63 protein-coding genes (2 of these 63 cut by a window edge) are annotated in these 54,349 nt (G+C 59.6%); 33 read left to right on the top strand and 30 right to left on the bottom strand.

Annotated features, from left to right (window positions below):
- The 7 genes from soxB to EOK75_RS07775 all read right to left on the bottom strand — a co-directional run.
- Window positions 1–1,039, bottom strand: the 5' portion of a protein-coding gene (gene soxB / locus EOK75_RS07805) for a thiosulfohydrolase SoxB (protein WP_137193387.1). 653 nt of this gene lie to the left of the window's left edge; only the first 1,039 of its 1,692 coding nucleotides appear in the window; it begins with the start codon at window positions 1,037–1,039; its stop codon lies beyond the left edge, outside the window.
- A gap of 119 nt (window positions 1,040–1,158) precedes the next feature.
- On the bottom strand, window positions 1,159–2,019 hold the full coding sequence (gene soxA / locus EOK75_RS07800; RefSeq protein ID WP_137193385.1) for a sulfur oxidation c-type cytochrome SoxA: 861 nt from the start codon (window positions 2,017–2,019) through the stop codon (window positions 1,159–1,161).
- 31 nt (window positions 2,020–2,050) lie between these two features.
- On the bottom strand, window positions 2,051–2,380 hold the full coding sequence (soxZ, locus tag EOK75_RS07795) for a thiosulfate oxidation carrier complex protein SoxZ (RefSeq protein ID WP_137193384.1): 330 nt from the start codon (window positions 2,378–2,380) through the stop codon (window positions 2,051–2,053).
- 17 nt (window positions 2,381–2,397) lie between these two features.
- Entirely contained in the window at window positions 2,398–2,817 is a 420-nt protein-coding gene (soxY, locus tag EOK75_RS07790; RefSeq protein WP_137193382.1) for a thiosulfate oxidation carrier protein SoxY, read from the bottom strand.
- A 49-nt stretch (window positions 2,818–2,866) separates the two neighbouring features.
- On the bottom strand, window positions 2,867–3,340 hold the full coding sequence (gene soxX / locus EOK75_RS07785) for a sulfur oxidation c-type cytochrome SoxX (protein WP_137193380.1): 474 nt from the start codon (window positions 3,338–3,340) through the stop codon (window positions 2,867–2,869).
- Between the two features lie 114 nt (window positions 3,341–3,454).
- Window positions 3,455–4,018, bottom strand: coding sequence for a SoxW family protein (locus EOK75_RS07780; RefSeq protein ID WP_137193378.1), 564 nt, complete (start codon window positions 4,016–4,018; stop codon window positions 3,455–3,457).
- Window positions 4,019–4,032: 14 nt separating this feature from the next.
- Window positions 4,033–4,770 carry a cytochrome c biogenesis CcdA family protein gene (locus EOK75_RS07775; protein WP_137194339.1) on the bottom strand — a complete coding sequence of 246 codons (738 nt, stop codon included), beginning with the start codon at window positions 4,768–4,770 and terminating at the stop codon, window positions 4,033–4,035.
- A 142-nt stretch (window positions 4,771–4,912) separates the two neighbouring features.
- Here EOK75_RS07775 and EOK75_RS07770 point away from each other — a divergent pair, with 142 nt between their 5' ends.
- The 3 genes from EOK75_RS07770 to EOK75_RS07760 all read left to right on the top strand — a co-directional run bounded on the left by EOK75_RS07770 (window position 4,913) and on the right by EOK75_RS07760 (window position 6,842).
- Window positions 4,913–5,317 carry a thioredoxin family protein gene (locus EOK75_RS07770; protein WP_240793947.1) on the top strand — a complete coding sequence of 135 codons (405 nt, stop codon included), beginning with the start codon at window positions 4,913–4,915 and terminating at the stop codon, window positions 5,315–5,317.
- Between the two features lie 179 nt (window positions 5,318–5,496).
- The gene (locus EOK75_RS07765) at window positions 5,497–5,781 is read left to right on the top strand and encodes an ArsR/SmtB family transcription factor (RefSeq protein ID WP_240794043.1); all 285 of its coding nucleotides are present in this window, start codon (window positions 5,497–5,499) and stop codon (window positions 5,779–5,781) included.
- Window positions 5,782–5,807: 26 nt separating this feature from the next.
- On the top strand, window positions 5,808–6,842 hold the full coding sequence (locus EOK75_RS07760) for a YeeE/YedE family protein (protein WP_137193372.1): 1,035 nt from the start codon (window positions 5,808–5,810) through the stop codon (window positions 6,840–6,842).
- 25 nt (window positions 6,843–6,867) lie between these two features.
- On the opposite strand, the gene pheT is transcribed toward EOK75_RS07760, so the two are convergent.
- Both pheT and EOK75_RS07750 read right to left on the bottom strand, forming a co-directional pair.
- Window positions 6,868–9,285: a phenylalanine--tRNA ligase subunit beta gene (gene pheT, locus EOK75_RS07755; RefSeq protein WP_137193370.1), complete on the bottom strand. Its 2,418-nt coding sequence runs from the start codon at window positions 9,283–9,285 to the stop codon at window positions 6,868–6,870.
- 314 nt (window positions 9,286–9,599) lie between these two features.
- A complete protein-coding gene (locus EOK75_RS07750; protein ID WP_137193368.1) occupies window positions 9,600–11,840 on the bottom strand; it encodes a DEAD/DEAH box helicase in 2,241 nt (746 codons plus the stop codon).
- 253 nt (window positions 11,841–12,093) lie between these two features.
- Between EOK75_RS07750 and EOK75_RS07745 the strand changes: the two genes are divergently transcribed.
- From EOK75_RS07745 to lpxK, 3 genes are read left to right on the top strand one after another with little or no spacing between them, the layout of a single operon-like run.
- Window positions 12,094–12,339 carry a DUF4170 domain-containing protein gene (locus tag EOK75_RS07745; RefSeq protein ID WP_137193366.1) on the top strand — a complete coding sequence of 82 codons (246 nt, stop codon included), beginning with the start codon at window positions 12,094–12,096 and terminating at the stop codon, window positions 12,337–12,339.
- Between the two features lie 9 nt (window positions 12,340–12,348).
- Window positions 12,349–13,548, top strand: a complete 1,200-nt coding sequence (locus EOK75_RS07740) for a 3-deoxy-D-manno-octulosonic acid transferase (RefSeq protein WP_137193364.1) — start codon at window positions 12,349–12,351, stop codon at window positions 13,546–13,548.
- On the top strand, window positions 13,548–14,540 hold the full coding sequence (lpxK, locus tag EOK75_RS07735; RefSeq protein WP_137193363.1) for a tetraacyldisaccharide 4'-kinase: 993 nt from the start codon (window positions 13,548–13,550) through the stop codon (window positions 14,538–14,540). Before EOK75_RS07740 ends, lpxK begins: the two co-directional genes overlap by 1 nt.
- A 15-nt stretch (window positions 14,541–14,555) precedes the next feature.
- Here lpxK and EOK75_RS07730 read toward each other — a convergent pair whose 3' ends face one another.
- On the bottom strand, window positions 14,556–15,065 hold the full coding sequence (locus EOK75_RS07730; RefSeq protein ID WP_137193361.1) for a gluconokinase: 510 nt from the start codon (window positions 15,063–15,065) through the stop codon (window positions 14,556–14,558).
- A gap of 8 nt (window positions 15,066–15,073) precedes the next feature.
- The gene (locus tag EOK75_RS07725) at window positions 15,074–15,493 is read right to left on the bottom strand and encodes a GlcG/HbpS family heme-binding protein (RefSeq protein ID WP_137193359.1); all 420 of its coding nucleotides are present in this window, start codon (window positions 15,491–15,493) and stop codon (window positions 15,074–15,076) included.
- 157 nt (window positions 15,494–15,650) lie between these two features.
- On the opposite strand from EOK75_RS07725, the gene gndA reads away from it, so the two are divergent.
- From gndA to EOK75_RS07680, 9 genes are all read left to right on the top strand, one after another.
- Complete coding sequence (gndA, locus tag EOK75_RS07720) at window positions 15,651–17,066, top strand: NADP-dependent phosphogluconate dehydrogenase (RefSeq protein ID WP_137193357.1); 1,416 nt, start codon at window positions 15,651–15,653, stop codon at window positions 17,064–17,066.
- A 94-nt stretch (window positions 17,067–17,160) separates the two neighbouring features.
- The gene (locus tag EOK75_RS07715; RefSeq protein WP_137194338.1) at window positions 17,161–17,775 is read left to right on the top strand and encodes a ribonuclease D; all 615 of its coding nucleotides are present in this window, start codon (window positions 17,161–17,163) and stop codon (window positions 17,773–17,775) included.
- A gap of 30 nt (window positions 17,776–17,805) precedes the next feature.
- Window positions 17,806–18,417 carry a hypothetical protein gene (locus EOK75_RS07710; RefSeq protein ID WP_137193356.1) on the top strand — a complete coding sequence of 204 codons (612 nt, stop codon included), beginning with the start codon at window positions 17,806–17,808 and terminating at the stop codon, window positions 18,415–18,417.
- 15 nt (window positions 18,418–18,432) lie between these two features.
- The gene (locus EOK75_RS07705; protein WP_137193354.1) at window positions 18,433–18,933 is read left to right on the top strand and encodes an LptA/OstA family protein; all 501 of its coding nucleotides are present in this window, start codon (window positions 18,433–18,435) and stop codon (window positions 18,931–18,933) included.
- Window positions 18,933–19,694, top strand: coding sequence for an LPS export ABC transporter ATP-binding protein (gene lptB, locus EOK75_RS07700; RefSeq protein WP_137193353.1), 762 nt, complete (start codon window positions 18,933–18,935; stop codon window positions 19,692–19,694). The genes EOK75_RS07705 and lptB overlap by 1 nt, the downstream gene beginning before the upstream one ends.
- A gap of 275 nt (window positions 19,695–19,969) precedes the next feature.
- The gene (gene hpf / locus EOK75_RS07695) at window positions 19,970–20,545 is read left to right on the top strand and encodes a ribosome hibernation-promoting factor, HPF/YfiA family (protein ID WP_137193352.1); all 576 of its coding nucleotides are present in this window, start codon (window positions 19,970–19,972) and stop codon (window positions 20,543–20,545) included.
- Window positions 20,546–20,578: 33 nt separating this feature from the next.
- Complete coding sequence (locus EOK75_RS07690) at window positions 20,579–21,043, top strand: PTS sugar transporter subunit IIA (protein WP_137193350.1); 465 nt, start codon at window positions 20,579–20,581, stop codon at window positions 21,041–21,043.
- A gap of 3 nt (window positions 21,044–21,046) precedes the next feature.
- Window positions 21,047–22,075, top strand: coding sequence for a tRNA epoxyqueuosine(34) reductase QueG (gene queG / locus EOK75_RS07685; protein ID WP_137193349.1), 1,029 nt, complete (start codon window positions 21,047–21,049; stop codon window positions 22,073–22,075).
- Between the two features lie 54 nt (window positions 22,076–22,129).
- Window positions 22,130–22,321 carry a hypothetical protein gene (locus EOK75_RS07680; RefSeq protein ID WP_137193347.1) on the top strand — a complete coding sequence of 64 codons (192 nt, stop codon included), beginning with the start codon at window positions 22,130–22,132 and terminating at the stop codon, window positions 22,319–22,321.
- 56 nt (window positions 22,322–22,377) lie between these two features.
- Here the strand turns inward: EOK75_RS07680 and EOK75_RS07675 are convergent, their stop codons facing one another.
- Window positions 22,378–23,244, bottom strand: a complete 867-nt coding sequence (locus EOK75_RS07675; protein WP_137193345.1) for a branched-chain amino acid aminotransferase — start codon at window positions 23,242–23,244, stop codon at window positions 22,378–22,380.
- Window positions 23,245–23,398: 154 nt separating this feature from the next.
- On the opposite strand from EOK75_RS07675, the gene EOK75_RS07670 reads away from it, so the two are divergent.
- The 8 genes from EOK75_RS07670 to EOK75_RS07635 all read left to right on the top strand — a co-directional run bounded on the left by EOK75_RS07670 (window position 23,399) and on the right by EOK75_RS07635 (window position 30,676).
- Window positions 23,399–23,896 carry a MarR family winged helix-turn-helix transcriptional regulator gene (locus tag EOK75_RS07670; RefSeq protein WP_137193343.1) on the top strand — a complete coding sequence of 166 codons (498 nt, stop codon included), beginning with the start codon at window positions 23,399–23,401 and terminating at the stop codon, window positions 23,894–23,896.
- Window positions 23,896–24,606, top strand: coding sequence for a response regulator (locus EOK75_RS07665; protein WP_137194337.1), 711 nt, complete (start codon window positions 23,896–23,898; stop codon window positions 24,604–24,606). The genes EOK75_RS07670 and EOK75_RS07665 overlap by 1 nt, the downstream gene beginning before the upstream one ends.
- 59 nt (window positions 24,607–24,665) lie before the next feature.
- Complete coding sequence (locus EOK75_RS07660) at window positions 24,666–25,598, top strand: histone deacetylase family protein (protein ID WP_137193341.1); 933 nt, start codon at window positions 24,666–24,668, stop codon at window positions 25,596–25,598.
- Entirely contained in the window at window positions 25,588–25,827 is a 240-nt protein-coding gene (locus EOK75_RS07655; RefSeq protein ID WP_137193340.1) for an exodeoxyribonuclease VII small subunit, read from the top strand. The genes EOK75_RS07660 and EOK75_RS07655 overlap by 11 nt, the downstream gene beginning before the upstream one ends.
- The gene (locus EOK75_RS07650) at window positions 25,824–26,687 is read left to right on the top strand and encodes a polyprenyl synthetase family protein (protein WP_240793946.1); all 864 of its coding nucleotides are present in this window, start codon (window positions 25,824–25,826) and stop codon (window positions 26,685–26,687) included. The genes EOK75_RS07655 and EOK75_RS07650 overlap by 4 nt, the downstream gene beginning before the upstream one ends.
- Window positions 26,688–26,702: 15 nt before the next feature.
- Entirely contained in the window at window positions 26,703–28,628 is a 1,926-nt protein-coding gene (gene dxs / locus EOK75_RS07645; RefSeq protein WP_137193339.1) for a 1-deoxy-D-xylulose-5-phosphate synthase, read from the top strand.
- A gap of 90 nt (window positions 28,629–28,718) precedes the next feature.
- Window positions 28,719–29,648, top strand: a complete 930-nt coding sequence (locus EOK75_RS07640) for a restriction endonuclease (RefSeq protein ID WP_137193337.1) — start codon at window positions 28,719–28,721, stop codon at window positions 29,646–29,648.
- Window positions 29,649–29,662: 14 nt separating this feature from the next.
- Window positions 29,663–30,676, top strand: a complete 1,014-nt coding sequence (locus EOK75_RS07635) for a glycosyltransferase family 2 protein (RefSeq protein ID WP_137193335.1) — start codon at window positions 29,663–29,665, stop codon at window positions 30,674–30,676.
- Here EOK75_RS07635 and dapB read toward each other — a convergent pair whose 3' ends face one another.
- A complete protein-coding gene (gene dapB, locus EOK75_RS07630; RefSeq protein WP_137193333.1) occupies window positions 30,677–31,486 on the bottom strand; it encodes a 4-hydroxy-tetrahydrodipicolinate reductase in 810 nt (269 codons plus the stop codon). It abuts the gene before it with no gap.
- A gap of 118 nt (window positions 31,487–31,604) precedes the next feature.
- On the opposite strand from dapB, the gene rbfA reads away from it, so the two are divergent.
- The 4 genes from rbfA to EOK75_RS21560 all read left to right on the top strand — a co-directional run bounded on the left by rbfA (window position 31,605) and on the right by EOK75_RS21560 (window position 34,996).
- The gene (gene rbfA, locus EOK75_RS07625) at window positions 31,605–32,018 is read left to right on the top strand and encodes a 30S ribosome-binding factor RbfA (protein ID WP_137193331.1); all 414 of its coding nucleotides are present in this window, start codon (window positions 31,605–31,607) and stop codon (window positions 32,016–32,018) included.
- Entirely contained in the window at window positions 32,011–32,739 is a 729-nt protein-coding gene (locus EOK75_RS07620; RefSeq protein ID WP_137194335.1) for a phosphodiester glycosidase family protein, read from the top strand. The genes rbfA and EOK75_RS07620 overlap by 8 nt, the downstream gene beginning before the upstream one ends.
- A gap of 59 nt (window positions 32,740–32,798) precedes the next feature.
- Window positions 32,799–33,704 (top strand): tRNA pseudouridine(55) synthase TruB, encoded by a 906-nt coding sequence (truB, locus tag EOK75_RS07615; RefSeq protein ID WP_137193330.1) that lies wholly within the window; start codon window positions 32,799–32,801, stop codon window positions 33,702–33,704.
- 236 nt (window positions 33,705–33,940) lie between these two features.
- Complete coding sequence (locus EOK75_RS21560) at window positions 33,941–34,996, top strand: calcium-binding protein (RefSeq protein WP_137193328.1); 1,056 nt, start codon at window positions 33,941–33,943, stop codon at window positions 34,994–34,996.
- A gap of 3 nt (window positions 34,997–34,999) precedes the next feature.
- On the opposite strand, the gene EOK75_RS07605 is transcribed toward EOK75_RS21560, so the two are convergent.
- Both EOK75_RS07605 and pnp read right to left on the bottom strand, forming a co-directional pair.
- Entirely contained in the window at window positions 35,000–35,506 is a 507-nt protein-coding gene (locus tag EOK75_RS07605) for a DUF1643 domain-containing protein (RefSeq protein ID WP_137194334.1), read from the bottom strand.
- A gap of 159 nt (window positions 35,507–35,665) precedes the next feature.
- Window positions 35,666–37,798: a polyribonucleotide nucleotidyltransferase gene (gene pnp / locus EOK75_RS07600; protein WP_137193326.1), complete on the bottom strand. Its 2,133-nt coding sequence runs from the start codon at window positions 37,796–37,798 to the stop codon at window positions 35,666–35,668.
- A 230-nt stretch (window positions 37,799–38,028) separates the two neighbouring features.
- Between pnp and EOK75_RS07595 the strand changes: the two genes are divergently transcribed.
- Complete coding sequence (locus EOK75_RS07595) at window positions 38,029–38,442, top strand: universal stress protein (RefSeq protein WP_137193324.1); 414 nt, start codon at window positions 38,029–38,031, stop codon at window positions 38,440–38,442.
- Between the two features lie 50 nt (window positions 38,443–38,492).
- Here EOK75_RS07595 and EOK75_RS07590 read toward each other — a convergent pair whose 3' ends face one another.
- The 3 genes from EOK75_RS07590 to EOK75_RS07580 form a co-directional block, all read right to left on the bottom strand.
- A complete protein-coding gene (locus EOK75_RS07590) occupies window positions 38,493–38,972 on the bottom strand; it encodes a pyridoxamine 5'-phosphate oxidase family protein (protein WP_137193323.1) in 480 nt (159 codons plus the stop codon).
- 156 nt (window positions 38,973–39,128) lie between these two features.
- The gene (gene rpsO, locus EOK75_RS07585) at window positions 39,129–39,398 is read right to left on the bottom strand and encodes a 30S ribosomal protein S15 (RefSeq protein ID WP_137193322.1); all 270 of its coding nucleotides are present in this window, start codon (window positions 39,396–39,398) and stop codon (window positions 39,129–39,131) included.
- A 156-nt stretch (window positions 39,399–39,554) separates the two neighbouring features.
- The gene (locus tag EOK75_RS07580) at window positions 39,555–40,211 is read right to left on the bottom strand and encodes a peroxiredoxin (protein ID WP_137193320.1); all 657 of its coding nucleotides are present in this window, start codon (window positions 40,209–40,211) and stop codon (window positions 39,555–39,557) included.
- 189 nt (window positions 40,212–40,400) lie between these two features.
- On the opposite strand from EOK75_RS07580, the gene EOK75_RS07575 reads away from it, so the two are divergent.
- Window positions 40,401–41,846: an aldehyde dehydrogenase family protein gene (locus EOK75_RS07575; RefSeq protein WP_137193318.1), complete on the top strand. Its 1,446-nt coding sequence runs from the start codon at window positions 40,401–40,403 to the stop codon at window positions 41,844–41,846.
- Window positions 41,847–41,940: 94 nt separating this feature from the next.
- On the opposite strand, the gene EOK75_RS07570 is transcribed toward EOK75_RS07575, so the two are convergent.
- The 4 genes from EOK75_RS07570 to trpS all read right to left on the bottom strand — a co-directional run bounded on the left by EOK75_RS07570 (window position 41,941) and on the right by trpS (window position 45,763).
- On the bottom strand, window positions 41,941–42,396 hold the full coding sequence (locus EOK75_RS07570) for a universal stress protein (RefSeq protein ID WP_137194333.1): 456 nt from the start codon (window positions 42,394–42,396) through the stop codon (window positions 41,941–41,943).
- Between the two features lie 74 nt (window positions 42,397–42,470).
- Entirely contained in the window at window positions 42,471–43,337 is an 867-nt protein-coding gene (locus EOK75_RS07565) for a branched-chain amino acid aminotransferase (protein WP_137193316.1), read from the bottom strand.
- 55 nt (window positions 43,338–43,392) lie between these two features.
- Window positions 43,393–44,649: an Hsp70 family protein gene (locus EOK75_RS07560; protein WP_240793944.1), complete on the bottom strand. Its 1,257-nt coding sequence runs from the start codon at window positions 44,647–44,649 to the stop codon at window positions 43,393–43,395.
- Between the two features lie 67 nt (window positions 44,650–44,716).
- Entirely contained in the window at window positions 44,717–45,763 is a 1,047-nt protein-coding gene (trpS, locus tag EOK75_RS07555) for a tryptophan--tRNA ligase (RefSeq protein ID WP_137193313.1), read from the bottom strand.
- An 86-nt stretch (window positions 45,764–45,849) separates the two neighbouring features.
- On the opposite strand from trpS, the gene EOK75_RS07550 reads away from it, so the two are divergent.
- Window positions 45,850–46,539, top strand: coding sequence for a rhomboid family intramembrane serine protease (locus EOK75_RS07550; RefSeq protein ID WP_137193311.1), 690 nt, complete (start codon window positions 45,850–45,852; stop codon window positions 46,537–46,539).
- Here EOK75_RS07550 and EOK75_RS07545 read toward each other — a convergent pair.
- The 6 genes from EOK75_RS07545 to EOK75_RS07520 are packed head-to-tail and all read right to left on the bottom strand — an operon-like array spanning window position 46,536 to window position 50,306.
- Window positions 46,536–47,168, bottom strand: coding sequence for a sugar transferase (locus EOK75_RS07545; protein WP_137193309.1), 633 nt, complete (start codon window positions 47,166–47,168; stop codon window positions 46,536–46,538). The genes EOK75_RS07550 and EOK75_RS07545 overlap by 4 nt on opposite strands.
- Window positions 47,165–47,986: an NAD-dependent epimerase/dehydratase family protein gene (locus tag EOK75_RS07540; protein WP_137193307.1), complete on the bottom strand. Its 822-nt coding sequence runs from the start codon at window positions 47,984–47,986 to the stop codon at window positions 47,165–47,167. Before EOK75_RS07540 ends, EOK75_RS07545 begins: the two co-directional genes overlap by 4 nt.
- 6 nt (window positions 47,987–47,992) lie before the next feature.
- Complete coding sequence (locus EOK75_RS07535) at window positions 47,993–48,436, bottom strand: MarR family winged helix-turn-helix transcriptional regulator (protein ID WP_137194332.1); 444 nt, start codon at window positions 48,434–48,436, stop codon at window positions 47,993–47,995.
- Window positions 48,429–49,286 (bottom strand): carbon-nitrogen hydrolase family protein, encoded by an 858-nt coding sequence (locus EOK75_RS07530; protein ID WP_137194331.1) that lies wholly within the window; start codon window positions 49,284–49,286, stop codon window positions 48,429–48,431. Before EOK75_RS07530 ends, EOK75_RS07535 begins: the two co-directional genes overlap by 8 nt.
- Window positions 49,287–49,289: 3 nt before the next feature.
- Window positions 49,290–49,547 (bottom strand): glutaredoxin 3, encoded by a 258-nt coding sequence (gene grxC, locus EOK75_RS07525; protein WP_137193305.1) that lies wholly within the window; start codon window positions 49,545–49,547, stop codon window positions 49,290–49,292.
- A gap of 36 nt (window positions 49,548–49,583) precedes the next feature.
- Entirely contained in the window at window positions 49,584–50,306 is a 723-nt protein-coding gene (locus EOK75_RS07520; protein ID WP_137193303.1) for a ComF family protein, read from the bottom strand.
- 23 nt (window positions 50,307–50,329) lie between these two features.
- On the opposite strand from EOK75_RS07520, the gene EOK75_RS07515 reads away from it, so the two are divergent.
- Window positions 50,330–51,169 carry a methyltransferase domain-containing protein gene (locus tag EOK75_RS07515; RefSeq protein ID WP_137193302.1) on the top strand — a complete coding sequence of 280 codons (840 nt, stop codon included), beginning with the start codon at window positions 50,330–50,332 and terminating at the stop codon, window positions 51,167–51,169.
- A 52-nt stretch (window positions 51,170–51,221) separates the two neighbouring features.
- A complete protein-coding gene (gene hemH / locus EOK75_RS07510) occupies window positions 51,222–52,304 on the top strand; it encodes a ferrochelatase (protein ID WP_137193300.1) in 1,083 nt (360 codons plus the stop codon).
- A 76-nt stretch (window positions 52,305–52,380) separates the two neighbouring features.
- Here the strand turns inward: hemH and EOK75_RS07505 are convergent, their stop codons facing one another.
- The gene (locus EOK75_RS07505) at window positions 52,381–52,560 is read right to left on the bottom strand and encodes a hypothetical protein (protein WP_050526893.1); all 180 of its coding nucleotides are present in this window, start codon (window positions 52,558–52,560) and stop codon (window positions 52,381–52,383) included.
- Window positions 52,561–52,975: 415 nt separating this feature from the next.
- Between EOK75_RS07505 and EOK75_RS07500 the strand changes: the two genes are divergently transcribed.
- Window positions 52,976–54,244 carry a DNA polymerase IV gene (locus tag EOK75_RS07500; protein ID WP_137193299.1) on the top strand — a complete coding sequence of 423 codons (1,269 nt, stop codon included), beginning with the start codon at window positions 52,976–52,978 and terminating at the stop codon, window positions 54,242–54,244.
- 48 nt (window positions 54,245–54,292) lie between these two features.
- Here EOK75_RS07500 and EOK75_RS07495 read toward each other — a convergent pair whose 3' ends face one another.
- Window positions 54,293–54,349 carry the 3' portion of a fasciclin domain-containing protein gene (locus EOK75_RS07495; RefSeq protein ID WP_137193298.1) on the bottom strand. It continues 423 nt past the right edge of the window, so 57 of the gene's 480 nt are visible here — the last part of the coding sequence; its start codon lies beyond the right edge, outside the window; the stop codon is at window positions 54,293–54,295.

The following is a 54,349-nucleotide window of genomic DNA, read 5'->3' as shown; positions in this document are numbered from 1 at the left end:
GCTTGTGGCGAAAGCCCATCATCTTGCCGTCGCGCACATCCAGATCGACGCGGCTGACATATTTCCCGTGGCTGCCCGAGGCGATGAGGATGGTTTCACCCACCAGCACCGGCTCGGGGATCGCATCATGGGTGTGACCGGTCAGAATGACGTCGATCCCCTTGACGCGTGACGCCATCTTGCGGTCCACGTCAAAGCCGTTATGCGACAGCACAACAACCAGATCGGCCCCGGCGGCGCGCACCTCTTCGACCATTTCCTGCATACGCTCATCACGGATGCCAAAGCTGTATTCAGGGAACATCCAGCCGGGGTTGGCGATCGGCATATAGGGGAAGGCCTGCCCGATAACGGCAACCTTTGCGCCGCCACGTTCAAACCATGTGTAGGGCTCAAACGCGGGCTCATCCCATTCAGCATCAAAGATATTCTGTCCAAGGAAGGGGAAGGGCAACGCGCCTACGATTTCCTGCACGCGCTCGGTGCCAAGGGTCCATTCCCAATGCGAGGTCATCGCCTCGACGCCAAGTTTGTTCATCACATTGACCACATCCTGCCCCTTGGTCAAAAGTGAGGTCATGGAGCCGTGCCACGTATCGCCACCGTCCAGAATAATCGCCTCGGGGCGCTCGGCGCGGATGGATTTGACGACTGTCGCCACACGGTCCATGCCGCCCATCTTGCCGTAAGTTTTGCCAAGGGCGGTGAAATCTTCATGGGTCAGCGCATAGGCCTCGGGGCTGCCGGGCTGCAGGTTGAATTCCTTGATGAAATCCATGCCGGTGACATGGGGCGGAATGCCTTTGACATCGCCAACGCCGATATTGATCTCTGGTTCACGGAACCAGATCGGTTTGAGCTGGGCATGGATGTCGGTGATATGGATCAGGGTGACATTCCCGAAGGCGTCAAACTGCAAAAGCTGGTCTTGGGTCAAGGCCTGCTGTGCTGCAAGGCGGGACCAATTGCCAACGCCTGACGCGCCATAAAGGGCGGATGCGGCCACCGAGGCCTGAAGAAACTCGCGCCGCGAGATCATGATGTGATCCTTTCGTACAGACATGACCAAGCCAAGCGCCCAAAAGGCGGGGAGGTCGTTTCATGGTTTTAAAAGCGTTTAAGGTGTGCGGGCGCCCCGACTAAGGGCGCCCGAAAGGCTTAGTGACGAACGCTAACGCCCTCGACGGCCAGACCGTTGCCGCGCGACGCGACATAAAGTTCCAGCGCGTTGAGTTCATCCGAGCCAAGCCCGAAGGTTTCGGCGCGGGTGTCGCGGACACAGCCAACGAAACGATGTTGTGCGGTCAAAAGCGCCGCTTGTTTCAGACGATAGACCGGAAACCCGTTGGTATGCCCTTGGGACAGATGGTCCGAGCGGATGTGGTTGCCGTTGTTATCCTCATGGCAGTTGGCGCATGAAAGCTCCAGCTGGCCATAGCGGGTGTAGTAGATCTCTTTGCCCATTTCATAGACGGGGGCGGCAGGCCCATCAATGGCAACGTTCATCAATTCACCGCGCGACTGCAACGAAATAAGGGCAAGCACATCCGTCATCGGATCGCCCTTAAGATTCCATGCTTCGGCGCCCATACGGGTGGTGCGACAATCGTTGATATAACCTTCGATATTCATGACATCGCCGGTTTTCGCATCAACCCGAGGCGTGACCGCGCGCAGCCCTGCCATGCTTTCGGGGCCTTCATGGCACGAGGCGCAGGATTTGTCTTCTGTTCCGTCAGCGGCGTTCCAGATATCAAGCCCGCGATCCACAAAGATCATGCCGGGATTGTCGAAATCGTCCATCTGCATGGCGCGGGTTTCGGTATCACGATAATGCCAGCCTGAAACCAGCTCTGGCAAGGCGCCATCTAAATGGGCCGATGGTTCGGCGATGGTCTTGATTTCTTCCCCTTCGATGATGAGCTTGTCATCAACAGGCTCTGCAAGGGCCATGCCGGTTACGGCAAGGCCAAAGAATGCGGTTGCGGCTAGTGCCGTCTTGATTGTCCGCGGCTTCATATTGTCTCCTCCCTCTATGTGGCTGCGGAAATCAGGCGATTTCGATTGACTTGCTCTCTTCATAGACAGAGCCGTCATCATCATACCAAGTGAACTTGAATTCACCCGCTTCCGGAACCATTGCCTCAAACTCGATGTAGGGGTTCGTGGAAATTGCAGGCTCCAGCGTCGCGTCGATCACGTTCTTGCCGTTAAAGTCGCAGGTGAAGCGGTTGATGATGGACCGAGGAATAACAGCGCCTTCCTTGTCCTTGCGCTGACCGGATTCCATCGGGTGGCTGATCAGCGTTTTTATAACAATCGCCTCACCAGCCTTGGCTGATTTCGGCACTTTTACACGGGGTTTTACGTTATCTGCCATGTCAATATCTCCCTAAATCAGCCGCCGCAGCCGCCGATGGTGACTTTCACTTCCGAAGACGTGCGCACGAAGGTGCCATCTGCCAGTTGGGCAATGGCGACAACGTCTTGCGTCTTGGATAGGCGAATACGGGTAGAGGCCATATGCGCCCCGGCCAATTCGCCAAACTTGAAGGTTGCGACCGCAGGGGTCGGGTTGCCGGCGGCCAGCACCAGAATGGCAATTGCATCAGGGGCATCGACAGATACGGGAACGGTGTTGCCGTTTTCCGCGATTTCCGGTGCGGTCAGGGTAACGCCCGGGCCGGTGCCAATTTCGGCGCCGCCGGTAAAGGCGGCGACGGCCTCATCAACGCTTGCCAAGGCCAGCGAAGGGATCGCGGCGGCTGCCACGCTGCCCAAGGCCAGCACGAGGGCTTCTCTTCTGGAAAAGTTCATCTTTTCACTCCTCAGTCACATCCGGATTATGCCGGACAGGGGTGTTGGGTTATTCTTTAAACGTCAGCAAAAAGGCGACAACGTCTTCGACCTGCTGGGCGTTAAGGATCGGTGCAAGCGGCTCGGTACCCGCCTTGCCGGTATAGTTGTTGCCGGGGCGGATATAGCCGGATGATTTGTAAAAGGCGGGCATAACCGTGCCTTCGAACGTCATCTTTGCATTGCTGACAAGTCCCCGAAGCTCGGCTTCGGTCCAGCGGTCTGCGGCACCATCAAGGGCGGGGCCAACATCGCCGGGAAACGGGAGATCCTTGGTGATTTCAGCCGCATGGCACGCCACGCAGTTGCCCAAAGAAGCCGTGCTAAAGACTACCTTGCCCTCTTCCGGGTTGCCGGGTGTGCCGGACAATGATTGTGTAATTGCGCCATCCGTGTATTCCACGTTGGCGGGTCCAGTCTCTGCCATGGCAGCGCCTGCGCAAAACGCAGCAGCAACCATACCAAATATAATTTGGCGCTTCATTCGAAGTCCTCCCTGTTTCCTCCGAATCTGAGGATAGACCAAGCTTGGCGCTTTGTGCAATAATGATATTTAAATTATTGCATATTTGACCGCGCGCGGCTGCGAGGCAGCGCGTTACTGGCCAGGGGCAACCAGTGTGCGAGCGAGGTACTTCTGGAAATGTTCGCCCGTTTCGTACTCTTTGTCCTTGACCCAAGTCAAAAGCGCACCGGTCGTGCCTTTGCCAAATGCGCCGGGCATGGTGACGATGGAGGCCTGCTGTGCGGTCTGGTCTTCGCCCACCTTTTCGGGAAAGAACATCATCGTGGGGGTAAAGACCACGCCCCAGCGCCGCGCCATTTCCTTTTCGGGTAGGGCCTTGCCGTCAAAATCCGTCACCTCCACATCGCCGAAAAGGTTCATCTGCACGACAAAATAGTTATCGCGGATCAGCGCATCGATTGCGGGGTCGGGAAAGACCTCCTCATACATTTTGCTGCAATAAATGCAGCCACGCTGCTCCCAGATCACCATCAGGCGCTTGCCGTCGGCATTTGCCTCGGCCAAATCATCACGCAAATCCTTGAAGGTATCGCGCAGCCATTCGGGTTTATGCAGCCCGTCGTCGCCCAATTCGGTCGCCGAAACTGGCATGGCAAGGGCAAGCATGGTTGCAAGCGTGGCGAAAATGCGGGTCATAAAAGCCTCCTGATTTATTTAAGCGTGGCGGACCAGTCGAAATGTCGGATCATGAAATCTGCGATATAGTTAACCGAATTGGTCGCGATGAGAATCGCAAACAGGATCAACATCGCCCCCATGATCTTTTCGACATGGCCAAGGTATTTGCGATTGCGCCCGACCCACGCCAGAAACGGCTTGGCAAAAAGGGCGGCGATCACAAAGGGTAAGGTCATCGACAACCCGTAAACCAGCAACAGGCTGCCGCCCTGCCACAGGTCCCCTGATGCCGAGGCCATGAACAGGATCGCAGCCAAGGCCGGCCCCACACAAGGCGTCCAGCCAAAGCCGAAGGCAAGCCCCATCACATAGGCGCCGATCAGACTGGAGGGTTCGGTTTTCGCCTCGATGCGCGCCTCACGGTATAGGAATGGCACCTTGATGATGCCCAGAAAATGCAGGCCAAACACAAACAGCACCGCCGCCGCAACATAGGAAAGCTGCTCTTTCCACTGAATAAACGCTGACCCAAGCGCCGTCGCCCCCAAGCCCAAAAGCACAAAGATCGAGGTCACGCCAAGCGCAAAGGCAATCGCCGATGCAACCAGCCGTTTTTGCGCACCGGGCGCGATTTCACCGTCGCCGCGCAATTCCTGCATTGAGATGCCTGCCATATATGACAGGTAAAACGGCACCATCGGCAGAATACAGGGCGATAAAAAGCTTAATATTCCGGCCAAGGCCGCCCCACCGTAACTGATCTCAAACATATGCGGCTCCACCCGGTTGATCTTTGGCATAAACGGCCCGCGGCGGGTTCGCGGGGTGTGATACCACCCGACGCCCGACATGGGGCTTGCGCCAATAGTAATTCATATTACAATGTGAATATATTTTAGCAGGCCGTCAATCATGCTCATCACCACACGACCCTTTCTTTCCCGCTTTCGCCGCCTCGCGATGACCGTCGTCTTGGCGCTGGGCGTCTGCGGTGTCGGCACTGCGGCTTGGGCGGGGTCTTTTACGCTTTATATGGTGGAACAGGCGGGCTGTATTTACTGTGAGCGTTGGGACGCCGAGGTTGGCGATGCCTATCACTTGACCGCCGAAGGGCGCGCCGCCCCGCTGAAACGGATCGATCTGCGCGCAGAAGTACCGGAGGGTGTGACCTTTGTCCGCCGCCCCGCCTTTACACCGACCTTCGTGTTGGTAGAAGATGGGCAAGAGGTTGGCCGCCTTGAAGGCTATGCCGGTGAGGACTTCTTTTGGGTCTTGCTGGAAGAAATGCTGACTAAGGCCGGTGCGACATTGGAATAACAGCGGCGGTTTACAGCGTGACGCTGTCGTACACCTTGTGCAATAAGCGCAGCAGAAAATAACGGCCCATGATAAACACGGGCCCGAGGGCGAGGAGTGCTGGGGTGCCACCTGACACAGCCAGATCAGACGACACCCAAGCGCAGGACATTCCCTGTGCCGCAATCCCACCTGAGAAAATGTTGGAAAACGCCAATGAGGCAGCCAATTTTCTGAAAGCGCTCGCGCATGAGGGGCGCTTGATGATTTTGTGTCACCTGTCATCGGGACCCAAAAGCGTGACAGAGCTGGAGACATTGCTTTCATCGCGCCAAGCCGCCGTTAGCCAGCAACTCGCGCGGTTACGGCTGGAGGGGTTGGTTTCTGCGCGGCGCGATGGCAAGGCGATCTTTTATTCCTTGCAAGATCCCAAGGTTATTCGGGCCGTGGCCCTCGTCTATGATATGTTTTGCAATCCGGGCTGAGCCCCGCATCTTAAAGGGGCTGTGACATGGAAGAGGTACCATTCGGTGTTTGGGCGGCCTTTGCAGGTTTGATTGCGGGCGTTGTGCTGGGCCTATCGGCACGATTGGGCGATTTTTGCACGCTAGGGGCGCTTGAATCAGCGCTTTACGGCGAGGATCAGCGTCGGTTGCGCCTTTGGGGCGTGGTTCTGGCGGTGGCGATTTTCGGCACCCATCTGGGCGACATGTTGGGTGTCATCGATATCGGCGGCACATTTTACCATCAGATCGCGTGGAACCCGCTTGCCTCTATCGCGGGGGGGCTGCTGTTTGGTTATGGCATGGCGATGGCGGGGAACTGTGGCTTTGGCGCGCTGGTGCGGTTTGGCGGTGGGGATTTGCGGTCGCTTGTTGTGGTTGTTGTGATGGGGATTTTTGCTTTTGTGGCGCTGTCTGGCCCCTTGGCCCCGATCCGCAATGCGCTATTCCCGCAAGTGGATGCGACCGGCCTGCAGGGCATTGCCCATGTTTTGAATGTGCCGCCACTGGTGACGGCAGGGGTGATTTCCTTGGGGCTATTGATCTGGGCATTGGCGCATCCGGGCCTGCGGGGATCACCGCGACAATTGATGTGGGGCGTGGCGGCTGGGGCGGCTGTGGTCTGGTCCTTTGCGGCGACGACATGGCTGTCGGTGGAAAGCTTTGGCGCCGTGCAGGTTGAGGGGCTGTCCTTTACCGCACCGCTGGGCCGGACGCTGATCTGGCTAATGACCTCTACCGCCGGTGGGATTTCCTTTTCGGTCGGGGCTGTCTGCGGGGTGATGCTGGGCGCTTTGGCCGGGTCGCTTTGGCGCGGGCTGTTCCGCTGGGAGGCCTGTGAAGACCCGCGCGAATTGGGCCGTCAGGTCTCGGGCGCTGCGATGATGGGCGTGGGCGGCGTGACGGCGCTGGGCTGCTCGGTCGGGCAAGGCGTTTCGGCCTTTGCCACACTGGCATGGTCCGGACCGGTCACTTTGGCCGCGATTGCACTGGGGGCTGTGTTTGGTTTGCGCCGCTTGATCGGCGGGTTCCAACCGGAATAGGGGGGCTTCATAGCCCCCCCAATGGTTATCCGCGCAGGGTGCCGCCTGTCGCTTTGCTAACCTTGTCGATAATCTTGGCGCTTACCGCCTCAATATCCTTGTCGGTCAGCGTGGTCTGGGTCGGTTGCAGGCGCACGGTCAGGGCGATAGATTTCTTGCCCTCGCCCATTTGGGATTCGGCCTTTTCGCCGGTGAACTGGTCAAACAAGCGGACCTCGGCGATCAGGGCCTTATCGGCACCTTGCGCTGCATTCAGGGCAACCAATGCCTCGACACCCTTATCGACGACAAAGGCGAAATCACGTTCCACGGCTTGCAGATCGCTGATCGTCAGGGCCGGACGCGTGGTGGTTTTCGCTTTTGGTTGCGGCACCTTGGCGGGATAGACGGTAAAGGCCATGACCGGACCTTTGATCCCCATCTCGGTGACGATCTTTGGATGCACCTCTCCGTAAGTGGCCAAGGCGTTCGGCCCCAGCGCGATCGTACCGGCACGGCCCGGATGGAACCATGCGGGAACCTTGCGGTTGATCTGCGCACGAGCAGGCGCACCGAGGGCGGCCAGAACCGCCTCGGCATCGGCCTTGGCATCATAGATATCGACCGGCCGCCGCGAACCATAGGGATCACGTGGCGCGTTATGGCCTACCAGAATACCGGCGGCCTGGGTGTGCTGCTCGCCGGGTTCACCGCCCGAAAAGGCAGGGCCAACCTCGGCCAGTTGCATATCCATGAAGCCACGCGCCTGATTGCGGGCCGCGGCGCGCAAAAGGCCGGGCAGCAGGTCAGGGCGCAGGTGCGACATCTCGGAGGAGATCGGGTTGTCCACACGCACCGCATCCGTACCGCCGCCGAACAATGTGGCCGAGGTATGATCGATAAAGCTGTAGGTCACACATTCGTTATAGCCCAAAGCCGCAAGGGTGCGCCGCGCGCTCCGCTCCCGGATCTGCTCGGGCGTCAGGATGGGGGCCGGGATGCCCGCTTGGATGCGTGGCAGCGGCTTGCCCACCAGTTTCGACAAAGAGGCAACGCGGGCGATTTCCTCAACCAGATCGGCCTCACCCTGCACATCAGGGCGCCATGTGGGCGGCGTGGCAAGGTTGCCGTTCAAGGTGAATCCCAGTGCCGTAAGCGTTTGGCGCTGTGCGGATTCCGCAATCTCCATCCCGACGAGCGAGGCCGTGCGCGCAGGATCAAACTTATAGCAACGCGCAGTGTTGATCGCGGCCCCGTCACTGACAACGGTCGATACCTCACCCCCACACAGATCGAGGACCATCTGGGTCGCCAGATGCAAGCCCGGCAGGGTAAAGGCCGGATCTACGCCCCGCTCAAACCGGTAGCGCGCATCGGAATTGATTTTCAGCGCGCGTCCTGTGGTGGCAATGGTGATCGGGTCCCAATAGGCGGATTCGAGGAATACATCGGTGGTTTCCTCGGTACAGCCAGAGGCCTCGCCGCCCATAATACCGGCCAGCGATACCGGCGCGTTATCATCGGCAATGACCATCTGGCCCGCGCTTAGGGTGTAGGTTTTTCCGTCCAGCGCCAGCAAGGTTTCGCCCTCAGCCGCCGCGCGGATGCGCAGCCCGCCTGACAGTTTTGCCACATCGAACACATGCAGCGGACGGTTGAGGCCGACAGTAAAGTAATTGGTAATATCCACCAAAGCCGAGATCGGGCGCAGGCCAATGGCGCGCAACCGTGCCTGCAACCATGCAGGCGAGGGGCCATTCTTGACGCCGCGGATCAACCGGCCGGTGAAATGCGGGGCCGTCTTGGCCTTTAGGTCCGCATCAATCGTGACGGTGACGGGGCAAGGGAAATCACCCTTGGTTTCCAGCACATCCATCGGCTTGAGTGTGCCCAGCCCGCGCGCCGCCAGATCGCGTGCCAGGCCGCGCACCCCCAACCCGTCGGGGCGGTTCGGTGTGATCTTCACATAAATCATCGGATCGTTGAGGCCGCGATAATCGATAAAGCGTTCGCCCAAGGGTGCATCCTCGGGCAGGTCAATAATGCCGTCGTGATCATCGGACAGCATCAGCTCGCGCTCGGAACACAGCATGCCGTTGCTATCCTCGCCGCGAATATTGCCGGGTTTCAGGTCAACACCGGTGCCGGGCACATGGGTGCCAACCGGGGCAAATACGCCGACCAGACCTGTGCGGGCGTTGGGCGCGCCGCAAACCACCTGCACCTCTTCGGGGGCAGAGCCGGGACCACCGGGGAAGGTTTCCACACGGCACAGGCGCAAACGATCGGCATTAGGGTGCTGAACCGCCTCGATCACGCGGCAGATGCGAAAGGCCCCCAGCGTATCTGCAGGGTTTTCGACGCCCTCCACCTCATGCCCCAGATCGGTGAGGGCATATAGAATGTCGTCAAGCGATGCGGTGGTTTCCAGATGATCCTTGAGCCAGGACAGGGTGAATTTCATGGCAGAGCCCTTTTTATCGTGCAGCAGGGGGAGCGGCCGGTTTTCGTCCCGCGTCATCCCGGATTTAGACTGATCTCGTATAGCTTATGCAGGTGCATTGCAAAAGGTGGTACGATTAAGCCAACCGATTGGAAAGGCCGGATTGTCCGATTTCGGCGTATTGTGCCTGCGGGGCATGGCCGAAGGCCCAATAAAAAATGGCCGCGACGGTTGGGTCGCGGCCATTCTTGAAAGAGGCCCACATACCCGCAGCTATTGCCGCGCGGAATGTGCGATGTTTCATATTGGGGCTGCTATATGCCCCAACCGTTCAATCAGCCCTTTTTCGGCGGGACGAAACGTTTGCTGGTATCGTTTGCCTTTGGCTTGCTTGGCTTGGCAAAAGGTTTGCCTGCCCCTGGTTTACCGCCGGGCTTGCCGCCTTGCGATTTGAACCCTGCCGAGCGCGGCTTGGCCGCCCCTGCTTCGGGCTTCCAACGTGGCTTGCGCTCGCCGCCGGCTTCGGGGCTGGCACCGCGTGGTGCGTAGGGCTTGGCACCATCGGCACGCTTGGCATAGGGTTTTGCGCCATCAGTGGCTTCGGTCTTTTTGGCATAGGGCTTTGCGCCGTCAGCGGCATCTGGCCGTTTGGCATAGGGCTTGCGCGGGGCCGTATCGCGGTTTTCCCACGGCTTGCCGTCACCCGGTTCGCGTTTCACCCAAGGCTTCTTCGCGCCATCGGCGGCATAGGGTTTCTTGGCCCCATCCGGTTTTGGCCCACGCTTTGGCTTGTCGTCCTTATAGGATTCGTAGCCCTTCGGCGCGCCACTGTCGGATTTCCACCCGCCTTCTGGCTTGGGGGCGGACTCGCGCTTGGTGTAGGGTTTGCGCTCTGGCAGCGGGGCGTCATCCTCGACAAAGCGCGAGGGCTTTGGCTTATAGGCCGGTTTTTCACGTGGGGCGCGAACAGGGCGTTCGGCGCGCTCAAGCGAGGGTTCGCCGTCCATGCGGGTCATCTCTACGCCTTCTTCCAGCGCGAGACCGCTGCCGAATTTATCGGCCACGTCTTTGCCGATCTGCACATAGGTCAGGTCATGCTGCACGCGAATCGCGCCGATGCCGTCCTTGGTGATGCCGCCCGCTTCGCAGATTTTAGGCAGCAGCCAGCGTGCTTCGGCGCGGCCTGTGTGGCCAACCGAGATCGTGTACCAGATAGAAGCACCAAATTCAGCGCGTGGTTTTGGTTCTGGCCGCTCTCCGGGTTTTGCCACATCGGACAAAACTTCGGGCGAGGACCGGCCCTGACGCCAGATCGACACGAAGGCCGAGGCAACCTGCTCTGGCCCGAAACGTTCCAGCAACATGGTCGAAAGCTCGGCGTTTTCGCCGTCATTCGGCCCCAGTGCGGGGTGTTCCAGAATGCGCTGGTCGTCACGTTCCTGCACTTCCTCGGCGGATGGGGCGGCACCCCATTCGGCCACAACCTTGGCACCCTGCAACAAACGCTGCGCCTTGCGGAACTCGCTCGGGGCAACGACCAGCGCCGATACACCCTTGGAACCGGCGCGGCCCGTCCGGCCCGAACGGTGCAGCAATGTGTCAGAGTTGCTTGGCAAATCGGCGTGGATCACCAGCTCCAACCCCGGAAGGTCGATGCCGCGTGCCGCCACATCCGTTGCGATACAAACCCGTGCGCGCCCGGTCCGCAATGCGGTCAGCGCGTTGGTGCGTTCTTGCTGCGACAGCTCGCCGGAAAGGGCGACAACCGCAAAGCCGCGATTGCCCATGCGTGCCATCAGATGGTTCACATTGGCGCGGGTTTTACAGAACACGATCGCGGTTTGGGCCTCATAGAAACGCAAGAGGTTGAATATCGCATGTTCGCGGTCACGCACCTGCACCGACAAGGCGCGGTATTCGATGTCGACGTGCTGCTTGGCCTCACCGGCGGTTTGGATGCGCAGGGCGTCAGATTGGAAATCTTTGGCCAAGGCTGCAATTGCTTTTGGCACGGTGGCCGAAAACATCAGCGTGCGACGCTCTTCCGGGGCTTGGGACAGGATGAATTCCAGATCATCGCGGAACCCGAGGTCCAGCATCTCATCGGCCTCATCCAGCACGGCGGCCTTCAAGCCCGACAGATCAAGCGAGCGGCGTTCAATATGGTCACGCAAACGGCCCGGTGTGCCGACAACGATATGCGCGCCCTGATCCAGACGGCGCTTTTCGGTGCGGTAATCCATGCCACCCACACAAGTCGCGATTTTGGCACCGGCATCAGCGTAAAGCCATTCCAGTTCGCGGGCGACCTGCAATGCCAGTTCCCGTGTCGGCGCAATGATCAGCGCGGCGGGCACATCGGCGAACAAAAAGCGGTCAGCCCCGGCCAGCAAATCCGGCGCGATGGCGATCCCGAAGGCCACGGTCTTGCCCGAGCCGGTTTGCGCCGAAACCAAAAGGTCGCGCCCTGCGGCCTCGTCGGCCAGCACAGCCTCTTGCACGGGGGTAAGGCTTGCATAGCCCTTAGCATCCAGCGCCGCAGCCAATGGCGCGGCGATATTCATATTTTCGATCATGTATTCTGCCTAATCAGAGGGGCGATATTGCCCGTTAAACGGCCGCCACACCCCTGACTGACACAGGCCTCCTCGCCTGACAGCACCGGAATATCTTTGGGCCAAGCGCGTCTGATAGCGGCAAACGGACCAAGAGTCCATGAAAACTATTGACCAAGCAGGGTTTCGCCCGATCACGAAACGCACCCCCTTTCCCCTTGCGTCCAAACAAACTAGCGTAGCCCTATCAAAATAACGCATGCGGAGCCTCGAAATGACCCAACGTCTTCACCTCGTCTTTGGCGGCGAATTGATCAGCACCGAAGGCACCACCTTCAAAGATCCTGACAATATTCACATTGTCGGCATGTTTCCCAATTATGCGACGGCCTATACCGCATGGAAGGCCGAGGCGCAGCGCACCGTGGATGAGGCGCAGACCCGTTATTTCATCGCCCATATCCACCGTCTGCGGGATGAGGCACAGCCAGCCTCTGCTACCGAAGAACTTGGCGCGTGATGGCAGGCCATGGCCTATTCACTTGGCCTGACGCTTTATAACCTCGCGAACCGGCGGCGGGCGGTCTCTGACGACGCGCGCCCGCCCCGGCCTGCGGGGCGGTTGGTCTGGCTGCATGCGCCCACGCGCAACAGCTTGCCACAGATCGCCGGGCTTGCTCGTCGGTTGGAAGAAGACCACGGCTTGAATATTCTGCTGACAAGTGATGTTGCGCCGGACCTGCTCCATCCGGGGATCACATGGCAACCAACGCCTGCCGATACCCCGGCCGAAGCGCGGCGGATGCTTGATCACTGGCAACCCGATGTTGTTGTGCTGTCCGATGGGCAATTGCGCCCCGCTTTGCTGCATGAGGCGCATGAACGGCGCATCCCTTCGGTTCTGGTTGATGCCCGCACCCCCACCATCATGGAAGGCAATGAGGGCTGGTGGCCGGGTTTGATGCGCGGGACTTTGATGTCGCTTGATGCCGTACTGACAGTTGACGGACCTGCTGCGCGCGCCTTTCGTCGGGCGGGGGCGCCGACCAAAATCGTGCAGGTGACGGGTCGCATGGAATCCCCAAGCGCGGTTCTATCCTGCGCCGAGGCAGAGCGCGCCTTTATCGCCGCCCAGCTGGCAACCCGTCCCGTCTGGTTCGCCGCCAGCCTGCCCGAAGACGAGGAAGCCGCTGTGATCGCCGCCCACCGTGGGGCCATGAAGCTGGCGCATCGGTTGTTGCTGATCCTGTCACCGCAAGATCCGGTCCGCATACCGGCGCTGGTGGCCCATCTGGAACAGGATGAACAATGGGTGGTCGCCTGCCGTTGCCGTGATGACGAGCTGGAGGCCGATGTGCAGGTCTATATCACCGAGCCGGGGGTGGAATACGGGCTGTGGTACAGGCTTGCCCCCGTCACATATCTGGGCGGTGGCATGGGGGATGGTGGCATCAACCGCGACCCGATGGAGGCGGCGGCGCTTGGCTCTGCCATATTGCACGGCCCGCGCGCCGGGCGTTTCGGGACCACATTGGGGCGGCTTGCCTCGGCGCAGGCCACCAGCCTTGTGCGCAACGCCGCCGAATTGCGCCGCGGTTTGATAGAGCTGCTGTCGCCGGACCGTTCCGCCCGATTGGCGCAAGCCGCTTGGGCCGTGGAATCCGACGGGGCAGAGGCCACCGATACCGCGATCAAGGTGATTTGCGATCTGGTTGAGGGGCGACGCTGATGCAGCCCCCCGGTTTTTGGTATAATGCGCCCGATGCGCCGGGATGGCGTGCGCGGCTGTTGGCGCCGCTTGGCTGGGCCTATGGTGCCGCCACGGCGCGGCGGTTGCGCAAGGGTGCGGGGGTGCATGCGCAGGTTCCGGTGATTTGTGTGGGCAATTTAAACGCTGGCGGGACCGGCAAGACGCCCACAACCATCGCGCTGATTGAACGGTTGTCGGCGCGCGGGGCTGTGGTGCACGTGGTCTCTCGTGGCTATGGCGGGCGGTTGCAGGGGCCGGTGCAGGTTGCGGAGCGGCATCATACCGCCAACGACACGGGTGATGAGCCGCTGTTGCTTTCGGCCTTTGCGCCAACATGGGTGGCGCGGGATCGTGCGGCGGGGGTTATGGCGGCACAGGCGGCGGGCGCGCAGGTGATCTTGCTGGATGACGGGTTTCAAAACCCTTCGGTTGCCAAGGATCTGTCCTTGGTCGTGGTCGATGCCGCGCGGGGCTTTGGCAATGGCCGCTGCTTGCCCGCCGGCCCGTTGCGAGAGCCGGTGCCAGTGGGTTTGGCCCGCGCAGATATGGTTGTGTCCATCGGGGCCAAGGATGCCCAAACCGGTTTTGCGGATACATGGGGCGATGCATTGGGGGTGCCGCATGTGACGGGGCATCTGGAGGTGTTGCAGATGGGCATGGACTGGACCGGCGAAAAGGTTCTGGCCTTTGCGGGCATCGGCCACCCAGAGAAATTCTTTGCCAGCCTGCGCGCGACCGGCGCGAACTTGGTGCGCGCCGAGGCGCTAAGCGATCACCAGCCCTTTACCGATGCGCTGCTGCGGCGGCTGTCGCATGATGCGGCGACATTGAAGGCTCAGCTTGTGACCACGGAGAAAGACGCGGTGCGCTTGCCCGCAGCCTTCCGGCCCAAGGTGCTGACGCTGCCTGTCCGGCTGCGCTTGGCCGATTGGGCGGGGCTGGACGCGGCTTTTGACCGGATGGGGCTGTGATCGCGGCGTCAGGCCTTACCCGCGCAGCTTTTCGATAATTTCCGCGATGATCAGGGGGATTGGCTGGTCAATGCCCACCTTAATTGCTGGTTCTTCGGCGGTTGGGGGCTCCAGCGTGGCGAACTGGCTTTCAAGCAGGCTGGGCGGCATGAAATGCCCTGAACGCGCGGCCATACGCGTGGCAATCACTTCGGGGCTGCCTGCCAGATAGATAAAGCAAACCGGCCCGCCTGCATGTTCGGCAATACGGTTGCGGTAGCTTTTGCGCAGGGCCGAACAGCCGAGGATCCCCGGATTTGCCAAGGCAGTGCCAACCTTGGCCAGCCAGGGCCAGCGGTCGGCATCCGTCAGCGCCTCTCCCCGGCCCATCTTGGCGATATTGGTGGCGGGGTGCAGATCATCACCATCAAGATATTTCGTGCCAATGGCCTTTGCCAACGCCACCCCGACCGAGGATTTGCCACAGCCCGCAACGCCCATCAGAACGTAGCGGCCCTGTGCCAGTTCGCTTGCCGACGTCGTCATAGCAATACCTAGGCCGGATCTGCGCCAATCGCGGCCAGCATCGTCTCTGCCACCTCGATATCCTGAATACCGCTGCCAGAGCCGACGCCAATACCGCCAACCAACACCCCGCCCATGTAAATCGGCAAGCCGCCTGCAAGTCCGGTTACGGCCCCGTCGCTGGCCTGTGCAATCGCCATGCGTATGCCTTCGGGGATCTTGGCGCTTTGGGCGCCGGTGCTGGCCGCCGTCTGCGCTTTGGCGCGGGCCGATCGCAGCGATAGAAACTTGGCCCCGCGCATCCGCAAAGCCCCCAGATCAACGCCCGAGGCGTCGACGATCACGAGGCATTGCGGCTGGCCCATCGCATCGGCCTTGGCACAGCCTGCGTCCAGCATCGTGATGATCGCAGCGTTGCTGAGCGCCTTTGTGTCTTCGGTAAAACCCATATCCATCCCTCTACTTGACCCATGCCGAGCGGCAGGTTACCGCTACCAAAGCAGCCCTGCAGGGAAACTGCAATGGGTCAGAGGCCTGTCACCATTGCCAAGCCCCTATCCGTCCAAACCATTCGGCCCAAACCATTCGGCAAGGAGCGTAAACGCCATGACCCAATCCGAAATCGGCCTGATCGGCCTTGGTACGATGGGCGCAATGCTGGCGCTGAACATTGCGGAAAAGGGCTTTGCCATTGCGGTTTGGAATCGCACAACCGAGGTAACGCAGCGTTTTGTTGCCAATGCAGGCGATCTGGCCCCCCGGATCACCGCTACCCAAAGCCTCGCCGAACTGGTGCGCAGCCTGAAGGCCCCCCGCGCGATTATCCTTATGGTGCCTGCGGGTCAGCCGGTGGATGACCAGATCGCGGCACTGACGCCTTTGCTGGACGAGGGCGATATGATCATCGACGCGGGCAATGCGAATTTTCGTGATACCAACCGCCGTGCTCAAGATGCGGCCAAGGGTGGCCCGCAGTTTCTGGGCATCGGCGTTTCGGGCGGCGAGGAAGGCGCGCGTCACGGCCCCTCTATCATGGGGGGCGGGCGTGCGCAGGATTGGGCACGCATAGAGCCGGTCTTGCAGGCGATTGCCGCGAAATATGAAGGCACCCCCTGCGCCACCCTGATGGGCGAAGCGGGTGCGGGCCATTTTGTCAAAACCGTTCATAACGGCATCGAATACGCCGATATGCAGATGATCGCCGAGGTTTACGGCGTTATGCGCGACGGCATGTCGATGCCTGCCGCCGCCATTTCGGGCTTGTTTGACGGCTGGAACAAAGGGCCGCTGCAATCCTATCTGATAGAGATCTCGGCAGCGGTGACGGCGGTGGTGGATCAGAAAACCAACAGGCCGATTGTGGATGTGATCCTTGACCGCGCGGGTCAAAAAGGCACGGGCCGCTGGACCGCGATCGAGGCACAGCACCTTTCCGCACCGATTCCGGTGATCGAGGCGGCGGTGATGGCGCGCAATACCTCGGCCCGGCTCGAGGAACGTCTGAAGGGCGAGGCGCGGTTTGGGGCGGCGCCGCAAACCCTGCCCGAGGGCGCGTTGATGCCGCAGGATCTGGAGGCGGCGATGATCGCGGGCAAGATCCTGTGTTATGCGCAGGGCTTTGCGCTGATTTCAGCGGCCAGCGATGAATTTGGCTGGGCGCTGCCCTTGCCGGAAATTGCCAAGGTCTGGCGCGAAGGGTGCATCATCCGGTCGGCCATGCTGAATGATATGGCGCAGGCCCTGGCCGAGGAGCCGGGCCGCAACCTGATATTCGCGCCCTTCTTTGCCGACCATCTGGAGAAAAGCCACAAGGCGCTGCGCAAGCTGGTGGCGCAGGCGGCCCTTTGCGGTTTGCCGTTGCCTGCCTTGGCCTCGGGGCTTGCGTGGTTTGATATGATGCGGACGGGGCGTTCCACCGCCAATATGATTCAGGCACAACGGGATTTTTTCGGGGCCCACGGGTTTGAACGTATTGATGGTGGCGCGGATCACCACGGGCCATGGGCGCTACAGGGTGGCTAAAGGGCGATCACAAAGCGGCAGCTATGGCTTGGCATTATGGGGGCGGCCCGCCTATAAGGCGACCTCCAACCGCAAAAGCCGAAAGCATGATCCGATGACCATTCACCTGCATCGCAACGACCTGCCTGACGGGCTTGACCTTGGCAACCTCGTGGCGATTGATACCGAGACGATGGGTCTTGACCCGCGTCGTGACCGGCTCTGTGTGGTGCAGCTCTCGTCGGGGGACGGGAATGCGCATCTGGTGCAGATCGCCAAAGGGCAAACCTCGGCACCCAATCTGGAGCGATTGCTGATCGATCCGAATGTGACCAAACTGTTCCACTTTGGTCGATTTGATATTGCCGCGCTGCAAAATGCCTTTGGCGTGGTGACGGCGCCGGTCTGGTGTACCAAGATTGCCTCGCGGCTGGTGCGTACCTTTACCGACCGGCACGGCTTAAAGATTTTGTTGTCGGAAATGGTGGGGGTTGATGTCTCCAAACAGCAGCAATCCTCTGATTGGGGGGCTGTGGAACTGACCGCTGCGCAAAAAGAATATGCGGCCTCGGATGTGCTGTATTTGCACCGGCTTAAAGAGGCGCTGGAGGCGCGATTGATCCGTGAGGACCGGATGGATCTTGCCAACCGCCTGTTCCATTTCCTGCCCACACGGGCAGAGCTGGACCTGATGGGATATGACACGCCGATGGATATTTATCACCACTAGGCGGCAGATAATGCCGAAAGAAAGGGCGCGATGAGCCAACACGACAACTTCCATTCGACCGCGGTGGCATGGCTTAAGGTGGCCTTGCCCTTGCTGGCGCTTGCGATTTTGTCGACGTTGTTTCTGGTGGCCCGCACAGTTGACCCGGCCGACGCGATTCCCTTTGCCGAGGTGGATATTGCGGAGCGTGTGCGCGAACCGCGCCTGACCCAACCGACATGGGCCGGTGTCACCGATGACGGCGCCGCCCTGACCATCGCCGCCGATGAGGCCCGCCCGCAGCAGGGGGGTACAGCCGGCGCCAGTGCAAATGCGTTGGTGCTGGACCTGCTGACGCCTGACGGGGGGCGTGCCAAATTGGTTGCGGGGCGCGGGATGCTTGACACCGATCAGGGCGTGCTGTTGGTGGATGGGGGCGTGACGGTGACCACCTCGACCGGCTATGAGGTGACGACCGATGCGATGCGCGCAGCACTTGATCGGACCTCGCTTATCAGCGAAACAAATGTGTCGGGGACGGCCCCGGCAGGGCAAATCACCGCAGGCGCGATGGAGATTTCCCAGCAACCCGACACGCCCGGCCAATATCTTCTTGTTTTCAAGGACGGTGTTAGGCTGCTATATACTCCCTCAGGTAAATAAAGTTCAGGACAAGCCATGTTGAAGGTGTTTCAGGTTACCGTCGTTTTGGCATCGCTTGCCCTGTTTCCGGCAATGGCCACCGCACAGGGGGCCAGCGTGGCCTTTGGCGAGTTAAAGCAAGACACCACCCTTCCCGTTGAGGTGTCTGCCGATCAGCTTGCGGTCAATCAGGCCGACGGCTCTGCGATGTTCACCGGCAATGTTTTGGTGGGTCAGGGCGAAATGCGCCTGTCTGCGGGGCAGGTGAAGGTGGAATATACCGCCGATGGCAGTGGCATCTCCAAGCTTTACGCCAGCAACGGTGTGACGCTGGTCAACACCACGGATGCCGCCGAATCGCGTGAGGCTGTTTATACCATCGACAGCGGCACTGTGGTGATGACTGGCGATGTTTTGCTGACCCAAGGCGGGAATGCGCTGTCGGGGCAAAAACTGGTGATTGATTTGAAGGTCGGGACCGGCGTGATGGAAGGGCGGGTGCAAACCGTATTCCAGTCGGGCAAGGCCAAGAACTGATGGCGTCCAAACCTGACCTTGCTGTGACCGACGGCACGGCCGGCCTTCATATCGAGGGGCTGCGCAAAAGTTATAAAAAGCGGCCCGTGATCCGCGATGTCTCTATGCATCTGAACCGTGGCGAGGTGGTTGCCCTGCTGGGGCCGAACGGTTCTGGCAAGACCACTTGCTTTTACGCGATTGCGGGGCTTGTGTCGCCCGAGGGCGGGCGCGTGTCGATCGACGGGGCGGATGTGACCAGCCTGCCGATGTACCGCCGTGCGCGGCTTGGCATCGGGTATTTACCGCAAGAAGTCAGCATTTTTCGTGGCTTGAACGTCGAGGACAATATCCTTGCCGTGCTGGAAATCACGCTGGATGACCGCCACAAACGGCGTGAGCGGCTGGAAGAGCTGTTGTTAGAGTTTTCCATAACCCACCTGCGCCGTGCGCCTGCACTGGCCCTGTCGGGCGGCGAACGGCGGCGGGTAGAGATTGCGCGCTGTTTGGCGGCCGATCCGAAATACCTGCTGTTGGATGAACCCTTTGCCGGGGTGGACCCGATTGCCGTGGGCGAGATTCGCCATTTGGTCAGCGATCTGAAGCGGCGCGGCATTGGCGTGTTGATCACCGATCACAACGTCCGTGAGACGCTGGAGATCGTGGACCGCGCCTATATTTTGCATGATGGCACCGTGTTGATGAGTGGCACCACCGATGAGGTTGTGCGCGATGAAAACGTGCGCCGCGTCTATTTAGGCCAAAACTTCAAGATTTCCTGATCGCGCCCCCCTTGAAAATTTTTTATCGCGACCGGTGCGCCGAAACCGCGATAATTCTTACAGTTTTGCTACGACCCCATTGACAAGCTGCCCGTCTGTGTCGCCAAATACCTTTGATACAAGCGTGAACCGGACCAATCGGATTTCAGTAATGCCAAGGGTTAACTACCCATTAATAAAAGGTATTAACCGGTTGTCCCGGTGCCGAAAACCCATCGGCAAGGCGTCTTGCACAGTGCAGGGCCACCCCTATGCCGGACCACGAAGGAGGGACTATGCGGTATCAGATCAGCGGTAGACAAATTGAAATTGGCGAGGCGCTTCAAACCCATGTGAAGGCCGAACTTGGCGAGACAGTGGAAAAATATGCCCTGCGCCCGACGGATGCCCTTGTGATATTTTCGCGCGACGCACACGAGCTGGTCTGTGAGGCAACAATCCATCTTTCGACCGGCCTGACCGCGCAAGCCCGTGGGCAGGCGACCGAAGTCTATGCCGCTTTTGAATCCTGCCGTGAAAAGCTCGACAAACAATTGCGCCGTTATAAGCGGCGTTTGCGCGACCATCACCGTGATCGCGTGACCCCGGTTGAGTTCGACGGCGGTTCGTCCTATATCCTCGCCTCGAAAGAAGAGTACGGAGACGCGGAGCCCGAGTCACTCCAGCCCATGATCATCGCCGAGATGGAGACGAAGGTCCCCACAGTTTCGGTTGGTGAAGCGGTCATGCAGCTGGAACTGGCAGAGCAACGCATGTTAGTCTTTCGGAACTCGAAACATGGCGGGGTGAATGTCGTATATCGTCGTGATGACGGTAATATCGGCTGGATTGACCCGCGGCACACAAAGTAAAGCGCCCAACCTTGGCGCGGGATAAAGCGGGTCATGGACATATCAAGCCTTTTGGAGCCCGGTGCTGTTCGCATCATCAACCATCTCACCAGCAAGAAACGTCTCTTTCAAGAGATCGGTGAGGTGGTGGCTTCTGTCCATGGCCTGAATGCCTCTATCGCGGTGGATGGCATTCAGGAACGCGAGAGCCTTGGCCCGACAGGTGTGGGCCATGGCATCGCCTTGCCACATGCAAGGCTGCAAGAGCTGGATAAGATCATCGGTGTTTTTTTGCGGCTGGAAAAACCGCTGGAATATGATTCGGTTGACCGGCTGCCGGTCGATCTGGTGTTTGCGCTGTTTGCGCCCAAGGATTCCGGCGTGGACCACCTCAAGGCACTGGCGCTGGTCTCGCGGACGATGCGCGATGCGGGCGTTGTGGCCAAGCTGCGCGCCAATTCCGATCCGGCCAAGCTGCACGCCATTTTGACCGAAGCACGCACCTCCAAAGCTGCCTGACCCATGGATGCCGCTGCCTTTCGCGCCGTGCTGCACGATCGCGCGCTGGCCGAGGGGTTTTCGGCCATGGGCATTTGCGCGCCGGATGCCACGTCCGACACGGCCGAACGGCTGGCGCAATATGTTGATCTGGGTCGTCACGGGCAGATGGGCTGGATGGCAGAGCGCATGGGCTGGCGCGGCTCGGCCGCCGCGCTTTGGCCTGAGGCGCGTTCGGTCATCATGTTGGCTGAGGTTTATACCCCCCCCGAAAACCCGCTGCCGGTGCTGGAGCTGCGCGATCAGGCCGCTGTGTCGGTTTATGCGCAGGGGCGTGATTACCATGACTTGGTGAAAAAACGTCTGAAACGGCTGGGCCGCTGGATGGTTGATCAGACCGGCGCGCAGATCAAGGTTTTCGTCGATACCGCCCCTGTGATGGAAAAACCCTTGGCGCAGGCGGCGGGTCTGGGCTGGCAGGGCAAGCACACCAATCTTTTGTCGCGCGATCTGGGGAACTGGTTTTTCCTTGGCTCTATCTTTACCACGATGGAATTGCCGCGCGATGCGCCGGAAACCAGCCACTGCGGCAATTGCACCGCCTGTCTTGATATTTGCCCGACCAAGGCTTTCCCCGCGCCTTACCAGTTGGATGCGCGGCGCTGCATTTCCTATCTAACGATTGAACATAATGGCCCGATTGATCCTGATCTGCGCCCGTTGCTGGGGAATCGTATTTATGGCTGTGATGATTGTCTTGCGATTTGCCCGTGGAATAAATTCGCGGTGACGGCCTCCGAAAACGGCTATGCCCACCGCGTCGGCGCGCCGCCATTGGCAGAGCTGGTGGCACTGGATGATGCCAGCTTTCGTACCCGCTTTTCCGGCAGCCCGGTCAAGCGGATCGGGCGCAACCGCTTCATTCGCAATGTTCTTTATGCCATAGGCAATTCCGGCAACCCGACTCTGCGCGAGGCGGCCCAGCCGTTGTTGGCTGATCCGGATGCCACCGTGGCCGATGCTGCTGCTTGGGCGATCGCCCGTCTGTCGTGACGCAGACCACCAGATGTGCTATGCTTCCCTGAAGTAACCCTGTGGGAGGATAGTATGACCAAGCATATCGCCGACAAGCGTACGACTTCGGACACGCCGCGCAAAAAGCACTTTTGGGCGATGGAGAAACGTTCGGGAGAGCAGGCACCGCATCCGGCCATTCGCGCGCTGGTGCAACGCCCGCAAGGTCACAGTGGTACGCGCCTTCAGCATTACCTGCGAATCGCGCGCGGCCATATGGCCTGAAACGCGAAAAGCCCGGCGCTTGGCACCGGGCTTTTGTTTTGGGCTTTGGGCGGCAATTAGGCGCGCACCAATGCCTCATATTCAGAGGAGAGATCTTTGATCATCTGCCCGACCTCAAAGGTGTAATCGCCGATCTGGCCCACGGGGGTAATTTCGGCCGCAGTACCGGTCAGCCAGCATTGCTGCATGTCTGCCAGTTCGGACGCTTCGATCCGGCGTTCCTGCACCTCAACCCCTTTGGCCTTGAGCATACCAATCACGGTCTGGCGGGTGATACCGTTCAAGATCCCGTCTGCCAGCGGTGTATGAACCACACCGTCCTTGGCAAAGAAGATATTGGCGCCCGTCGCCTCGGCCACATAGCCGCGATAGTCGAACATCATCGCATCTGAACAGCCCTTCGCCTCTGCCGCATGTTTGGACATGGTGCAGATCATATAAAGCCCCGAGGCCTTGGCATTATGTGGGATGGTTTCGGGGCTTGGGCGCTTCCATTTCGCGATGTCCAGCTTGGCACCCTTGAACTTTGCATCGCCATAGTAGTTGCCCCATTCCCATGCAGCCACGGCCATGCGGATCGGGTTGCGCTTGGCGGCGACGCCCATATCCTCACCCGCGCCGCGCCAAGCGATTACGCGCACATAGGCATCGGTAAAGCCGTTTGCCTTGAGCGTGGCTTCCTTGGCGGCTTCGATTTCGGCAACCGAATAGGGCAGGGGCATATCCAGCAGCTCACCCGACTTGCGCAGCCGTTCGGAGTGTTCAATCGACTTGAAAATCTTGCCGTTGTAGCAACGCTCCCCCTCAAACACCGAGGAGGCATAGTGCAACGCGTGGGTCAGGATGTGGACATTGGCATCGCGCCAATCGACCAATTCCCCGTCCATCCATATCTTTCCATCGCGATCATCATATCCGGCCATCTGCGCTCTCCGTAAGTAAATTTGCATTAATTGCGCAATTTAGGGCCGCTTCGGTCATAAAGTTGCGTAAATCACGTCGATTTGCTAGCATTCAAGGGTTGGAAAGTCAACAAGGCTGACATAAAATCCAGCCAGCAATAAACGGGGGCAGGCTATGGATCATTTGCAAACGGGTGAAAACCTGCTGTTTCTGACCGACGATCAGGTGCGCAAAGGGATTGAGGCGATGTTTTTTGCCTATCGCGGGTTTACCGCCGATCCTGACCGTATTCTGGAGGGGATGGATTATGGCCGCGCCCACCATCGTGCGCTGCATTTCATCCATCGCAGTCCCGGCACCACGGTGAATAACCTTTTGGCGATTCTGGGGGTGACGAAACAATCGCTCAACCGGGTTTTGCGCAGCTTGATTGCGGATGGGCTGGTGGAAAGCCGTGTGGGCCACTCTGACAAACGCGAACGCCATTTGCACCTGACCCAACAGGGTACCGCGCTGGAACGCCGTTTGTCCGACGCGCAGCGGGCACGTTTGCGGGCCGCCTACCGTGCTGCGGGGCCGGGGGCAGTGCAGGGATTTCGTCTGGTACTGGAGGCGATGATGGACGAAGAGGCCAATCGCCAGTATCAAAGCCTGAAGGAGGCGAACATATGATCCCCGATCCGCAGGCCCATCTTTTGGTGGTTGATGATGACGAACGCATTCGCGGGCTTTTGCAAAAGTTCCTGATGCGCAATGGTTTTCTGGTCACCATCGCCCGAGATGGCGCGCAGGCGCGGCGTTTGCTGGACGGGCTGGATTTTGATATGGTTGTGCTGGATGTGATGATGCCCGGCATTGACGGCATCGCCCTGACGCGCGAGTTGCGCGAACGGCTCTCGGTGCCGATCCTGCTGCTAACGGCGCGGGGCGAATCCTCTAGCAAGATCGACGGGCTGGAGGCAGGGGCCGATGATTACCTCGTTAAACCCTTTGAGCCAAAAGAGCTGTTGTTGCGCATCAATGCCATTTTGCGCCGTGTCCCGCAGGCGCAGGCCGAGGTTGGGCCAAAAGTGCTGCATCTTGGCACTGTGCGCTATGATGTTGACCGTGCAGAGCTGTGGCAGGGTCGCGATCCCGTGCGCCTGACCGCGACCGAGGCGCAGTTGATGCGCGTATTCGCCGCACAGCCGGGGCAGCCGATCAGCCGTGAAACCCTTGCCGGTGATCTGGGCCGCACTGACGGTGCCGAGGAAACCAGCGGTCAGGAACGTGCGGTGGATGTGCAGATCACCCGTCTTCGCCGCAAGATAGAGCGCGACCCAAAGCAGCCGCGGTATCTCCAGACCGTGCGCGGCGAGGGGTATATGTTGGCACCGGACTAGCAATTTTTCAAAGGGCGTCTGAATTTGAAGCAGCCGTCGTGCAGCCGTGAAGGCCCCGAATGACAACTGCATTCTTTACCCATCCCGATTGCGATCTGCACATCGAGCCGCCCGGCAACCCCGAGCAGGTCGCACGGCTTTATGCGGTTACCTCTGCGCTTGCGGGGATGGATTTGCGGCGGTGTGATGCGGATCGGGGGCGTATGGCGGATATCCTGCGCTGCCATTCGGCGCGCCATATCGACAGGCTGCGTGCCGCGATCCCCAGGCAGGGCTGGATCGGGCTTACGGGCGATACCTATCTTGCCCCCGGCAGTTTTGACGCGGCCTTGCGCGGCGTGGGCGGTGCTTGCGGGGCGGTGGATCTGGTGCTGTCAGGCGGGGCGGCGAATGCTTTTGTGGCCACGCGCCCGCCGGGCCATCATGCAGAACGTGAAACCGCGATGGGGTTTTGCCTCTTTGGTACCATAGCGATTGCGGCCAAATATGCGTTGGATCATCACGGGCTTTCGCGTGTGGCGATTGTGGATTTCGACGTGCATCACGGCAATGGCACCCAAAGCCTTTTGTGGGATGAGCCGCGCGTGGTTTTCGCCTCTTCCCATGAAATGCCGCAGTATCCCGGTACGGGGGCGGCATCGGAAAAAGGAGCGCATGGCCAGATCCACAATCTGCCCCTGTCTGCGGGCTGTACGGGGGCGGAAATGCGCGCGGCTTATGAGGCGCAGCTTTTTCCTGCGATTGATGCGTTTGCGCCCGACCTTATCCTTATTTCGGCCGGTTTTGACGCCCATCATGCCGATCCATTGGGCGATCTGCGCTGGGCCGAGGATGATTTCGCATGGCTCACCCATAGAATTTGTGATCTTGCCGACACGCATTGCGCGGGGCGGGTGGTATCGGCCCTAGAGGGCGGTTATGATCTGGATGCGCTGGCGGCCTCTGCCGCCGCACATGTGGCAGTATTGAAGGAACGCGGGAATGACCGATAAGCCAGTGGCAGAGATGAGTTTTGAAGAAGCGATGGGCGCGCTGGAGCAGGTCGTCACCTCGCTTGAACGGGGCGAAGTTCCGCTTGAGGCCTCGATCGCGCTTTATGAGCGTGGCGCTGCCCTCAAGGCGCATTGCGCAGCCAAGCTGAAAGAGGCCGAGGATAAGGTCGAAATGATCCGCGCCAAGGACGGCCAAGCCATCGGCACCACCCCGGCGGAGGGGATGTGAGCTTTCCCGCCTTGCTTGCGGCCTCTTCGGCCCGCGTGCAATCCCGACTTGATACCGCATTGGCGGGGCTTGATGATGAGCCTGTGATCCATGCGATGCGCTATGCCTGCACCGGCGGTAAGGGCTTGCGCGGATTTTTCGTGCTGGAATCGGCGGCGTTGCACGGGATTGCGCCGAAAAATGCGGTTGCGGCGGCGGCGGCGATTGAGGCGCTGCACGCCTATTCGCTGGTGCATGACGATATGCCTTGCATGGATAATGACGACCTGCGTCGTGGTTTGCCCACCGTTCACCGTAAATGGGATGAGGCGGTTGCCGTTCTGGCCGGTGACGCGCTGCAATCGCTGGCGTTTGAGCTGTTGACCGATCCCGCGCTTGGTGCCAACCGGCTTGTGCTGGTGGCGGGCATGGCCCGTGCGGCCGGTGCGCGCGGCATGGTGCTGGGTCAGGCGTTGGATATCGCGGCAGAGACTGCGACCACTCCGCTGACATTGGAACAGATCACCCGCCTTCAGCGCGGCAAGACCGGCGCCTTGTTTGAGTGGTCGGCCACCGCGGGCGCGGTTCTGGCGGGTGCTGATCCGGCCCCGCTTGCACGTTTTGCCGCGGCCATCGGGCTTGCGTTCCAGATCACGGATGACATCCTGGATGTGACGGGGGATGCGACCAAGGCGGGCAAGCGGCTGGGCAAGGATGTCGATGCGGGCAAGGCTACCTTCGTTTCCCTCTTGGGGCTCGACGGTGCCAAGGCCCGCGCTGCCACCTTGATTGATGAGGCGACCACCGCCCTTGCCCCTTATGGTGCAAAGGCAGATAATCTGACAGCGGCGGCACGTTTCGTGATCGCGCGCGAAAGCTAGGCCCAAGGGGGCACCATGACAGATCATACGGATAACAGGCCCAAAACCCCGATGCTTGACCGCGTGGCTTTGCCATCGGATTTGAAATCCCTGTCTGATCGCGAATTGCGGCAAGTCGCGGATGAGCTGCGGGCAGAGACGATTTCTGCCGTTTCTGTCACCGGCGGGCATTTGGGCGCGGGTCTCGGCGTGGTGGAATTGACCGTGGCACTGCATGCGATTTTCGATACGCCGCGCGACAAAATTATCTGGGACGTCGGGCACCAATGCTATCCACATAAAATCTTGACGGGGCGGCGCGACCGGATCCGCACCCTGCGTACCGAGGGCGGGCTTTCAGGGTTCACCAAGCGCAGCGAATCCCCCTTTGACCCCTTCGGCGCGGCGCATAGTTCGACCTCGATCAGTGCGGCGCTGGGCTTTGCCGTGGCGGCCGATCTGGGCGGCGATGCGGGTGATGCCGTTGCCGTGATCGGGGATGGTTCGATGAGCGCGGGCATGGCCTATGAGGCGATGAACAACGCGGGCCATTTGAAAAAACGGCTGTTTGTGATCCTGAATGATAACGAGATGTCGATCGCGCCGCCGGTGGGGGCGATGTCATCCTACCTGAGCCGTCTGTATGCCGGCGCGCCGTTCCAAGATCTCAAGGCCGTTGCCAAAGGCGCTGTCAGCTTTTTGCCCGGCCCGTTTCAGGAAGGCGCGCGACGGGCCAAAGAGGTGCTCAAAAGCATGACGGTCGGCGGCACCTTGTTCGAGGAGCTTGGCTTTTCCTACGTCGGCCCGATTGATGGCCACGACCTTGACCTGTTGTTGCCGGTGCTGCGCGCGGTTCATGATCGCGCGACGGGGCCGATGCTGATCCATGTGATCACCAAAAAGGGCAAAGGCTATGCCCCAGCCGAGGCTGCGCGCGATAAGGGCCATGCCACCGCGAAATTCAATGTGCTGACCGGCGAGCAGAAAAAAGCCCCATCAAACGCGCCCAGCTATACCTCGGTTTTCGCCAAAGCACTGGTGGATGAGGCCGCGCGTGATGACAAGATCGTGGCCGTCACTGCGGCGATGCCGGATGGAACGGGGTTGAACCTTTTTGCCGAACGGTTTCCGCGCCGGTGTTTCGATGTGGGGATCGCAGAGCAACACGCCGTGACGTTTTCGGCGGCGATGGCGGCGGGCGGGATGAAGCCGTTTTGCGCGCTTTATTCGACCTTCCTGCAACGCGGTTACGATCAGGTTGTGCATGATGTCGCGATCCAGCGATTGCCGGTACGCTTTGCTGTTGATCGGGCGGGGCTGGTGGGCGCTGATGGCGCAACCCATGCCGGTGCGTTTGATGTGGCGTTCCTTGCCAACCTGCCTGGCATGGTGGTGATGGCCGCCGCCGATGAGGCCGAGCTGGTCCATATGGTCGCCACGGCCGCGGCCCATGATGACGGCCCGATCGCCTTCCGCTTTCCGCGCGGTGAGGGTGAGGGCGTCGAGATGCCCGAACGCGGCGTGCCACTGGAAATCGGCAAGGGCCGGATGATGCGGAAAGGCGCGCGCGTGGCGATTCTGTCGTTTGGTACCCGACTGTCCGAGACGATGAAAGCGGCGGAAAACCTAAGCGCCAAGGGCATTGACCCGACGGTTGCCGATGCCCGTTTCGCCAAGCCGCTGGACCGCGATATGATCCTGGATCTGGCCGCACGGCATGAGGTTCTGATTACGGTTGAGGAGGGTGCGATTGGCGGTTTCGGATCGCACGTTGCCCAGCTTTTGGCCGAAGAGGGCGTGTTTGATAGCGGCCTTAAGTTCCGCTCTATGGTGCTGCCGGACATCTTTATTGACCAAGCCAGCCCCGAACGGATGTATGAGGTCGCCGGAATGGATGCCGCGCAGATCGAGGGCAAGGTTCTGGAGGTTCTGGGCGTTTCCGTTGTGGGAAAACGGGCGTGAGGGGTGCTTGCCCGCCAGAGTATCCGACATGGGCAGGCCGAAGCCATTTTTCGGCATTTTCTTAGAGTTTCAGATCGCGGGGGGATTTGAATGGCCATTCCTGACTATCAAACGATGATGTTGCCACTGCTGCGGGAATTCGCGGCGGGTAAAACGCGGGTGGTGGAGTGCCTTCCGGCTTTGCGACGGGAGTTTTCGATCACCGAGGCGGAGGCGGAAGAGCTTTTGCCAAACGGTGGCCCCCTACTTAGCAATCGTGCGAATTGGGCGCGCACCTATTTGGGCAAAGCAGGGCTGTTGCGGTCCCCTAAAAGGGGATTTCATCAGATTACGGACCTTGGCCGCAAGGTTTTGGCAAGCAATCCGGATGAGATTTCCAATAAAACGCTCGAACAGTTTCCGGCCTTTGTTGAATGGAAACAAGACAGCAGAAAGCAGGAAAGCAGCGACACCTCCTTGGCCTCAGCCACGGTACTTGTGGCGGATAAAACCCCCGAGGATACAATCGAGACGGCCTATGCAGTCCTTTCGGCCGCCCTGCGCGATGAACTTTTGGCACTGCTCTATGAGATGAACCCGATCCGGTTTGAGCGGCTGATCCTCGATTTGCTGACGGCGATGGGCTATGGCAAGGGCGATCTGTCCAACAGCCATATGACCAAAGCCAGTGGTGACGGCGGGATTGACGGGATCATTTATGAGGATGCGTTGGGGCTGGACGCTGTTTATATTCAGGCCAAACGCTACGGGGCGGACAACAAAGTGTCGCGACCGGCTATTCAGCAATTTGTCGGATCATTGAACGGCGAAGGGGCAACAAAAGGGGTTTTCGTCACCACCTCGGATTTTTCAGCCGAGGCAAAAGGATTTTTGAACAAGGTGCAGCACCGGATCGTTTTGATCAATGGGCAAGAGTTGGCGCGCTTGATGATCCGCTACGATATTGGGGTTCGGGGGCGGATGCGCTATGTCCTCAAATCCGTGGATGAAGAGTATTTTGGTGAAAATGGTTTGGTTTAAGGGGTAGGTACGACGTGATTGGGCGGATGTTTGATGCGGTGACGCGTCGTTGGGATGAGTTTTCGACGCGGCGCGCTGTGGCGAAAGGGATGGCGTTGATCCATGGTCCGGCCCGCGTGGAGTTGGCCGAGGATGAGGCCGCAGTGATATGTCTTGTCAAGGACGCCGCCTATTTCATCGAAGCGTTTTTGGCACATCATCAAGCTCTTGGTGTGCGCCACATTGTGTTGGTGGATAACGGATCATCGGATGATACCATTGCGGTCGCCAAACGGTTTGACTGCGTGACGGTCCTGCAAAACACGCTCCCCGCCCGACAGTATGAGGTATTGCTGCGCGTGGTGGCCGCGCGGCAGGTGATACAGGGCGGTTGGTTCTTGTTTGCCGACGCGGATGAGATGTTCGAGGTGCCGTTGGATGCCTCACTGCCGCAGCTGTTGGGGTATTTGACCAAGCATGACTATACGGCGATGGTGTCGCAGATGCTCGACCTGTTCTCGCCGCTTTCCTATGGTGAGGGCAAGGATTGGGATTATAGCCGCGTCTTGCAGCAGGCGGATCACTATAGTTTGGGGCAGGTACAATCGGTGGCTTATCATGAGCATGATGCCATCGGATTCAGTTGGTTTCTGGATCAGAATGAAGGTGATGTTGCCCTGAAAATCGGCGGTGTTCGTGCCGAAGTCTTTGGTGAGGCGTGCTTCCTGTCCAAACATTCGATTGTGCGCAATATCCCAACGGTGCAGCCGATGGTGCATCCGCATTGTGCCAGCAAGGTCCGCGTTGCCGATGTGACCGGCCTCTTGCGGCATTACAAGCTTGCAGGGGATTATCTGGCGCGGGATCGGGCCTCGGTCGCCAATGGAACATGGGAACATTCCGAGGATGCCAAGCGTTTGGCAGCCGCCACGGGGGGCGATGCCTTCAGGATCGCCCCGCAATCAGCATATGTTTACGCTGGACCGGAAGCCTTGGTAGAGCAGGGCTTCTTGGAGGCATCCGAGGCCTACCGGCGCTTTATCTGCTAATTACAGGCCCAGCACGTCCATCATGTCATATTCGCCCGGCTTTTGGCCGATGCCCCACAGGGCTGCGCGCAGCGCACCACGGGCAAAGATCGCGCGATCGGTTGCAAGGTGGCGCAGCACGATGCGTTCGCCATCAGCGGCAAAGATCACGTCATGTTCCCCCACCACATCCCCGCCGCGAATGGCGGCAAAACCGATATCACCGCGTTTGCGCGCACCGGTAATGCCATCCCGCCCGGAATCGCGCACATCCGTCAGCGATACACCACGGCCTTGGGCGGCGGCCTCACCCAGCATCAGGGCGGTTCCCGAGGGCGCATCGACCTTCATGCGGTGATGGGCCTCGACCACCTCGATATCCCAATCGGCATCTAGGGCTGCGGCGACTTTTTGGGTTAGGCGGGTCAAAAGGTTCACACCCAGTGACATATTCCCCGCCCGCACGATTACTGCGCGGGTCGCGGCGGGGGTAAGCTGCGCGATGTGATCACCCTCCATCCCTGTGGTGCCGATCACATGAACGATACCAGCCTGTGCTGCCAGTGCTGCAAATTCGACGGTGGCTGTGGGGGCGGTGAAGTCGATCACGGCTTGGGCTTTGGCAAAGACCGTGGGCGCATCATCGCTTACGATCACGCCCATCGCGGGCCCGCCCATACATTCGCCCACATCGCGGCCGACCCAGTCGTGGCCGCTACGCTCAACGCAGCCGACCAGACGTGCGCGGTCGGATGAGGTGATCGTGCGGATCAGCATTTGCCCCATGCGCCCTGATGCGCCGGTTACAACGAGTCCCGGAAGGTCGGCCATGTTCTCAATCCCCTCTAATGCTTTTGCGCCTGCTTATCGTATGTGCCGCAAAGGCCCAAGCGCCCATTTTGCTGTGATGCCCGTTGCGGGCGCGGTTGGAAACGCCTATGTGGGAAGGATGGCACAGAAAAGCTACACCTCGGCCCAGGGCCCTTCGCAGCGTCAACTTCGGGTTGGCGAATTGATCCGCCGGATTTTATCCGAAGTGCTTTCGCGTGGCGAAGTGCATGACCCGGATCTGAACCGTTTCTACATCACAGTCGGGGAGGTGCAGATGTCCAAGGACATGCGCGTCGCCACCGTGCATGTGATGCCTTTGGGCGGTAAGGATGTTAAGGGGGCGATTGCCCTTTTGGCCAAGCATCAGGGCGAGTTGCGCCACCTGATCGGCAAGCAGATGATCATCAAACATATACCGGAGCTGCGCTTTCGCCCCGATATCACCTTTGATCAGCTGGATGAAACCCGCCGTCTGTTGGAAGATGAGCGCGTGCGCCGCGATGTTGATGCCGCGCCGGATGACGATGCTTAGGCTGCTTGCGGCTTGCGCATTTGCGCTGGCCTATGCGCTGCCTGCGCAAGCTTCCTGCATTGATACAACCTTTGACGATCTACCCTTTACGGTGTGCAAGGTCGGCGCAGATGCCGATCTGCGGCTGTTCCATGCCGATGCGCAAGGCGCTGTGCTTGGCAGCTTTGCCAAGGTGGATGAGGTTCTTGCCACTGAGGGCAAAACACTGAAATTCGCGATGAACGCCGGAATGTATCACGATGACCGCGCGCCCGTTGGCCTGCTGGTGACGCAAGGGCAGGAACGTGCAGGCATTGTCACCCGAGAGGGGCCGGGCAATTTTGGCCTGCTGCCTAACGGTGTGTTTTGCATTGGCAAGGATTTTTCGGTGGTCGAATCGCGGGCGTTCAAGGCCGCGCGCCCCGCGTGTCGCTTTGCAACACAATCCGGCCCGATGCTGGTGATCGACGGTGCCCTGCACCCACGTTTTCTGCCTGACAGCGACAGCCGCTTTATTCGCAACGGGGTTGGCGTGTCGGGGGACGGCAAGACGGCTTATTTTGCGATCTCGGGGCGGGCGGTGAATTTTGACACCTTCGGGCGGTTGTTCCGCGATGGGCTGGGCGTGCCGAATGCGCTTTATTTTGATGGCAAGATCAGCCGGTTATTCTCGCCCGAATTGGGGCGCAATGATTTCGGGTTTCAGATGGGGCCGATCGTGGGGCTTGCCGTTCCGAAATAGCGCTGCTTGACGCGCCGTGCCGTGCGGGGTAGCCACAGCTTTTTCCAATTGGGGGCATCATGGCACGCAAACGCAAGGGCCGCGCGATTTCTGGGTGGTTGGTGGTGGATAAGCCTGCGGGCGTTACGTCCACCTCTGTTGTGAACAAGGTGAAATGGGCGTTTGATGCGCAAAAGGCGGGCCATGCAGGTACGCTTGATCCCGATGCGACCGGTGTTCTGGCCGTGGCGCTGGGTGAGGCGACAAAGACTGTGCCCTACATCACCGATGCGTTGAAATGCTACCGCTTTGTGATGCGCTTGGGTGTTTCCACCCGCACCGATGATGCCGAAGGCGAAGTGATCGAGACGCGCGACGACCGTCCCTCGGACGAGGTAATTGCGGATGCACTGGGCGCCTTTCGGGGCGATATCATGCAGGTTCCGCCACAGTTTTCTGCCGTGAAGGTCGAAGGCGAGCGCGCCTATGATATCGCGCGTGCCGGCGGCGAGATGGCGCTGGCCGCCCGTCCGCTTTGGGTCGAAAGCCTGAAGATGATCGCTCGTCCCGATGCCGACCATGTAGAGCTGGAGATGGTCTGCGGCAAGGGCGGCTATGTGCGCTCTATCGCGCGGGATCTGGGGCAGGCTTTGGGCTGTCTTGGGCATGTTTTGTGGTTGCGGCGCACATGGTCCGGCCCGTTTCAGGCAGAGCAAGGGGTCAGCCTTGAGACGCTGGACGCAGGCGCCAAGACCGAAGCACTGGATGCCCATTTGTTGCCGCTGGAGCTTGGGCTGACCGACCTGCCCGAATTGCCGACCACACCCGAGGGGGTGGTTCGGTTAAAGAACGGCAACCCCGGAATGGTCCTGACCTCTGACGCGGAATACGGTGAGGAGGCTTGGGCCAGCTATATGGGCAAGGCCGTGGCCGTGGGCATTTATAAGGCCGGCGAATTGCATCCTTCCCGGGTGTTTAACGACTAGAACCGCCGCGTGGTGGGCATTGCGCCCCACCACGCGCCTTGGCCGTGCCTTTGCATTTTGCGTGCTGTTTTAACCAAATTGGAATAATTAGCCGCACTTCCGCACCGATTCGATGGCTTTGCACGCCCTTTTGTGCCACGATCTTCCTATAATCCTAATGCTTACAGCGGTTTAGCCAGTCACTTGGTTAACGCCCGCGATGAGTATATTAGGATTGGGAATCAAGGGCTTTGGTCATGTTGGGAATTTTGGGTCTGTTTGGTGCTGTTTTCGCCGGGTTTATGGCGGATGGCGTTATAGCGACAAAAACAAAGCTTGATGGCGATGATACCGCCGAAGCTGAAGACAACGTGACCGAGTCTGATGAGGAGACAGGTGATACTGTCGATCTTTTGGATGTCGCGAGCCAAAATCAGGCTCCCGATGTCGACGCCTCTGGTACAGAATCCAGTGATTCCCCTTTTCCAACTCCGCTTGATGTAGAATTAACCGGTAGCGGCGATGATGATATTTTGACCGGTGAGGCCGGGGCAGATACCATAGATGGCGGTGACGGGGATGATTTGCTGGACGGGCGCGATGGTGACGATGTGATCAACGGCGACAATGGCGAGGACTACATCGGCGGTGGTGCGGGCGATGATGACCTGCGCGGCGGTGCCGGTAATGATGTCGTCGATGGTCATGATGGCAATGATCTTTTGACTGGCGGGGCAGGGGATGATTCCCTGTCGGGCCACATGGATGATGATTACCTGAATGGTGATGAGGGCGACGACACGCTGGTGGGCGGCTCTGGTGCGGATACGCTTGCGGGTGGTGCCGGGAACGACTGGTTGGCGGGCGGCTTTGATGATGATGAGCTGTTCGGTGATGAGGGCGAGGATACGCTGGATGGAAACGCCGGTGATGATACGCTTTGGGGCGTAGATGCGGAGAACCCCGAGGACAGCCAAGGCAGCGACTTTCTGAACGGTGGTACCGGCGACGATACGCTGATGATTGGTGCGGGGGACTGGGCCCATGGCGGTGAGGGGGAGGACAGTTTTGCCCTGAACAGCTGGATCGGTTCGGATGATTTGGCCCATATTATGGATTATGAGCCGTCAGAGGATGAGATCGTTGTGCTTTATGATGCCAATGCGCACCCTGATCCGCATGTCGAGCTGCTTACGGATGAGGATTCTGACGACGCGACGATCGTGCTGGATGGCGTTCCGCTGGCCGTTATCGCGAATGGCGCCAATCTTACGGTTGATGCGCTGAAGCTGACACCTTCAAATATTTTCTAGGGCTTAGTCCCACAGCTCTGGCTGGCGGTCATAGCTGATGTACAGCGGATGTTTGGGATGGCCGGCCTTGGTCAACCCAAGCTGATATAGGGGCCGCCCTAAGCCGCGCAGCATGGCCTCAACATTTGCCCCGCGATCCAGATGTGCACCATGTGTGCCCCACGCACAAACAATACGGTCAGCCCAGCTTGCAGCCTGCGCAATTGCGGCGTCATTGCCCGGGCCAACAGGGTCTTCTTGCGCACGCATTACCTTTGGGTCCGTTGCGCGCCAGGCGAAAATATTCACCACCCGAAATGCACCAAACCCGAGCGTCCGCGCACGGCGCTCACAACGTTCTACCGTGGGATCGTTTTGCACTTCGGTCGCGGTTGACGGGTTGAGCATGACAAATGTCACCTTGTCCCCCTGCGGGTCCCAAACCCGTGTCAGCGCATAGCGATATCCCTCGCAAGGCGAATACTCGGCCACGCTTTCAGCATCGCCCTTGGTGAAGCGTTTGTTGATCATATTAGTCATTTCCAGAGAGAGACATGCGATAACAGGCTGTCGGGGCGTAACCCGTGGCCGTGTTCTACCCGCTAGGGCGACGATTCGGCGCGCGCAATGTGGCCGCGGAAAGGTGGCCCCCCCAGCATAACAGCTGGGGGGAACCAGATAGAGTTGGGATTAGCCCTCGGTGGGGGCTTCCGTGATCTCTTCGCCGGTTTCTTGGTCAACCATTTTCATGCCCAAGCGAACCTTGCCGCGATCGTCAAAGCCCAAAAGCTTCACTTTCACTTCCTGGCCTTCTTTCAGCGCCTCATTCGGGTGCTGCAAACGCTTGTTGGCGATCTGGCTGACATGCACCAGACCGTCACGCTTGCCAAAGAAGTTCACGAACGCCCCGAAATCAACCAGTTTCACAACCTTACCGGTGTAGACTTTGCCTTCTTCCGGCTCTGCCACGATCGACCAGATCATGTCATAGGCCTTCTTGATGGCCTCGGCGTTGTTGGAGGCAATCTTGATCACGCCATCGTCGTTGATATCGACTTTTGCGCCCGATACTTCGACGATCTCACGGATGACCTTACCGCCGGAACCGATAACTTCACGGATCTTGTCGGTTGGAACGGTCATGGTTTCGATCTTTGGCGCATAGGCCGAGAACGCCTGTGCAGATGTCAACGCCTTGGACATTTCGCCCAAGATATGCAGACGGCCGTCTTTGGCCTGTGCAAGTGCCTTTTCCATGATCGCGGGCGTGATGCCTGCGATTTTGATGTCCATTTGCAAGGATGTAATCCCGGATTCGGTACCAGCCACTTTGAAATCCATGTCGCCAAGGTGATCTTCGTCACCAAGGATATCCGACAGGATCGCATATTTGCCATCGTCATCCATGATCAGACCCATCGCCACACCGGCAACAGGGGCCTTCAAGGGCACGCCCGCATCCATCATGGACAAGGAGCCACCGCAAACCGACGCCATCGAGGACGAGCCGTTGGATTCAGTGATCTCCGACACCACACGAATGGTATATGGGAAGTCGGTTGCCGCAGGCAGAACCGCCTGAAGCGCACGCCAAGCCAGCTTGCCGTGGCCGATTTCACGACGGCCGGGGGGGCCGAAACGACCAACTTCACCAACCGAATAGGGAGGGAAGTTATAGTGCAGCAAGAAGTTGGATTTCGAAGTGCCGGTCAGCGCGTCGATGAACTGTTCATCCTCGCCTGTGCCCAAAGTGGTCACAACCAGACCTTGGGTTTCGCCGCGGGTAAACAGGGCGGAACCGTGGGTCCGTGGCAGGATGCCGGTTTCCGAAACAATCGGGCGAATAGTCGTTGTGTCACGGCCATCAATCCGGGCAGAGCCGTTGATGATATCGCCACGCAAAACGCCAGCTTCCAAAGCTTTGATCGCAGAGCCAAGGTTCTCATCAGCGCGGTCTTCGTCCGACAGGCCAGCCTTGATCGCAGCAACAGCGGCTGAAATCGCAGTGGTGCGTTCTTGCTTGTCGCGGATTGCGAAAGCGGCGCGCATGGCGGTTTCACCAGCCGCTTTGACGCGGGCAGTCAGGTCGCCATAGTTTGGCGGGGTAAAGTCGAAGGGCTCTTTGGCGCATTCTTCGGCAAAGTCCATGATCATGCCGATCACAGGCTGGATGCTGTCATGGGCGAATTTCACGGCACCCAGCATTTCAGCTTCGGAAAGCTCATAGGCTTCGGATTCCACCATCATCACGGCGTCTTGCGTACCGGCCACAACCAGATCGAGACGCTGCTCGGGGTTGTCGCGCAGCTTCATCATGTCGTCGCAGCTTGGGTTCAGCACATATTCGCCACCGACATAGCCGACCCGGCAGCCGGCAATCGGCCCCATGAATGGTGCGCCGGAAATCGTCAGCGCGGCAGAGGCGGCGATCATCGCCAGCACGTCAGGCTCGTTTTCCAAGTCATGCGAAAGAACGGTACAGATCACCAGAACTTCGTTTTTGAAGCCATCTACAAACAGCGGGCGGATTGGACGGTCGATCAAACGGGAGGTCAGCGTTTCCTTTTCGGAAGGCCGTGCCTCACGCTTGAAAAAGCCGCCTGGCACTTTGCCGGCGGCGTAATAGCGTTCCTGATAATGTACTGTCAGGGGAAAGAAGTCCTGGCCCGGCTTTTGCGCTTTTGCAAAAGTCACGTTGGCCATGACCGAGGTTTCGCCCATCGTGGCGATAACCGAACCATCGGCTTGGCGGGCCACTTTACCTGTTTCCAAGGTAAGCGTTTCACCGCCCCATTCGATTTCTTTTTTCGTTACGTTAAACATTCATCGTTTCCTATATGGGGGCATCCCGGCGTTCCGGGCCCCCCGTTGCATAGCGGCCCCATTGCCGCCGCCCTCTATCCTTTGCATGCGGCCGAGGGCAGGCCTTCACGTCACAGATGTGTCGCCCTTACAGGAAAACAAGGCGTTTGGGAAGGGGTGGGCTTGATCCATGGCAAAGCGCAGCCCGTGGGATGTATGTTAGGGTGAAGGCAGAAATGAAGGAGAACAGCATGTATTCGAACATTATGATTCCGGTAAATCTGGCGCAGGTCGACCAAACCGACAAAGCCTTGGCAGTGGCTGTCGATATGGCAAAACTTTACGGCGCGAAGGTAACTGTCGTTGGCGTCGGGCAGACCGTGCCGAACGAGGTTTCGCGCACACCAGCGGAATTTACCGAGAAGCTTGCCGCCTTTGCGAAGGAACGTTCCGCCATACTTGGCGTGACATTGGCGCCGCATGCCGAGATTAGCCATGATCCTTCGGTTGATCTTGATAATCTGCTGAAGAATGCCGCCAAGGCGCTCGGGGTTGACCTGATTGTTATGGCAAGCCACGTGCCCGGCTTTGCCGAGTATTTCTTTTCATCAAATGCGGGATACCTTGCATCACACGCAACCATATCGGTTTTCGTTGTCCGCTGATTGATCGCGAAGACCGCGCGGGCCTGTTGGCTTGGGCGGTCTTCGGGTCCTTAGAAGGTCACCAGCCCCTGTGCGCCAAGATTTGGCTTTTCGTCGGCTAGCTTGGCCTTTGCCATCTCGTAAAAGAAGTTCAAGCTGTTGGTGGCTGTCACGGAAACCTCTGCCTGCCGGGGCGTGAAGCGGAGGAGGTGGACATCCGGATCGGCCTTGCCGCCCTCGAACCACGCATCGGCGACAAAGCTCCAGGTTTCATCTAGGGCTTCGCGGTCGGTGGAATGGGTCAATTTGCCATCCACATCGGCATATAGCCCCTCGCTGTCGCTAGAGACCACAAGCCGCGCATCACAGGGGCCATTTGCCGTGGCTTTGGCCAAATCGGTTCCTTTGGCGGTGATGAACCACACGTGCCCCGGCATATCGTCGTCAACCCGAGGTGACATCGCGACCAAACGACCTTGGCCTTTGACGCCCAGCATCGCTGTGCGCACGTCCTCTATTCGGTCCCAGAATTCGTTTTTCAGATCTGTCATGATGAAACCTCCATTTCGTTTCGTTGTGGGTACAACGCCCGAACCGGGTTTTCGTTCCAAAGTGTGTGTCGTGTGACATGGTGAACCATACCGGCACAAACCAAAACGCCCGCGTCTGGGACACGGGCGCTGAGGTATTCTTTGTTGGGTCCGGCCTTAGCGGCGGATGCCCAGACGCTTGATCAGCGACTGATAGCGCGCATCGTCTTTGCCTTTGGTGTAGTCCAGCAGCTTGCGGCGCTGAGCAACCATCATCAACAGACCACGGCGGGAATGGTTATCCTTTTTGTGGCCCTTGAAGTGTTCGGTCAAGGTCGTGATGCGCGAGGTCAGAATGGCAACCTGTACTTCGGGCGAACCGGTGTCGCCTTCTTTGGTTGCGTATTCTTTGATCAGGCGGGCTTTTTCTTCTGGCGTAATCGACATCGGGTTCTCCATTGTGAATTGTGACGGCACAGGCCGGGATGTCGTCCAGCAAGGCCCTTGGTGCCCCGAACGGGTCGGGACCGCGTGGATATAGGCGGAATTGGCGCAAAAGGAAAGCGAAACGTGCGGCCCCCGGTTGCGCGGGGGCCGGATCGCTTATTTCGGCGCTTTGGCGTAGCGTAGGTAAGGCAGCTTGATGTCGAGCTTGCCGAACTTTTCCTCGGCCGCTTTATCATCCAGCGACAGGGCGACGATCACATCCTCACCCGGAAGCCAGTTGGCCGGCGTGGCAATCGGTGCGCCATCGGTGGCCTGAACCGCGTCCAAAGCACGCAAAATCTCGGCAAAGTTGCGGCCTACGGACATTGGATAGGTCATTGTCAGGCGAATTTTCTTGTCCGGCCCGATGATATAGACGGCGCGCACGGTCGCGGTATTGGCAGGTGTGCGGTCAGCGCCGGGCAGGTAGTAATCGGCGGGCAGCATGTCAAACGCCTTGGATACGGTCAGCGATGTATCATCGATGATCGGGAAATCCGCAGGCGCGCCGGCAACGGCGGCGATGTCGTTTTTCCACTTTACATGCTCTTCAACCGAATCGACCGAGACACCCATAACCTTGGTGTTCCGCTTGGCAAATTCTGCCGCAAGCTGGGCGACGGCACCGAATTCGGTGGTGCAAACCGGCGTAAAATCGCGCGGGTGGCTAAAGAGGATGGCATAGCTGTCACCGATCCACTCATGGAGGTTAAGCTTGCCGGCGGTGCTGTCGGCGGTGAAATCCGGCGCGATATCGTTGATACGAACTGACATGTATTTCTCCATCTTTGGTCTTGGTTACCCAAGACATATGCCAGCGCGCGCATATTTACACCCCCCAAGCAGGGGGGCGCGGCAAAAAGAAACAGGGCTCGCATGATGGTGAGGTGTCGCTCTTTCGCGCAAGGCTTGCGGTTGCGCGTTTCCGGTGCCACGGTGCGGCAGGAAATTCAGGAGGCTGTAATGCTCGACAAACGCAAGTTCTATATCAATGGCGCATGGGTCGCCCCGTCGACCGCGAATGACTGTGAGGTGATCAACCCCTCCAACGAGGAGCCTTGCGCCGTAATCTCGCTTGGCGCGCAGGCCGATACCGATGCCGCCGTCGCCGCCGCAAAAACCGCATTTGAAAGCTGGTCCGTCACCCCGCCTGCTGAACGTCGCAAAGCGGTTGCAGGTATTCTGGCCCAATATGAGGCCCGTGCCGAGGAAATGGCGCAGGCAATCAGCCTTGAGATGGGTGCACCGATTGATTTGGCGCGCGGCAGTCAGGCGCCTGTTTTGCCATGGCACACGCAAAACTTTCTGACCGCTTTTGATGAGATGGAATGGATTCGCCCGCTTGGCCCCCACGCCCCGAATGACCGGATCTCGATGGAGCCGATCGGCGTCGTGGCCCTTATCACGCCGTGGAACTGGCCGATGAACCAAGTGACGCTGAAGGTGATTCCGGCGCTGTTGGCGGGCTGTACCTGTGTGCTTAAACCATCCGAGGAAAGCCCGCTGTCGTCGATGCTCTTTGCCGAATTCTGTCATGATGCGGGCGTGCCTGCGGGCGTGTTCAACCTTGTGAACGGCGATGGTGTGGGCGTTGGCAGCCAGCTTTCGAGCCATCCCGATGTTGAGATGATCTCTTTCACCGGATCGACCCGCGCGGGCCGTGCGATTTCCATTGCTGCGGCAGAAACCATGAAGCGTGTGACGCTTGAATTGGGTGGCAAAGGCGCCAACATGATCTTTGCGGATGCTGACGAATCCGCAGTGAAACGTGGTGTGCTGCATATGATGAACAACTCTGGCCAGTCGTGCAATGCGCCCAGCCGGATGCTGGTAGAGCGCAGCTATTACGACAAGGCGGTGGAAATTGCGACTGAGGTGGCGAATGCCGTCAAGGTTGGCCCCGCATCGGAAGAGGGCGCGCACATCGGGCCGGTGGTGAACCGCCGTCAGTGGGACCAGATTCAAAGCTATATCCAGAAGGGTATTGATGAGGGCGCGCGGCTGGTTGCCGGTGGTCCGGGCTTGCCCGAGGGGATGAACAAGGGCTTTTACGTGCGCCCGACGGTCTTTGCCGATGTGAAACCGGGGATGACAATCGAGCGCGAAGAAATCTTTGGTCCGGTGCTGTCGATCATCCCGTTTGAAACCGAGGAAGACGGTGTGCACATCGCTAATGACACGCCCTACGGGCTGACGAACTATGTGCAATCCTCGGATGGGAAACGCCGCAATCGTTTGGCCCGCAAACTCCGTGCGGGTATGGTTGAGATGAACGGCCAACCCCGCGGGGCCGGTGCGCCCTTTGGTGGGGTGAAATCATCCGGCCGCGCGCGTGAGGGTGGTCACTGGGGGCTGGAAGAGTTTTTGGAAGCAAAAGCCATTTCCGGTTGGGATTCCGACGCCGAGTAAGGGGGGTAGCCGTTTTAGGAGGCATCGAGCCCCCTAAAACGGCGCTGCCGCGGACCTATCGTTAGGGTTGGTCTTGTGATGTTGGTCGGGGGGCTTAGGTAATTCTTTCCAGCCGCTCTTTGGACATCTCACCCGGTACAATCGTGATTGGCACCGGCAACCCGCCCGAACTGCGGCTGAGTTGAGACACCAATGGCCCGGGGCCGGATTTATCATGCCCCGCGCCGAGAACCAGAATTCCGACTTCCGGATCATCATTGATCTGGGCCAGAATCTCGGTCAGCGGGTCGCCTTCACGGATGACCAGCTCGGGATTCACGCCCTGTTTGTCGCGCATCCACTTTGCAAACACCTCAAAATGCGCCTCGATCCGTTCACGGGCCTCGGCACGCATCAGGTCGGCAACGCCCATCCAGTGCTGAAACTCCTCTGGCGGAATAACGGATAGGATCTGAACCCCCGCACCAGTACGCGCAGCCCTAAGGGCCGCAAAACGCATCGCGTTCAGACATTCGCGGCTGTCATCCAGCACCACCATAAACTTGCGCATCTTGTTCCCCGAAGTTACCGGCAGATATTGCAGCATTTGCCCCTCGGCTGACAAGTCCGAAGGTGTGGGGCGGGTTAATTGCCTTCGCTATGCGCCCAATCCATATACAATTGCCACGCGCGGCGGGTGATCGGGCCGGTTGCATATGTGGTGTCGTCAAAGGCTTTGACGGGGGTAACCTTGGCGAAGTTGCCCGATAGGAACACCTCATCCGCGCCGTGGAAATCATCAAAGCCCAGCACGGTTTCCACCACCTCAAGGCCATCGGCGCGCAGGTTGGCGATATGACGCGCGCGGGTGATGCCCGACAGGAAGGTGCCATTGGCAATCGGGGTATAGGCCACGCCATCCTTGACCATGAACACATTGGCCGTTGCGGTTTCGGCCACATTGCCCATCGCATCGCCCACCAGCGCGTTGGCAAAGCCCTTGGATTTTGCCTCTACCAGCATCCGCGCGTTATTGGGGTAAAGACAGCCCGCCTTGGCGTTGCAAACGTTATCCTCCAGCACCGGACGGCGGAAACGGGTGCGGGTCAGGGTGGTGGCATTGTCAAAGCTGGGCATTGGCACCTGTTCAAGCGAGATCGCAAACCCGGTAGAGCCTTCTTTGGGCGCAACCCCCAGCTCGGAGCCATCCAGCGCCCAGTACATTGGCCGGATATAAACCGCTTGCGAGGGGCCATAGGCACGCAGGCCCTCGCGGACAATCGCCACCATCTCATCCCCCTCAACCGTAGGGGTGATCATCAGCGCCTTGGCCGAACGGTTAGCGCGGGCACAGTGGTTTGCCAGATCCGGCGCCACGCCATCAAAGAACCGCGCGCCGTCAAAGATCGACGACCCCTGCCAGATCCCGTGATCGGCGGCGCGCATAACGGGGATGTCGCCCTCATGCCACTTGCCGTTGAAATAGGTGCGGATATTTGTGCCGATTACCATTGGGTACCCTTTCGATGTTGGGACTGTTAAAGCAGCAATCCGTCACCTCGTCCAGTCAGGCGAACCTGCGGGCGGCATCAAGGGCAAGGCCGGTGCCAACGCTGCCCAAAACATCGCCCAGGGCAACCCGCACATCCGGCAGCCGCGCGCGCACCGCCGCCTGCAAAACCGGCAGGCTGGCCGAGCCGCCTGTCATGAACACCGTGCCGATCTGTCCCGCGCCAACCCCTGCCTGCGCCAACACCACATCAATCGCTTGTGCAATCCGCGTAACCGGCTTTTCCACCGCCGTATCAAACATGCCCCGACTTGCGCCCGCATCCGCGCCGATGATCTGTTGCAGGTGGATCGGGGTGGCCAGCGTTTCGGAAAGGTCGATCTTGGCGGCCTCGACCGCCATGGCGATGGCGTGGCCTTGGCGTTCGGCGATGACATGCATCATGCGGTCCAGCAGTTCCGGCGCGTCGGCATCATAGCGGATTTGTTTGATCTCGGTTAGCGCACGACCGGCATAAAGAAAGTTGATCCGGTGCCATGTCGCAAGATCATGGTAATAATGCAGCGGCATCGGGGTCTTGCCCTTGTTGATCAAGGAACCAAGGCCAAGCAGTGGCATCACCTGTGCCAAAGAAAACAGGCAGTCAAAATCGGTCCCGCCGACGCGAATACCGTGGCTGGCCAAAATATCATCGTCGCGGTCTGCCTTGCTGCGGCCCTCGGGTGACACGCGCAGGATTGAGAAATCCGATGTACCGCCACCGATATCGACGATCAGAACCAGTTCCTCGGCCGTGACGGTTGATTCGTAATGCAGCGCCGCCGCGACAGGTTCGAACTGAAAGGCGATGTGATCAAAGCCGTTGGCGCGGGCGATGGTTTCCAGCACGTCTTGGGCGGCTTGGTCGCCTGCGGGGTTGTCATCCACGAAATGCACAGGGCGGCCCAGGACGGCGTGCCGCGTGCCGGGCTGCACCGCATCCAATTGCGCGCGCAGATGGCCGAAAAAGCGGCCCAAAATCTCGGTAAAGGCCAAGGCGCGGTTGCCCACGCGGGTCTTCTCATGGATCAGCGATGACCCAAGCGCCGATTTCAGCCCGCGCATCAACCGGCCATCATCACCGCCGGTATAGGCGGCCATCGCGGCACGGCCAAAGACGGGCGCACCACCATCGCTTTCCCAAAACACGGCCGAGGGGATGGTCGTCGCCGCCCCCTCAAGCGCGATCAGCCGCGATGCGCCCCCCGCCATGACAGAGACGGTGGAATTGGATGTGCCGAAATCCACGCCACAAACTTGCGTTGCCATTTCCATCATGCGCCCTTTGCCTTTTGAAAGGCGCGGGGTTTAGGGCGGTTTGGCGGGGGTGTAAAGGCCGCGCTTAAACCTGCCGCGACCGGATCATCCCAACGATATCATAAACCTCATCGACGATCGGGCGGGCAATGGCATTGGCGCGCAGGGCACCGTCGCCCAAAATCCGGTCAATCTCGGCCGGGTCTTGCATCAAGCGGTTCATTTCGGTGGTGATCGGCGACATCACCGAAACGGCCAGTTCCGCCAAAGCGGGCTTGAAGCTGCCAAATTGCGCGCCGCCGTGATCGGTCAAGACTTGTTCGGCCGAAATACCCGCCAGAGCCGCATAGATATTTACCAGATTGCGCGCCTCGGGCCGGTCCGCAAGTCCGTCCAGCTCGCTTGGCAGGGGTTCGGCATCGGTCTTGGCCTTCTTGATCTTTTTGGCGATCATGTCGCCGTCATCGGTCAGGTTGATGCGGCTTTGATCGGAAGGGTCGGATTTAGACATCTTTTTGCTGCCGTCCCGCAGGCTCATCACCCGTGTGGCGACGCCTTCGATCATCGGCTCGGTGATGGGAAAGAAATCCACGCCGAAGTCATTATTGAATTTGGTCGCAATATCACGGCACAGCTCCAGATGCTGTTTCTGGTCGTCGCCCACCGGCACATGCGTGGCCTTATAGGCCAGAATATCGGCCGCCATCAGCGCCGGATAGGCAAACAGCCCAAGCGAGGCATTTTCGGTGTTTTTGCCCGCGGTCTTGTCCTTCCACTGGGTCATGCGACCCATCCAGCCCATCCGCGCCACACAGTTGAAAATCCACGCCAATTCGGCATGCGCGCTGACCTGACTTTGGTTGAACAGGATCGAACGTTTCGGATCAACGCCCGAGGCAATAAAGGCCGCCGCCGCCTCGCGTGTTTGTTGACGCAGGCCGGTCGGATCCTGCCAGACGGTGATCGCATGCATATCGACAAGGCAGTAAACCGTCTCGATCCCCTCATCCTGCTTTTCGGCAAAACGTTTTAGCGCGCCAAGATAATTGCCAAGGGTCAACCCGCCCGAAGGCTGGATCCCCGAGAAGATGCGCTGTTGAAAGGCATGAGGCGTTTGGACCGGCTCGGCCATGGGAATACTCCATCTGGAAACTGCGTTGTAACTCGCTTACCCTTGGCGCAAAGGGGCGTCAATCATTGCCCCGGATATGAGGTAGAATGCACACAGACCCGAACGCCGCCCCGATCAACCCGTTGCCCGCTGTTGTGTGGCTGCTGGCCCTGCCCATAATCGCGATGGAGGTGGTGATGAACCTTGCCTCGGCGGGGGTTGTCGGGGGCGCACAAGGTGTCGGCTGGCGGCAAGATGCGGTGCAACGATTTGCCTTCTCGCCCGATTTCATGCGTGATATGATCGCCAATAACTATTACCCGCTTGAACATCTGATGCGGCTGGTCACCTATCCCATTGTGCATGTCAGCTTTACCCATGCGATTTTCGTGGTGGTGTTCCTGCTTGCCCTTGGCAAAATGGTGGGCGAGGTGTTTCGCCCTTGGGCGGTGCTGGTGGTGTTTTTCGGCGCGACCCTTGCAGGGGCGGGCATGATGACCGCGCTGCCCTTCATCCATTCGTCGCTGATCGGGGGCTATCCGGCGGTCTACGGGTTGATCGGGGCGTTTACTTTTCTGCTTTGGACCAACCTCGCGGGCAGCGGGGCCAGCCAGTACCGCGCGTTTTCGCTGATCGGCATGTTGATGGGTATCCAGCTGGTGTTTGGCCTGATCTTTGGCGGCGGCTGGGATTGGGTGGCAGAGCTTTCGGGCTTTTTCGCCGGTTTCTTGCTGTCCTTTGTCGTCAGCCCCGGCGGTTGGGAACGGGTGCGCGAAAAGATACGGGAACGGGGCTAGTCGCGGCCACCCTTAAAGAACCGGCGGATCAGGATGCCGGTTCCGGTTTCCCAGATCAGCGCCAGATCGAAACAAAGGCTCCAGTTGCGCTGATAGATCAGGTCCAGCCGCGCCTTTTGCGGCACGCAGCGGGTTGCATAGACGCGGTCGGTGTCGGTGGCATCACGGCAGGCGGCCAAAAGTGCCTCTTCGCGGTCGTGATAGCGCAAGCTGGCAAGGCCGGTGATCCCCGTCGGGCTTTTAAGGACCTCGGCGTATAGGTCGGGAAAGCGTTCGACATATTCGCGCAGGGGGGGGCGGGGGCCGACGAGGCTCATCTCCCCCTTCAACACGTTCCAAAGCTGCGGCACCTCATCCATCCGTGCGCGCCGGATAAAGGCCCCAAGCGGTGTGATGCGCCCGTCCTTATCCCCGCCTGACACACCCGAATCACCCGGCGCCACCGTCATCGTGCGTAATTTCCACAGCCAAAAGGGCCGTCCCGGTGCCCGCATCCGTTCGGCCACATAAAACAAGGGCCGTCCTTCACGGATCAGCATCACGCCCAGCAGAATGGAAAAGGGTACCACCAATATCATCGAGAGGACCGCGACCAGAACAAGGTCGAGAACTCGTTTGCTGATCCTCATGTCGGCAGCCCTTTCCATTGCGCGACCATTTCGGTGGCGCAGGCGGGGGGCAGATCAACCAGCGATCGCAGGCGGGTTATATCCATCTCCACACGCGCAATAACATCGGGGTTGGGCGGGCCAAATTCCCATTCCGCCCCTGCCGCATCCAGCAAATCGCCCATCGCGACGGGACCTGCGGCGATGTTAAGTACGGGCGGCAAAGGTTGCCCTGCGGCTGCCATTTGCACCAGCTTCGCCAAGGTCTGCGCCAGCGTGACCGGCCCGATGTAGGACCGGACAGGCCCGCCCGACTGCCCCGTAACCGGATCAAGCTGCACCGCTTTGCCCGATGTTATCCCGCCCAACAGCGCATCAAACCCCGCGATATTGCCGATGCGCAAGATCGTAAGCCGGTCCGGCATTGCCGCGCGCGCCGCCATCTCCATCGCTTGCTTGGCTTCCCCATATGCCCCCGCAGGGTGCAGCGGGGCATCTTCCGGCAATGCCCTGTCCGAAGTACCATAAACCGCCGCCGAGGACGCCAGAAACACATGCCGCGCCCCTTGGTCCATCGCGGCCCGACAGGCGGCAAGGCCGATGTCCACGTTCAAGGCCAGCTCTGCCTTGGTGCCGCGAATAACGCCAGCCAGGCACAGCACAACCCCCTGCGCCGCGCCTTGCGGGCAAGGTTCGGCAAGCACATCCCAAGCCAGAAAGCCCGGCGCGGGGCGGCGTGATTGCCAGATGGGCCGCAGCCCTGTCAGGGCCGCTTGCTGGCCTTGCAACGCGCGGCCAATGCGGCCTGTGGCCCCCATCACCAAAAGCGGGATTGTCATGGTCGCTTATTCATTCCCTTCAAGCCGGACCCGCAATTCTCGCAGAACCGGCATGAAGGCCTTGACCCGCTCTGCCCCCAGATCATTCACGAATTCCGCGATCAGGGGGGCGACGGCCTGTACCGCGGCATCACGGGCCGACCGGCCAGAGGGGCTTATCGCCACGAATTTGCGCCGCGCATCATCCCAATCGGGGCGGATATGCACATGCCCCGCCCATTCCAGCTTACTAAGGGTGTTGGTCATCGCCCCGCGCGTTACGTGAAAGGCCCGCGCCAGCTGCGCGGGCGAGCGTTCGTCATTTATCCGCGCCAGATGGTTCAGCACAGCAAAATGCGACAGCTCCATCCCGCGCGGCAGCACCTTGGAGATCCGGTTGCGGGCTAGCTGATCGGCCATGAACAGCTCTCCAAACAGGGTGACGGCGAGGTCCTCGGCCTTGTCAGACATGCCCACCCTCTTGGTCATCCGGCCCGCTAATCTGCCGGTCATGGGTCAATGAGGGCACACGAGAGCGCGCCTTTTCTACCTGCGCCAAGTCGATATCGGCAAGGCAAACGCCCGGCTCGGTACCCGCATCGGCCAGCACCTCCCCCCATGGGGCAATAACAAGGCTGTGACCCCAAGTGCGCCGCCCCTTACCGCCAGCGGTTTCCGGATGGTAGCCGGTTTGCGCGGGTGCCAGAACGAAGCAGCCCGTCTCAATCGCGCGGGCACGCAGCAGCACCTCCCAATGAGCGGCGCCGGTGGTATCGTTGAAGGCGGCCGGCACGGTGATAATCTGCGCACCGCCTTGGGCCAAACGACGATAGAGGTAGGCAAAGCGCACATCGTAACAAATGCTCATGCCGATCGCGCCAAGCGGTGTTTGCGCCATAACGGCACGGTCGCCGGGGCGGTAGCCTTCGGACTCGCGATAGCTTTCGGTGGCAGAGACATTCACATCGAACATATGCACCTTGTCATAACGCGCCGCAATTTCCCCCTGCGGATCGATCAAAAAGGAACGGTTGGCGAAACGTCCATCCGCATCCCCCGTCAACAGGGCCAGTGACCCGATCAACAGCCAGACGCCTAGATCCGCCGCCTCTGTCCGCAGGGCGGCCAAAGTGGGATCGTCGCCCTCAAGGTGGAACACCTGCGCCTGATGACGGCGGCTGGAGGACAGCCCGTTGGTGCATTCCGGCGTCAGAACAAACTGCGCGCCACCCGCCGCTGCCTTGCGGACCATTGCCACGGTTTCCGGCAGGTTTGCCGCCGGATCATCGTTGACGTTCAGTTGAACAAGGCCAACCCGCACCATCTAATCCGCCAAGAGGGCGTCAAGCTTGCCCGCCTTTTCCATCGCGTGCAGCTCGTCACTGCCGCCGACATGGGTTTCCCCGATAAAGATTTGCGGCACCGTGCGCCCGCCATTCGCCCGTTTCATCATGACCGCCCGCAAGGAGGGATCACGCGCAACGTCATGTTCGGTGAACGCCGCACCCTTGGCCTGAAGCAGGCGCTTGGCGGCGTGGCAATAGCCGCAAAACGGCGAGGTATAGATTTCAACAGGTTTCATTTCCGCATTCCCTTGTGACAGCGCAACTATAGGGATTTAGGCGTCCTTCGCAACGCGCGCCAGTACCAGAACCGAAACATCCGACGCGCCCGCCGCCAGACAGGCATCGGCGGCGACGGCCAAAGTCGCGCCCGAGGTAAGAACATCATCCACAAGCAAGACATGTCGCCCCTGCATTTGGGCCTTGCGGCGCGGGTGCGGGGTGATCGCGTGTTCCATGTTTTCAAAACGTGCGCTGCGGTCGCGGCCGCCTTGGCTGGGGGTGGAACGACGGCGTTGCAACAGGTCGGGGCAATAATCCAGCCCCGCAAGCTTGGCGACCGAGGCGCTGAGCAAGGCCGACTGATTATAGCGGCGGCGCAGTAGGCGAAACCAGTGCAGCGGGATGGGGGCCAACAGCATATCGGGCCGCAAAATGGGCTTGGCCGCGCGATACATCCACGCGCCCGCGGGCCGTGCAAGATCCTGACGGTCGCCGTGTTTGAGCTGCAACACCATTTTGCGCGCGTTATCCTTGTACAAAAGCGCCGCCCGCCCCTGCGTCCAAGGTCGCGCCAGGGCCATGCAATCATCGCATTGCGCAACGGACCCATCATCTTCACCCATCAAAGGTTGGCCGCAACAGTCACAGACCAGCCCCGAGATAAACGGCGTGTCGCGCCAGCATTTCCCGCACAGACCGAAGTCAGAGGTCACCAATTCGCCACATCCAAGGCATTGCGGTGGGTAAACTGCGTGCAGCACGGCTTGCAATCCCATCCATCCCTCCTATTGTCCGGCGCATGAAAACGCCCCGATTGACCGATACCCACGCCCTGACCCGCAACCGTGCCCGCGCGATGGCTTTGCCCGCCCCCGCGCTGTTCCTGCATGAGGACATTCTGGCGGAGATTAAGGAAAGACTCATAGAGGTTAATAGAACCTTTACGAAGCTGGCGATCGTGACAGGTTTTCCCGATCTGTGGCGCAAAGCCTTCCCCGATGCACATATCGTGGCCGATGAGGAGGTGTTGGCCTTGGAGCCGGGCACCTATGATCTGGTGATCCACGCCATGGCGCTGCATTGGGCGAATGATCCGGTAGGGCAAATCATCCAGTGCAAACGTGCCTTGCAGGCCGACGGGCTGTTTCTGGCGGCGTTTTTCGGCGGGCAAACCCTGCATGAGCTGCGCGCCTGTCTGGCCGAGGCTGAGGCCGCCGTGACGGGTGGCCTGTCGCCGCGCGTGCTGCCGATGGGGGAAATCCGTGATCTGGGCGGGCTGTTGCAGCGTGCGGGCTTTGCGCTGCCGGTGGCGGACAGCTTTATCCGCACTGTCCATTACCGCGACATCTGGCATCTGATGACCGACCTGCGCGCAATGGGTGAGGCCAGCGCGCTGGATGCCCGCCCCCGCAGGCCCACGCGCCGCACGATGTTTGAGGATGCGGCAGATCGTTATGCCCGTGGTTTCGGCGTGGAAGGTGGCCGTATTGCTGCCAGTTTTGAGATGGTCTTCCTAACCGGTTGGTCCCCGCATGAAAGCCAGCAAAAGCCTTTGCGCCCCGGTTCTGCGACCCACCGCCTTGCCGATGCGCTGAACGCGCCGGAAATCATACTGCCCGTAACCAAGGACGAAACTTGACCCCACGCGCTAAGGCGTTATCTGCCGTGCTACATGAATATAGGAGCCAACGATGCCGGATGCACAGTATAGCCAACCCGATATTACGCCCGGCCAAGGGCGGTTGGCCCATGCGCCGGCCGATCACCCCGTTGTCAAAGCGCCCAAGATCGGCGTTCTGGTCGCCAACCTCGGCACGCCGGACGGCTATGACTATTGGTCCATGCGGCGCTATTTGAACGAGTTTCTATCCGATAAACGGGTTGTCGATATTTCCGACTGGATTTGGCAACCGCTGTTGCAACTGGTGATCCTGACCAAACGGCCTTTTGCCTCGGGCAAGAATTACAAGCTGATCTGGAACCATGAGAAAAACGAAAGCCCGCTGCTGACGATCACCAAGGACCAGACGGCCAAAATCAGCGATGCGCTGAAGGCGGCTTATGGCGGTGAGGTGCTGGTCGATTTCAGCATGCGCTACGGCAACCCCACGACCGAATCAAAGGTCAAGGCGATGGTCGCTGCGGGATGTGAGAAGATCTTGTTCTTTCCGCTTTATCCCCATTACGCGGGGGCGACTTCGGCCACGGCCAATGATGCATTTTTCGCGGCCTTGATGAAGGAAAAGCGCCAACCCACAGCGCGCGTCGTATCAGAGTATTTTGACCACCCCAAATATATTGAGGCGCTGGCCGGATCGGTGGAACGTGCCTATGCCGCGATGCCGCAAAAGCCGGATGTGCTGGTTGCCAGCTATCACGGGATGCCGATCCGCTATTTGATGGAGGGCGACCCCTATCACTGCCAATGCGCCAAAACCACGCGGTTGCTGCGTGAACGGCTGGGCTGGGACAAGGCCGCGATTGATACCTCGTTCCAGTCGGTGTTTGGCCGCGAAGAATGGCTTAAACCCTATACGGTGGAACATGTCGCCGAACTGGCCAAACAGGGCAAAAAGAACATCGCCGTTATTGCGCCGGCTTTTTCCGCCGATTGCATTGAGACGCTAGAGGAAATCAACGGCGAAATTCGCGAGGCCTTTGAACACGCAGGCGGCGAAACCTTCACTTATATTCCGTGCCTGAATGATGATGCGGCGCATATCGACGCGCTGGCAACAATCATTGGCGAAAACCTTGCGGGCTGGGTGAAATAAACCTCCCCCCTCAGCGCATAAAAAAAGGACGGTAGGTTTGACCCCACCGTCCCAATTCGTTCCAATCCAAGATGGATTAGTTCGATGCAGCTGCTGCTACGACGAGCAGAAGCAACAAAGGAACGACGATGCCGCCAGCGGACGACGAAGTCGCCGCTTCAACAACAGCTGGTTCCATCATCGGTTCAGCCATGCCACCAGCAAAAGCAGTCGATGCAGCAACGGTCAAAGCCGCTGCGAGTGCAAGTTTCTTCATAGTAACCTCCAGTTTTCGCGCGCCATCACATTTTCAGAGGACGATAATGCGCACCCAAGACTATACCTCGTGACGTTTTCTAACCAGCTTGCGCAAAGAAATGCAATCTGGGTTGTAAAAAACTGGTTTACTCGGGCGTGGTTTCGTCAATTTGGCAACACTCCAAGCGCCCATCCAGCCTTATCCATGCCCTAGGCTAGCATTTACAGCCGCAAAGGGCAAATTTTGCACAATTTTTAGGGTAGTTGCGCAGGCCTGACGGCCCTGTTTTCGGGGCCTCTTTATGCAGCTGGGGACCCAGATTCGCGGCCGGTTGCGCCGATCCGGCACCCCCGTCAGATGTAGCGGGCGGCATAGGAACGCTATGCGCCTGCATCCTATTCCCCCGTGGAAACGGAACTGCTATGTTCTGCCTATGTCCGCCCTTTGCCGCGCTTGTCTTGCCCCATTTACCCCCGGTTTCGGTCCGGGGCTGAAACGATGCCCGGCGTGTCGTTCGCCTCGAATCATTTCCCACGCCGAGCTTGATCAGCTTTCCATTGCGCATATGGATTGCGATGCCTTTTACGCCAGCGTGGAAAAGCGTGATCATCCCGAATACCGCGACCAGCCGTTGATCGTGGGCGGCGGGACGCGCGGTGTCGTTTCTACCTGCTGCTATATAGCGCGAATCAAAGGTGTCCGCTCTGCCATGCCGATGTTTCAGGCGCTGAAGCTGTGCCCCGAGGCGGTGGTGGTGAAACCGCGCATGGCCGAATATGTCGCCGTCTCGCGGGAGATCCGTAAGATGATGGAGGCGCTGACCCCCGCGATTGAGCCTTTGTCACTGGATGAGGCGTTTCTTGACCTGACTGGCACCGCACGGCTGCATGGCGCGCCGCCTGCGGTTTTGCTGGCCCGTCTGGTAAAGGAGATGGAGGAGCGTTTGGGCATCACCGGCTCTATCGGGTTGTCGCACAATAAGTTCCTCGCAAAGATCGCATCGGACCTTGATAAACCGCGGGGTTTTTCCGTGATCGGCAAGGAGGAGACCGAGGCCTTTTTACACGACAAGCCCGTGTCGATCCTTTGGGGGGTCGGGACGGCGACGCGGGCGGCGCTGGAAAAGGCGGGGATACGCAGGATTGCGGACCTCAAGCGCTGGGACAGGGTCGACCTTTCGGCGCGTTTCGGCAGCATGGGCGACAGGCTGTGGCATCTGTCGCGGGGGCTGGATACCCGCCGTGTCAGCCGCGACGAGGTGGTGAAATCCATTTCCAAGGAGACCACCTTTAGTGAGGACATCACCGACCGTGAGTTGCTGGAGGGCCATCTTTGGCGATTGGCGGAGCAGGTCTCGGATCGGGCCAAGGCGCGGGATCTGGCAGGGCGGACGGTGACGCTGAAGCTGAAGTCCGCGAGCTTTGCCTCAATCACACGGCGGCATAGCCTTGCCTCACCGACGCAGATGGCAGACCGGATTTTTCGCGAGGCCGCCGCGCTGATGGCAGCTTATAAAGACCCCGGCCCGTTTCGTCTTATCGGGGTCGGGATTGCGGACCTGTGCCCAAATGATCAGGCTGATGTCATTGGCGACTTGCTGGACCCCGATGCGGGCAGGCGTGCAGCGGCGGAACTGGCGACCGATAAAATCCGTGCGAAATTCGGACATGATGCGATCATCAAGGGCAGGGCACTGAAATAGCAAAAGGCCCGACGCGGTTACGCCGGGCCTCTCTAGGGTAGTAAGTGATTACATCGGCGGCATGATTACCGCGTCGATTACATGGATGACGCCGTTCGAGGCCTC

It is taken from the genome of Pseudorhodobacter turbinis (genome assembly GCF_005234135.1).
Lineage (GTDB): Bacteria > Pseudomonadota > Alphaproteobacteria > Rhodobacterales > Rhodobacteraceae > Pseudorhodobacter > Pseudorhodobacter turbinis.
Note: the sequence above shows the minus strand (reverse complement) of the source record. Positions and strands in the feature narration are given on the sequence as shown.

Coding starts and splice junctions, on each gene's coding strand:
- soxA (WP_137193385.1), bottom strand. CDS start 2,019: ATGAAGCCGCGGACAATCAAGACGGCACTAGCCGCAACCGCATTCTTT.
- soxZ (WP_137193384.1), bottom strand. CDS start 2,380: ATGGCAGATAACGTAAAACCCCGTGTAAAAGTGCCGAAATCAGCCAAG.
- soxY (WP_137193382.1), bottom strand. CDS start 2,817: ATGAACTTTTCCAGAAGAGAAGCCCTCGTGCTGGCCTTGGGCAGCGTG.
- soxX (WP_137193380.1), bottom strand. CDS start 3,340: ATGAAGCGCCAAATTATATTTGGTATGGTTGCTGCTGCGTTTTGCGCA.
- EOK75_RS07780 (WP_137193378.1), bottom strand. CDS start 4,018: ATGACCCGCATTTTCGCCACGCTTGCAACCATGCTTGCCCTTGCCATG.
- EOK75_RS07775 (WP_137194339.1), bottom strand. CDS start 4,770: ATGTTTGAGATCAGTTACGGTGGGGCGGCCTTGGCCGGAATATTAAGC.
- EOK75_RS07770 (WP_240793947.1), top strand. CDS start 4,913: ATGCTCATCACCACACGACCCTTTCTTTCCCGCTTTCGCCGCCTCGCG.
- EOK75_RS07765 (WP_240794043.1), top strand. CDS start 5,497: ATGTTGGAAAACGCCAATGAGGCAGCCAATTTTCTGAAAGCGCTCGCG.
- EOK75_RS07760 (WP_137193372.1), top strand. CDS start 5,808: ATGGAAGAGGTACCATTCGGTGTTTGGGCGGCCTTTGCAGGTTTGATT.
- pheT (WP_137193370.1), bottom strand. CDS start 9,285: ATGAAATTCACCCTGTCCTGGCTCAAGGATCATCTGGAAACCACCGCA.
- EOK75_RS07750 (WP_137193368.1), bottom strand. CDS start 11,840: ATGATCGAAAATATGAATATCGCCGCGCCATTGGCTGCGGCGCTGGAT.
- EOK75_RS07745 (WP_137193366.1), top strand. CDS start 12,094: ATGACCCAACGTCTTCACCTCGTCTTTGGCGGCGAATTGATCAGCACC.
- EOK75_RS07740 (WP_137193364.1), top strand. CDS start 12,349: ATGGCCTATTCACTTGGCCTGACGCTTTATAACCTCGCGAACCGGCGG.
- lpxK (WP_137193363.1), top strand. CDS start 13,548: ATGCAGCCCCCCGGTTTTTGGTATAATGCGCCCGATGCGCCGGGATGG.
- EOK75_RS07730 (WP_137193361.1), bottom strand. CDS start 15,065: ATGACGACGTCGGCAAGCGAACTGGCACAGGGCCGCTACGTTCTGATG.
- EOK75_RS07725 (WP_137193359.1), bottom strand. CDS start 15,493: ATGGGTTTTACCGAAGACACAAAGGCGCTCAGCAACGCTGCGATCATC.
- gndA (WP_137193357.1), top strand. CDS start 15,651: ATGACCCAATCCGAAATCGGCCTGATCGGCCTTGGTACGATGGGCGCA.
- EOK75_RS07715 (WP_137194338.1), top strand. CDS start 17,161: ATGACCATTCACCTGCATCGCAACGACCTGCCTGACGGGCTTGACCTT.
- EOK75_RS07710 (WP_137193356.1), top strand. CDS start 17,806: ATGAGCCAACACGACAACTTCCATTCGACCGCGGTGGCATGGCTTAAG.
- EOK75_RS07705 (WP_137193354.1), top strand. CDS start 18,433: ATGTTGAAGGTGTTTCAGGTTACCGTCGTTTTGGCATCGCTTGCCCTG.
- lptB (WP_137193353.1), top strand. CDS start 18,933: ATGGCGTCCAAACCTGACCTTGCTGTGACCGACGGCACGGCCGGCCTT.
- hpf (WP_137193352.1), top strand. CDS start 19,970: ATGCGGTATCAGATCAGCGGTAGACAAATTGAAATTGGCGAGGCGCTT.
- EOK75_RS07690 (WP_137193350.1), top strand. CDS start 20,579: ATGGACATATCAAGCCTTTTGGAGCCCGGTGCTGTTCGCATCATCAAC.
- queG (WP_137193349.1), top strand. CDS start 21,047: ATGGATGCCGCTGCCTTTCGCGCCGTGCTGCACGATCGCGCGCTGGCC.
- EOK75_RS07680 (WP_137193347.1), top strand. CDS start 22,130: ATGACCAAGCATATCGCCGACAAGCGTACGACTTCGGACACGCCGCGC.
- EOK75_RS07675 (WP_137193345.1), bottom strand. CDS start 23,244: ATGGCCGGATATGATGATCGCGATGGAAAGATATGGATGGACGGGGAA.
- EOK75_RS07670 (WP_137193343.1), top strand. CDS start 23,399: ATGGATCATTTGCAAACGGGTGAAAACCTGCTGTTTCTGACCGACGAT.
- EOK75_RS07660 (WP_137193341.1), top strand. CDS start 24,666: ATGACAACTGCATTCTTTACCCATCCCGATTGCGATCTGCACATCGAG.
- EOK75_RS07655 (WP_137193340.1), top strand. CDS start 25,588: ATGACCGATAAGCCAGTGGCAGAGATGAGTTTTGAAGAAGCGATGGGC.
- dxs (WP_137193339.1), top strand. CDS start 26,703: ATGACAGATCATACGGATAACAGGCCCAAAACCCCGATGCTTGACCGC.
- EOK75_RS07640 (WP_137193337.1), top strand. CDS start 28,719: ATGGCCATTCCTGACTATCAAACGATGATGTTGCCACTGCTGCGGGAA.
- dapB (WP_137193333.1), bottom strand. CDS start 31,486: ATGGCCGACCTTCCGGGACTCGTTGTAACCGGCGCATCAGGGCGCATG.
- rbfA (WP_137193331.1), top strand. CDS start 31,605: ATGGCACAGAAAAGCTACACCTCGGCCCAGGGCCCTTCGCAGCGTCAA.
- EOK75_RS07620 (WP_137194335.1), top strand. CDS start 32,011: ATGCTTAGGCTGCTTGCGGCTTGCGCATTTGCGCTGGCCTATGCGCTG.
- truB (WP_137193330.1), top strand. CDS start 32,799: ATGGCACGCAAACGCAAGGGCCGCGCGATTTCTGGGTGGTTGGTGGTG.
- EOK75_RS21560 (WP_137193328.1), top strand. CDS start 33,941: ATGTTGGGAATTTTGGGTCTGTTTGGTGCTGTTTTCGCCGGGTTTATG.
- EOK75_RS07605 (WP_137194334.1), bottom strand. CDS start 35,506: ATGATCAACAAACGCTTCACCAAGGGCGATGCTGAAAGCGTGGCCGAG.
- pnp (WP_137193326.1), bottom strand. CDS start 37,798: ATGTTTAACGTAACGAAAAAAGAAATCGAATGGGGCGGTGAAACGCTT.
- EOK75_RS07595 (WP_137193324.1), top strand. CDS start 38,029: ATGTATTCGAACATTATGATTCCGGTAAATCTGGCGCAGGTCGACCAA.
- EOK75_RS07590 (WP_137193323.1), bottom strand. CDS start 38,972: ATGACAGATCTGAAAAACGAATTCTGGGACCGAATAGAGGACGTGCGC.
- rpsO (WP_137193322.1), bottom strand. CDS start 39,398: ATGTCGATTACGCCAGAAGAAAAAGCCCGCCTGATCAAAGAATACGCA.
- EOK75_RS07580 (WP_137193320.1), bottom strand. CDS start 40,211: ATGTCAGTTCGTATCAACGATATCGCGCCGGATTTCACCGCCGACAGC.
- EOK75_RS07575 (WP_137193318.1), top strand. CDS start 40,401: ATGCTCGACAAACGCAAGTTCTATATCAATGGCGCATGGGTCGCCCCG.
- EOK75_RS07570 (WP_137194333.1), bottom strand. CDS start 42,396: ATGCGCAAGTTTATGGTGGTGCTGGATGACAGCCGCGAATGTCTGAAC.
- EOK75_RS07565 (WP_137193316.1), bottom strand. CDS start 43,337: ATGGTAATCGGCACAAATATCCGCACCTATTTCAACGGCAAGTGGCAT.
- EOK75_RS07560 (WP_240793944.1), bottom strand. CDS start 44,649: ATGGAAATGGCAACGCAAGTTTGTGGCGTGGATTTCGGCACATCCAAT.
- trpS (WP_137193313.1), bottom strand. CDS start 45,763: ATGGCCGAGCCGGTCCAAACGCCTCATGCCTTTCAACAGCGCATCTTC.
- EOK75_RS07550 (WP_137193311.1), top strand. CDS start 45,850: ATGCACACAGACCCGAACGCCGCCCCGATCAACCCGTTGCCCGCTGTT.
- EOK75_RS07545 (WP_137193309.1), bottom strand. CDS start 47,168: ATGAGGATCAGCAAACGAGTTCTCGACCTTGTTCTGGTCGCGGTCCTC.
- EOK75_RS07540 (WP_137193307.1), bottom strand. CDS start 47,986: ATGACAATCCCGCTTTTGGTGATGGGGGCCACAGGCCGCATTGGCCGC.
- EOK75_RS07535 (WP_137194332.1), bottom strand. CDS start 48,436: ATGTCTGACAAGGCCGAGGACCTCGCCGTCACCCTGTTTGGAGAGCTG.
- grxC (WP_137193305.1), bottom strand. CDS start 49,547: ATGAAACCTGTTGAAATCTATACCTCGCCGTTTTGCGGCTATTGCCAC.
- EOK75_RS07520 (WP_137193303.1), bottom strand. CDS start 50,306: ATGGGATTGCAAGCCGTGCTGCACGCAGTTTACCCACCGCAATGCCTT.
- EOK75_RS07515 (WP_137193302.1), top strand. CDS start 50,330: ATGAAAACGCCCCGATTGACCGATACCCACGCCCTGACCCGCAACCGT.
- hemH (WP_137193300.1), top strand. CDS start 51,222: ATGCCGGATGCACAGTATAGCCAACCCGATATTACGCCCGGCCAAGGG.
- EOK75_RS07505 (WP_050526893.1), bottom strand. CDS start 52,560: ATGAAGAAACTTGCACTCGCAGCGGCTTTGACCGTTGCTGCATCGACT.
- EOK75_RS07500 (WP_137193299.1), top strand. CDS start 52,976: ATGTCCGCCCTTTGCCGCGCTTGTCTTGCCCCATTTACCCCCGGTTTC.